This window comes from Gelidibacter pelagius (genome assembly GCF_017581925.1).
GTDB lineage: Bacteria > Bacteroidota > Bacteroidia > Flavobacteriales > Flavobacteriaceae > Gelidibacter > Gelidibacter pelagius.
Window position 1 is genome coordinate 1 of sequence record NZ_JAGEVG010000025.1, and the last position, 52,919, is coordinate 52,919.

General features: G+C 37.2%; 51 protein-coding genes. 14 read left to right on the forward strand and 37 right to left on the reverse strand.

Translation table 11 applies throughout. From position 1 onward, the window contains the following. Window positions 1-1,064 precede the first annotated feature (1,064 nt). Window positions 1,065-1,526: an IS200/IS605 family transposase gene (gene tnpA / locus J4051_RS16770; protein ID WP_208235033.1), complete on the forward strand. Its 462-nt coding sequence runs from the start codon at window positions 1,065-1,067 to the stop codon at window positions 1,524-1,526. 53 nt (window positions 1,527-1,579) lie between these two features. Here tnpA and J4051_RS16775 read toward each other — a convergent pair whose 3' ends face one another. Beyond that, window positions 1,580-2,176, reverse strand: a complete 597-nt coding sequence (locus J4051_RS16775) for a YdeI/OmpD-associated family protein (RefSeq protein WP_208235034.1) — start codon at window positions 2,174-2,176, stop codon at window positions 1,580-1,582. Between the two features lie 89 nt (window positions 2,177-2,265). Next, window positions 2,266-3,504 carry a peptidase T gene (pepT, locus tag J4051_RS16780; protein ID WP_208235035.1) on the reverse strand — a complete coding sequence of 413 codons (1,239 nt, stop codon included), beginning with the start codon at window positions 3,502-3,504 and terminating at the stop codon, window positions 2,266-2,268. A 200-nt stretch (window positions 3,505-3,704) separates the two neighbouring features. Between pepT and J4051_RS16785 the strand changes: the two genes are divergently transcribed. The 9 genes from J4051_RS16785 (at window position 3,705) to guaB (ending at window position 15,438) form a co-directional block, all read left to right on the forward strand. Then, window positions 3,705-4,739, forward strand: a complete 1,035-nt coding sequence (locus J4051_RS16785; RefSeq protein ID WP_208235036.1) for a quinone-dependent dihydroorotate dehydrogenase — start codon at window positions 3,705-3,707, stop codon at window positions 4,737-4,739. Window positions 4,740-4,864: 125 nt separating this feature from the next. Continuing rightward, window positions 4,865-5,479 carry a LysE family translocator gene (locus tag J4051_RS16790; protein ID WP_208235037.1) on the forward strand — a complete coding sequence of 205 codons (615 nt, stop codon included), beginning with the start codon at window positions 4,865-4,867 and terminating at the stop codon, window positions 5,477-5,479. Between the two features lie 135 nt (window positions 5,480-5,614). Then, window positions 5,615-6,328, forward strand: a complete 714-nt coding sequence (locus J4051_RS16795) for a hypothetical protein (RefSeq protein WP_208235038.1) — start codon at window positions 5,615-5,617, stop codon at window positions 6,326-6,328. A 140-nt stretch (window positions 6,329-6,468) separates the two neighbouring features. Next, entirely contained in the window at window positions 6,469-7,329 is an 861-nt protein-coding gene (locus J4051_RS16800; protein WP_208235039.1) for a hydroxymethylglutaryl-CoA lyase, read from the forward strand. Between the two features lie 178 nt (window positions 7,330-7,507). Continuing rightward, entirely contained in the window at window positions 7,508-8,710 is a 1,203-nt protein-coding gene (locus J4051_RS16805; RefSeq protein WP_208235040.1) for a DUF4856 domain-containing protein, read from the forward strand. An 83-nt stretch (window positions 8,711-8,793) separates the two neighbouring features. Further along, window positions 8,794-9,918 (forward strand): imelysin family protein, encoded by a 1,125-nt coding sequence (locus J4051_RS16810; protein ID WP_208235041.1) that lies wholly within the window; start codon window positions 8,794-8,796, stop codon window positions 9,916-9,918. A gap of 67 nt (window positions 9,919-9,985) precedes the next feature. Beyond that, window positions 9,986-11,350 carry an HTTM domain-containing protein gene (locus tag J4051_RS16815; RefSeq protein ID WP_208235042.1) on the forward strand — a complete coding sequence of 455 codons (1,365 nt, stop codon included), beginning with the start codon at window positions 9,986-9,988 and terminating at the stop codon, window positions 11,348-11,350. After that, on the forward strand, window positions 11,331-13,754 hold the full coding sequence (locus tag J4051_RS16820) for a TonB-dependent receptor domain-containing protein (protein ID WP_208235083.1): 2,424 nt from the start codon (window positions 11,331-11,333) through the stop codon (window positions 13,752-13,754). The genes J4051_RS16815 and J4051_RS16820 overlap by 20 nt, the downstream gene beginning before the upstream one ends. A gap of 211 nt (window positions 13,755-13,965) precedes the next feature. Continuing rightward, on the forward strand, window positions 13,966-15,438 hold the full coding sequence (gene guaB, locus J4051_RS16825; protein ID WP_208235043.1) for an IMP dehydrogenase: 1,473 nt from the start codon (window positions 13,966-13,968) through the stop codon (window positions 15,436-15,438). Window positions 15,439-15,939: 501 nt separating this feature from the next. Here the strand turns inward: guaB and J4051_RS16830 are convergent. After that, window positions 15,940-16,443, reverse strand: coding sequence for a GreA/GreB family elongation factor (locus J4051_RS16830; RefSeq protein WP_208235044.1), 504 nt, complete (start codon window positions 16,441-16,443; stop codon window positions 15,940-15,942). Window positions 16,444-16,717: 274 nt separating this feature from the next. Between J4051_RS16830 and J4051_RS16835 the strand changes: the two genes are divergently transcribed. Then, window positions 16,718-17,893, forward strand: a complete 1,176-nt coding sequence (locus tag J4051_RS16835; RefSeq protein WP_208235045.1) for a dicarboxylate/amino acid:cation symporter — start codon at window positions 16,718-16,720, stop codon at window positions 17,891-17,893. A gap of 141 nt (window positions 17,894-18,034) precedes the next feature. On the opposite strand, the gene J4051_RS16840 is transcribed toward J4051_RS16835, so the two are convergent. The 17 genes from J4051_RS16840 to J4051_RS16920 form a co-directional block, all read right to left on the reverse strand. Next, window positions 18,035-18,433: a GlcG/HbpS family heme-binding protein gene (locus tag J4051_RS16840; RefSeq protein WP_208235046.1), complete on the reverse strand. Its 399-nt coding sequence runs from the start codon at window positions 18,431-18,433 to the stop codon at window positions 18,035-18,037. A gap of 131 nt (window positions 18,434-18,564) precedes the next feature. Then, complete coding sequence (locus tag J4051_RS16845) at window positions 18,565-19,404, reverse strand: helix-turn-helix domain-containing protein (RefSeq protein WP_208235047.1); 840 nt, start codon at window positions 19,402-19,404, stop codon at window positions 18,565-18,567. Between the two features lie 101 nt (window positions 19,405-19,505). Further along, entirely contained in the window at window positions 19,506-20,012 is a 507-nt protein-coding gene (locus tag J4051_RS16850; protein ID WP_208235048.1) for a GNAT family N-acetyltransferase, read from the reverse strand. A gap of 129 nt (window positions 20,013-20,141) precedes the next feature. Then, window positions 20,142-20,576, reverse strand: coding sequence for a DoxX family protein (locus J4051_RS16855; protein WP_208235049.1), 435 nt, complete (start codon window positions 20,574-20,576; stop codon window positions 20,142-20,144). Window positions 20,577-20,996: 420 nt separating this feature from the next. Further along, window positions 20,997-21,176: a hypothetical protein gene (locus J4051_RS16860; RefSeq protein ID WP_208235050.1), complete on the reverse strand. Its 180-nt coding sequence runs from the start codon at window positions 21,174-21,176 to the stop codon at window positions 20,997-20,999. Between the two features lie 41 nt (window positions 21,177-21,217). Continuing rightward, on the reverse strand, window positions 21,218-21,478 hold the full coding sequence (locus J4051_RS16865; RefSeq protein WP_208235051.1) for a hypothetical protein: 261 nt from the start codon (window positions 21,476-21,478) through the stop codon (window positions 21,218-21,220). 69 nt (window positions 21,479-21,547) lie between these two features. Then, window positions 21,548-21,877, reverse strand: a complete 330-nt coding sequence (locus tag J4051_RS16870; protein WP_208235052.1) for a DMT family transporter — start codon at window positions 21,875-21,877, stop codon at window positions 21,548-21,550. A 252-nt stretch (window positions 21,878-22,129) separates the two neighbouring features. Further along, window positions 22,130-22,759, reverse strand: a complete 630-nt coding sequence (locus J4051_RS16875; protein ID WP_208235053.1) for a DsbA family oxidoreductase — start codon at window positions 22,757-22,759, stop codon at window positions 22,130-22,132. A 160-nt stretch (window positions 22,760-22,919) separates the two neighbouring features. Continuing rightward, window positions 22,920-24,764, reverse strand: a complete 1,845-nt coding sequence (locus J4051_RS16880; protein WP_208235054.1) for a PLP-dependent transferase — start codon at window positions 24,762-24,764, stop codon at window positions 22,920-22,922. A gap of 229 nt (window positions 24,765-24,993) precedes the next feature. Further along, the gene (locus J4051_RS16885) at window positions 24,994-25,773 is read right to left on the reverse strand and encodes an MliC family protein (RefSeq protein WP_236027570.1); all 780 of its coding nucleotides are present in this window, start codon (window positions 25,771-25,773) and stop codon (window positions 24,994-24,996) included. Window positions 25,774-26,001: 228 nt separating this feature from the next. Continuing rightward, entirely contained in the window at window positions 26,002-26,931 is a 930-nt protein-coding gene (locus J4051_RS16890; protein ID WP_208235056.1) for a TolB-like translocation protein, read from the reverse strand. Window positions 26,932-27,104: 173 nt separating this feature from the next. Beyond that, on the reverse strand, window positions 27,105-28,265 hold the full coding sequence (locus J4051_RS16895; RefSeq protein WP_208235057.1) for a pyridoxal-phosphate-dependent aminotransferase family protein: 1,161 nt from the start codon (window positions 28,263-28,265) through the stop codon (window positions 27,105-27,107). Between the two features lie 70 nt (window positions 28,266-28,335). Continuing rightward, entirely contained in the window at window positions 28,336-28,824 is a 489-nt protein-coding gene (locus J4051_RS16900) for a hypothetical protein (RefSeq protein WP_208235058.1), read from the reverse strand. Window positions 28,825-29,075: 251 nt separating this feature from the next. Then, the gene (locus J4051_RS16905) at window positions 29,076-29,597 is read right to left on the reverse strand and encodes a hypothetical protein (protein WP_208235059.1); all 522 of its coding nucleotides are present in this window, start codon (window positions 29,595-29,597) and stop codon (window positions 29,076-29,078) included. Between the two features lie 288 nt (window positions 29,598-29,885). Further along, on the reverse strand, window positions 29,886-30,323 hold the full coding sequence (locus J4051_RS16910) for a BLUF domain-containing protein (protein WP_208235060.1): 438 nt from the start codon (window positions 30,321-30,323) through the stop codon (window positions 29,886-29,888). Window positions 30,324-30,571: 248 nt separating this feature from the next. After that, window positions 30,572-31,444, reverse strand: coding sequence for an SMP-30/gluconolactonase/LRE family protein (locus J4051_RS16915; protein WP_208235061.1), 873 nt, complete (start codon window positions 31,442-31,444; stop codon window positions 30,572-30,574). 232 nt (window positions 31,445-31,676) lie between these two features. Next, window positions 31,677-32,429 (reverse strand): FkbM family methyltransferase, encoded by a 753-nt coding sequence (locus tag J4051_RS16920; RefSeq protein ID WP_208235062.1) that lies wholly within the window; start codon window positions 32,427-32,429, stop codon window positions 31,677-31,679. A 170-nt stretch (window positions 32,430-32,599) separates the two neighbouring features. Between J4051_RS16920 and J4051_RS16925 the strand changes: the two genes are divergently transcribed. Next, on the forward strand, window positions 32,600-32,854 hold the full coding sequence (locus J4051_RS16925; protein ID WP_317192739.1) for an FAD-binding protein: 255 nt from the start codon (window positions 32,600-32,602) through the stop codon (window positions 32,852-32,854). A gap of 38 nt (window positions 32,855-32,892) precedes the next feature. On the opposite strand, the gene J4051_RS16930 is transcribed toward J4051_RS16925, so the two are convergent. The 11 genes from J4051_RS16930 to J4051_RS16980 form a co-directional block, all read right to left on the reverse strand. After that, window positions 32,893-33,540, reverse strand: a complete 648-nt coding sequence (locus J4051_RS16930) for a TIGR02117 family protein (RefSeq protein WP_208235064.1) — start codon at window positions 33,538-33,540, stop codon at window positions 32,893-32,895. Window positions 33,541-33,996: 456 nt separating this feature from the next. Then, window positions 33,997-35,211, reverse strand: a complete 1,215-nt coding sequence (locus tag J4051_RS16935; RefSeq protein ID WP_208235065.1) for a dioxygenase family protein — start codon at window positions 35,209-35,211, stop codon at window positions 33,997-33,999. Window positions 35,212-35,344: 133 nt separating this feature from the next. Further along, window positions 35,345-35,815 (reverse strand): OsmC family protein, encoded by a 471-nt coding sequence (locus tag J4051_RS16940; RefSeq protein WP_208235066.1) that lies wholly within the window; start codon window positions 35,813-35,815, stop codon window positions 35,345-35,347. 301 nt (window positions 35,816-36,116) lie between these two features. Then, window positions 36,117-36,554, reverse strand: coding sequence for a hypothetical protein (locus J4051_RS16945; RefSeq protein WP_208235067.1), 438 nt, complete (start codon window positions 36,552-36,554; stop codon window positions 36,117-36,119). 387 nt (window positions 36,555-36,941) lie between these two features. Then, entirely contained in the window at window positions 36,942-37,424 is a 483-nt protein-coding gene (locus tag J4051_RS16950) for a hypothetical protein (protein ID WP_208235068.1), read from the reverse strand. Window positions 37,425-37,471: 47 nt separating this feature from the next. Beyond that, window positions 37,472-37,741 carry a hypothetical protein gene (locus tag J4051_RS16955; RefSeq protein ID WP_208235069.1) on the reverse strand — a complete coding sequence of 90 codons (270 nt, stop codon included), beginning with the start codon at window positions 37,739-37,741 and terminating at the stop codon, window positions 37,472-37,474. Between the two features lie 227 nt (window positions 37,742-37,968). Next, entirely contained in the window at window positions 37,969-38,943 is a 975-nt protein-coding gene (locus J4051_RS16960; protein ID WP_208235070.1) for a hypothetical protein, read from the reverse strand. A gap of 500 nt (window positions 38,944-39,443) precedes the next feature. Then, window positions 39,444-40,745 carry a metal-dependent hydrolase family protein gene (locus J4051_RS16965; protein WP_208235071.1) on the reverse strand — a complete coding sequence of 434 codons (1,302 nt, stop codon included), beginning with the start codon at window positions 40,743-40,745 and terminating at the stop codon, window positions 39,444-39,446. Between the two features lie 259 nt (window positions 40,746-41,004). Continuing rightward, entirely contained in the window at window positions 41,005-41,916 is a 912-nt protein-coding gene (locus J4051_RS16970; protein WP_208235072.1) for an urea transporter, read from the reverse strand. A 210-nt stretch (window positions 41,917-42,126) separates the two neighbouring features. Further along, on the reverse strand, window positions 42,127-42,582 hold the full coding sequence (locus J4051_RS16975; protein ID WP_208235073.1) for a GNAT family N-acetyltransferase: 456 nt from the start codon (window positions 42,580-42,582) through the stop codon (window positions 42,127-42,129). A 391-nt stretch (window positions 42,583-42,973) separates the two neighbouring features. Then, entirely contained in the window at window positions 42,974-43,474 is a 501-nt protein-coding gene (locus J4051_RS16980) for a hypothetical protein (RefSeq protein WP_208235074.1), read from the reverse strand. A 578-nt stretch (window positions 43,475-44,052) separates the two neighbouring features. Between J4051_RS16980 and recQ the strand changes: the two genes are divergently transcribed. Further along, complete coding sequence (gene recQ / locus J4051_RS16985) at window positions 44,053-45,837, forward strand: DNA helicase RecQ (protein WP_208235075.1); 1,785 nt, start codon at window positions 44,053-44,055, stop codon at window positions 45,835-45,837. Window positions 45,838-45,868: 31 nt separating this feature from the next. Here the strand turns inward: recQ and J4051_RS16990 are convergent, their stop codons facing one another. Together J4051_RS16990 and J4051_RS16995 are read right to left on the reverse strand one after the other, a co-directional pair. Then, window positions 45,869-46,786, reverse strand: coding sequence for a T9SS C-terminal target domain-containing protein (locus tag J4051_RS16990; RefSeq protein ID WP_208235076.1), 918 nt, complete (start codon window positions 46,784-46,786; stop codon window positions 45,869-45,871). A 411-nt stretch (window positions 46,787-47,197) separates the two neighbouring features. Further along, complete coding sequence (locus J4051_RS16995; protein ID WP_208235077.1) at window positions 47,198-47,653, reverse strand: FKBP-type peptidyl-prolyl cis-trans isomerase; 456 nt, start codon at window positions 47,651-47,653, stop codon at window positions 47,198-47,200. 446 nt (window positions 47,654-48,099) lie between these two features. On the opposite strand from J4051_RS16995, the gene ald reads away from it, so the two are divergent. Continuing rightward, complete coding sequence (gene ald / locus J4051_RS17000) at window positions 48,100-49,221, forward strand: alanine dehydrogenase (RefSeq protein ID WP_208235078.1); 1,122 nt, start codon at window positions 48,100-48,102, stop codon at window positions 49,219-49,221. A 70-nt stretch (window positions 49,222-49,291) separates the two neighbouring features. Here ald and J4051_RS17005 read toward each other — a convergent pair whose 3' ends face one another. The 4 genes from J4051_RS17005 to J4051_RS17020 form a co-directional block, all read right to left on the reverse strand. Then, window positions 49,292-49,714, reverse strand: coding sequence for a hypothetical protein (locus J4051_RS17005; RefSeq protein ID WP_208235079.1), 423 nt, complete (start codon window positions 49,712-49,714; stop codon window positions 49,292-49,294). A 294-nt stretch (window positions 49,715-50,008) separates the two neighbouring features. After that, window positions 50,009-50,803, reverse strand: a complete 795-nt coding sequence (locus J4051_RS17010) for a CPBP family intramembrane glutamic endopeptidase (protein ID WP_208235080.1) — start codon at window positions 50,801-50,803, stop codon at window positions 50,009-50,011. 264 nt (window positions 50,804-51,067) lie between these two features. Then, the gene (locus J4051_RS17015; RefSeq protein ID WP_208235081.1) at window positions 51,068-51,877 is read right to left on the reverse strand and encodes a hypothetical protein; all 810 of its coding nucleotides are present in this window, start codon (window positions 51,875-51,877) and stop codon (window positions 51,068-51,070) included. A gap of 167 nt (window positions 51,878-52,044) precedes the next feature. Further along, window positions 52,045-52,713, reverse strand: a complete 669-nt coding sequence (locus J4051_RS17020; protein WP_208235082.1) for a hypothetical protein — start codon at window positions 52,711-52,713, stop codon at window positions 52,045-52,047. Window positions 52,714-52,919 lie beyond the last annotated feature (206 nt).

The following is a 52,919-nucleotide window of genomic DNA, read 5'->3' on the forward strand; positions in this document are numbered from 1 at the left end:
TGTGACATGGTTTTATCTTCCCAAACATTAATTATTAGAAAAACTTCGTTGCTACAAAGCAAATAGCTCCGTAGGAGCATCATCTTTGTAGCAAAATCAGAAAACCGATAATCTAAGCTCCGTAGGAGCGTAATCTTTAAATAGATGCTAAGATGGCAAAAATATGTTCAAATTGTTTTTGGATTAGGAGAAGAATCGAATTCCCGAAATTCACTGCTTTATGATAAAAAAACAATCATCTCTCTGCGCTTCAGCTCTAATCTATATGTAATTATCTTATTGCAAAGATGATACAATCATATTGCGGGGGAGAACGATTGTAAAGATTGTATGCTTCGTTGTTATTATGATTGGTCATTATGGTAATCCAAGGTTTAGCATTTGCAGACAATAGGATTTTAGAATTAAAATTCCCTATGCTTTTATTGAAGTATTGAAATTTAATTATCAAATCGTATTTTTTGTTAAATTAGTAAATTGCAATTGAGTGCTTTATGAGATTGATAACCGCTATAAAAAAGATTGGCATTTCGTCACGCTATAATCTTTGAAATTGGTGAAACTCTCAAAATTGTCATAAAATGAGATTTCCAATAGCTCCGTAGGAGCATCATCTTTGTAATTAAAAACGAACTTGTTAATCCAAGCTCCGTAGGAGCGTCATCTCTATACTATGGCCAACACATTCCCACAAATATACGTTCAAATCAGATAAGGATGTTGCTGCGCTAGCAGCTTTAACGGATGTATAATTATAGTACAACAAGGATGTCGCAACTACATTGCTACAAAGATTGCATGACTATATTGTTATTGAGATTGTCAATTGCGGTGATATATGGTTTAATTATTTCATCATAAGGATTTAAGTTTTATAATATTATCGAGGTTTTTGGATTATTGCAGTTTAATAATCAGATTGTATTTTTTGTTAATTTAGTTGCTACTGTAAATATGTGCTGTATAGGCTTGATCACCGGGATTATGTAATTTATGATTTCATCCAATAAAGCGCAATGAACTTAGATTTATAATAGCTCCGTAGGAGCGTAATCTTAATAATTATGGCCAACACATTCACACAAATGTACGTTCAGATCGTTTTTGCAGTTAAGGGAAGAAAAAATCTAATTCCAGAAATTCATCGTGAAGAAATTGAAAAATATATTTGCGGAATTATCAATAACTGTAAATCCAAGCCGCTTGCCATATACTGTAATCCAGACCATGTCCATATTTTAATCGGGATGAATCCCTCCTTATCTCTTTCAGATTTAATTCGGGATATTAAAGCTAACTCTTCAAGATGGATCAATCAAAAACGATGGATTAATGCGCAGTTCAGGTGGCAAGAGGGTTATGGCGCGTTTACCTACTCAAAATCGCACATAGATAAGGTTGTAAAATATATTTTAAGACAGCCCCAACATCATAAAACACAATCATTTAAGCAAGAGTATTTGGAGCTGTTAAAGTTATATGAGATTGAATTTGAAGAAAAATATCTTTTTGAGTGGTATGAATGATATATGATACCGTATGATTCTGAGTGAATTCGTTTATTAAAACATTAATTTGACTACAGATTTCTATATTTATCATGAAGCCCAATACCTTTCAAAATCATGGGTTTGATTTTATCCAATCTGGATGCTTTTGTGGCGTCACGTTTTGCGCTTTCTATATACTCTACGTATTCTCTTTGTTTCCCTGAAGTGAGTTGTTGGAAACTTTCTTTAAACAAGGGGGCAGTTTTAAACGCTTCATTCAATATACTTGGCATAATAACCGCTTTTTCATTGCGGCTAATTTGTAATTCTTTTCCAAGATATTGATTTTCTATCGCTTCATTCACATAGGCCAAGACTACTGGTTTGTTGATATCTTGAAGCGATTCAAAACGCATTTGGCGCAAAGCCTTGGTTTTTTCGTCAGCGCTTACCAAAACCTTCCTTTCATCTTTTAAGAAGACACCATTAAAAAACCATATACTGAAATGATTTTTAAAGGCACCCAATCCCAAAACGTTCTTTCCGTTTAAGGTATAAACTGGGGCGTTCCATTTCAAGGTTTCAACCAGTTCTGTAGAATTGATAATTTGCCTTAAAACATCCAATGCTTCAGCAAAATGTGAATTGACTTCAAGGTACTCTTCAATAGAATCTACTTTTCGCATGAATTTATTTTTTATCAAATTTACTGTCCTGCATTAACTTTTTAAACCCCGTCTAAGTTAGTAAACGGGGTTAATAACATAATAGCAGTCTATTTCTTCAAAGCAACCAACTCTGCAATCTTACAAATGACTTGAGTTGCTTTGATCATACTTTCCACAGGAACATATTCATAGCGTCCATGAAAATTATGGCCTCCCGCAAAGATATTCGGACATGGTAAGCCCATATAACTTAATTGGGAACCATCTGTTCCACCTCTAATGGGTTTAATGATGGGTTTAATATTAAGCATTTTCATGGCTTTTTCTGCAATATCCACAATGTGCATTACCGGTTCTATTTTCTCTTTCATATTGAAATATTGATCCTTGATCTCAATGGTTACAACTTCACGTTCGTATTGCGTATTCAAGTCGAAGGTCATTTGAAGCATGGCTTCCTTCCGAGCTTCAAACTTTGCCATATTATGGTCTCTTATAATATATTTCAAAATCGTTTCTTCCACAACGCCTTCAATACTGGCAAGATGAAAAAATCCTTGATAATCTTCTGTATGTTCTGGGGTTTCAAGCATTGGTAAGGAATTGATAAACTCGGTAGCAATATACATGGAGTTGATCATTTTTCCTTTGGCATATCCTGGATGCACAATCTTTCCTTTCACTTTTACCGTGGCACCAGCAGCATTGAAATTCTCATATTCCAATTCACCAATTTGGCTGCCATCCATAGTGTATGCCCATTCGGCACCAAATTTCTCGACATCAAATTTATGGGCACCGCGACCAATTTCCTCATCCGGAGTAAAACCGATTCGTATTTTACCATGCTTGATTTCAGGATGCTGAATCAAATATTCCATAGCGGAAACAATTTCCGTGATGCCGGCCTTATCATCCGCTCCCAATAGTGTGGTGCCATCCGTTGTGATAAGCGTTTGTCCTTTGTATTGTAACAAATCATCAAACAGATCTGGTGACAGAATTATATCTTCTTCTGCATTTAAAACGATATCCTTGCCATCATAGTTTTCAATTATTTGAGGCTTGACATTCGCCCCCGTAAAATCTGGAGAAGTATCAAAATGGGCCACAAAGCCAATCACCGGAACGTCGTGGTCCACATTGCTCGGTAGCGTTGCCATGATATAAGCATTTTGGTCTATGGAAACATCTTTCATCCCAATGGCCGTGAGTTCTTTAACGAGCGCATGTGCTAAGTCCCACTGCTTTTCAGTACTTGGAGTGGTTTCTGAATCTGGGTCGGACTCCGTGTCAATAGTAACGTAGCTTATAAATCTATCAATGATGTGTTGTTTATCAATCATAACTTTTAATTTTATTATGCAAAATAAGGCATATTAACAATAACAACAATGGTGTTAAATGTAATTTAATAGATCCTTGATTTTAAAGTGCCGGTATTTTAACTGATCATTTTTTCAGTCGTATGCTTAAATCCTACATAATTCATTAATTGAATAAAAAAACTACCCTATCTTTGGGTAGTTTTTTTATTTTGCCATCTATGTATAAAATATTACTACGTCCTTTTCTTTTTTTATTCGACCCTGAAGCTGTCCATCATTTTACTTTCAAACTCATAAGATTTGCCCATAGCTTGGGTTTTGGAGGAGTTTTCAGAAGCAAATATCAAGTCCATAATAAATTGCTTGAACGTGAGCTTTTTGGATTAAAATTCCCCAACCCTGTCGGTTTGGCGGCTGGTTTTGATAAAAATGCCATGCTTTATAAGGAGCTTTCTAATTTAGGATTTGGCTTTATAGAAATCGGAACGGTTACGCCAAAAGCACAGGCAGGAAACGAACAACCGCGATTATTTCGTTTGAAAGAAGATGCTGCGATCATCAATAGGATGGGGTTTAACAACGGTGGTGTTGAAGAGGCAGTTGAACGATTAAAATCGAACCCGATAACAGGAAAAAAACATGTTTTGATTGGCGGGAACATCGGTAAGAACAAAATCACCCCTAATGAAGCTGCTGTAAACGATTATATCATCTGTTTTGAAGCCCTCTTTGATTATGTCGATTATTTCGTGGTCAATGTAAGTTCTCCAAACACACCAAATTTGCGTGCGTTACAGGAAAAGAAACCATTGACCGATTTATTGCAAACCCTTCAAGTCAAAAATAATTCTAAGGAAAAACGCAAACCAATTCTCCTCAAAATTGCTCCAGACTTGACCAATGAGCAACTTCTGGACATTATCGATATTGTTACAGAAACCAAGATTGATGGCGTTATTGCTACCAACACCACTATTTCCCGAGAAGGACTAAAAAGTAATAACAAAGATGAGATGGGTGGATTGAGCGGACAACCTTTAACAAAGCGGTCTACAGAAGTCATTCGGTTTTTAGCAGAAAAGAGCAATAAGGCATTTCCAATTATTGGTGTAGGAGGGATCCATTCTGCGGAAGATGCCTTGGAGAAATTAGAGGCAGGTGCAGATTTGATACAACTCTATACCGGCTTTATTTATGAAGGCCCTAAATTGATTAAAGATATTAATAAAGCCATTTTAACAAAACAGTTATAAACTAAAAGGTTCATGGGGAGAATACGAAATTTAGCAACTATAAATATTCAATAACTATCCCGTATTCATTCAATGTGAGTCTTGAATCTTACGTTTAATTGCGCTCCGGTCTTACATCTTCTTTTATGATAGAAACTCTCCTCTCTTTTTCAGTAGCAACGTTAGCCTTGGCCATTGCACCAGGGCCAGATAACATCTATGTCTTGACCCAATCTTTAGTCAATGGCACCAAAAGTGGCATCGCCACAACCGCTGGTCTCATCAGTGGCTGTATTGTGCATACGACACTTTTGGCATTTGGTATTTCAGCAATTATCACGACTTCCGAAGAACTTTTTTATGGGATTAAAGTTTTAGGAGCTTGCTATTTACTTTACTTGGCTTATACAGTTTATAAAAGTGATGACCAAATCTCATGGTCAGAAGATGCACCTCGCAAATCTTATTTACAACTCTTCAAAACAGGTGTGATCATGAATTTGGTGAATCCGAAAGTTATGATCTTCTTCTTGGCATTTTTCCCTGGCTTTCTATGGGATAAAGACGGAAATACTGTTGTACAATTTTATATTTTAGGAATTACTTTTATGGTGGTTTCCTTTCTTATTTTTAGTAGCGTTGCTTTATTGGCAGGGCGTATCTCCGAATTCATACTAAAAAGGAAAGGGGTCGGCGTTTTCTTAAAATGGCTTCAGATTGTTGTTTTTGTTGGCATTGCACTCTACATAATTGCAGCTTAAATAAAATATTTTTTGGATCATACCTTTTCAAATAAGAAGCATTAATTATCTGATTCATAGATGAATTGCTCACTTTGAACGATGTAAATTACAGGAATACAGTTAATTTAGCAGTTAACCAAAATGAGTTTTATTATGAGAAAAATGACATTTCTTGCAGTACTGTTTTTTGTGCTCTTCTCTTGCAACAATGAAAAAAAAGGATCTTCTGAAACTAAATCAGATAACAAGTCAGAGAAAGTCAGCAACAAAAGTGATGGCAAATCCTACGATTGTTTAAAAGACTATAAGGACGATTATGAAGCGCTGCTTACCAAAGATGAAATGACTTCTGTGCATCCCATAAATGATAAAGCGAAGGTAGAATTGCGATCGGGCAGCTACGGCGAACATATTTATAGATGGAATAGTAATCGCCCTTCCTTTACAATGGAAGTGAGCAATATGAAAATGGATGTTCCAGATCAAAATACCATAGGAATAAAAAATCTTTCCTTCTATTCAGATAAAACTGATTTGAAATCGGCAATTGGAACTTTTGATATGGGGTATAAGCAATTATCGGATAAAGAATTGGAGCAAATCCAGAAAAATCTCGAAAAAGCAGAAGATGAAGTGAAAAAAACGGGGGAAGATCTTATGAAAGTGAGGTCTAAAATGAATTGGGATGCTGTTGAGGGCTTAGGCTCGAGTGCTTGGTACAAATGGAGTGATCAATGGGGCGGCGAATTGGTCGTACTTGCCGGTAGAGCTAATTTTACCATCCTTATAAAAATCAGTGATGATCCAGATGAGAATAGGGAATTAGCAAAAAAGCTCGCCGAAAAAGTGATTGCTAAATGTAAGTAATTGAACTATGGGCTTTTAATTAAGTAACATTCTTAAAAGCCCATAGTTCTTGGTTTATTTATAATATTTGAAATTCTACACCTCTTCTTTTTTTGATTTGAAAGATTACTGCATACGTAGGAATTCATATCTTTGGTCCCATGCAACAGGTTAAAATAATCGAATGTCCACGAGATGCCATGCAAGGCATCAAGGACTTTATTCCAACTGAAAAGAAAGTCCAGTACATTCAGTCATTATTGCGTGTTGGCTTTGACACGATAGATTTTGGAAGCTTCGTTTCTCCCAAGGCTATTCCGCAAATGGTCGATACTGCTGAGGTGTTATCCAAACTCGATCTTTCTACGACCAAAAGCAAACTGTTGGCCATTATAGCCAATACCCGAGGTGCTGATGATGCATCCAAACATTCTGAAATAAATTATTTGGGCTATCCGTTTTCAATTTCAGAAAACTTCCAAATGCGAAACACTCATAAGACTATTGCGGAATCTGTGGTGATCTTGGATGAGATTTTGGAAATCGCAGATAAATCCAATAAGGAAGTGGTGGTCTATATCTCCATGGGTTTCGGAAATCCTTATGGCGATCCTTGGGATGTAGATATTGTTGGCGATTGGACCGATCGTTTGGCAAAAATGGGTGTAAAGATTTTGTCATTAAGCGATACGGTTGGCACGTCCAATCCAGAGAATATAAATTACCTTTTTGCCAATTTGATTCCAGAATACCCACATATCGAATTTGGTGCCCATCTCCATACAACACCAACATCTTGGCATGAAAAGGTAGATGCCGCTTACAAAGCGGGTTGTCTCCGGTTTGATGGAGCTATTCAGGGTTTTGGGGGTTGCCCAATGGCAAAAGACGAATTGACCGGAAATATGCCCACCGAAAAATTACTCTCTTATTTTACCTCAAAACAACGTAATACCTTAAATGCCTTGAGTTTTGAAAGTGCATACAATGAAGCAACCAAAATTTTCACATCTTACCACTGAAAATTCTTTTATGGAATATTGATTTTTTTATTGCTTGCAATATTCTCATTCTCAACATTTACTTTAGTTTCCCGTTTTCTTATTTGAAATTAATCTAAATAAGCTTTGGTGCTTTTAAAATCCTAACTTATTTTTGTACTCGAATCAAATCAACTATTTATATTAAGACTAAATAAGAATGAGAAAAATTTTATTAGGAATAGCGATAACTTCAGCGCTATTTACATCATGTTCAAGTGATGATGACAGTATCGATCAAAACCCTCAAGTGGAGGCGCCATTAACCTACAAATTTATACGAGATGGAAAATCAACCGTCGATTTTAATGGTCAGACTACGAGAATCAAAATGGCTATGGAATTTCGTTCAGCCCTAAAAGACAACACAAAATCTGCAACTGATTTACACGGCATGTTTGCTCACGTTGAAGGTGATAACGACTTTTCGGATGCCGACTTAAATGCTTCAGGAAAAAATATACGCAGTAAAGTAGCGGCTTCTAAAGATTATTTTTCTGCTAATACTACGGTTTCCAATCAAATTAAAAGCTTGATGGATTCATGGGTTGAAGAACAAGCTACAACAGTATTTACAAATTGGGAAACTATGGCAACTTCAGGAACGGCAGGCCAATTGCAACAGGTCGGTGGCGGAACTGTAAGATATGTGAATGGTAAAGGTCTTGAATTGGATCAAGCTATTGCAAAAACGCTTATTGGCGGTTTAATAGCCGACCAAATGCTGAACCACTATTTAAGTACTTCTGTATTGGATGAGGCTTCAAATATTCAGAACAATAATAACGGCATTGTCGAAGAAGGGAAATCTTATACCACCATGGAGCACAAATGGGATGAAGCTTATGGCTATTTGTACGGAAATGAAGTGGATCCTTCGGTTCCTGTCTTAGGTGCTGACAGTTTTTTGAACACCTATCTAAAACAAGTCGATTCAGATCCTGATTTTGCGGGGACAGCATCAGCGGTATATGATGCCTTAAAATTGGGTAGAGCTGCAATTGTGGCGAAAAACTACGAGGTGAGAGACGCCCAAGTGGCGATCATTAGAGAAAACATTTCAAAAGTTCCCGCAGTTCGTGCAGTTTATTATTTGCAGGCAGGAAAAGCAAAAATGGCCACAGGGGATATGGCGAGTGCACTTCATGCCTTATCTGAAGCGTACGGATTTATCAATAGTTTACAATTTACAAGAGAGCCAGATTCAAGTTCACCATATTTTACTCATGAAGAGGTTACAGTTTTTATGGATACCCTAATGGAAGGACAAGGCTTATGGGGAGTCACACCTGAAACGTTGGACGACATGTCTGAAACCATTGCGGCAAAATTCGGCTTTACGGTAGCGGAAGCGGCTAACTAAAAATATAGACTCAGTGATTGCTCTTATAGGAGGGCAATTACTGCTTCTTTAAATTTGCATAATTATTAAGAAAATTGATTCACATGATTAAAAATATAGCATTAGTTTTTAGTTTGGTATTTATGATGGGCTGTAGTTCCTCCGATGATTCGGGCGCGGGAGGTGGTGGTGCTACGGACGACTTTGACCGCTCGGCATTATTGACAAACTTAGCAGATAATATTATCATTCCGTCCTATCAGGATTTTGGTCCAAAATTGACCACGTTAAAAGGATCCATTGAGAGTTTTGTGGCAACACCAAATCAAAGTACTTTGCAAACCGCAAGACGTCATTGGCTCATTGCCTATAAAGCTTGGCAGCATGTTGAAATGTTCAATATTGGAAAGGCAGAAGCTTTGAATGAGTATCATTTTTTTATGAATATTTATCCAGTGACGATTTCTGATATTGAGACTGGCGTAAGCACTGGGAATTACGATCTAAATACGCCCAATTACCATGATGCACAAGGGTTTCCTGCTTTGGACTATCTCTTGTATGGTGTTGCTGATGATGATGCGGGAATTGTGGCAAAATTTTCATCTGATGCTAATGCGCAAGGGTATAAGGATTATTTGACCGATGTGATCAACCAAATGGATAATTTGACGCAGCAGGTCATCACCGATTGGACGACAGGCTATCGCGATCAATTTGTGAATTCCTCAAAAAATACAGCCACAAGTTCTTTGAACAAATTTGTAAACGACTTTATTTTCTATTACGAAAAAGGCTTGCGAGCCAATAAAATCGGAATCCCAGCAGGGGTTTTTTCTACAACGCCTTTAGCGGATAAAGTGGAGGGCTATTATAATGGTGAAGTATCAAAAGAATTGGCTCTTGAAGCCTTAAATGCCGTTCAAGATGTATTCAACGGAAAAGCTTTTAGTGGCTCTGCGACAGGTGCAAGTTTTAAAACGTATCTGGAATATTTGAAGGTGGATAGAAATGGGCAAAATTTGAGCGCTATTATTAATGCGCAATTCAATGAAGCGAGGACGAAAATTCAAGAATTAAATTCAAATTTCAGTCAGCAGATCATCACCGATAACACAAAAATGACCGTTGCATACGATGCGCTGCAAAGGGCAGTGGTTTATCTAAAGGTCGACATGGTTCAGGCTTTTAATATTAGCGTGGATTACGTAGATGCTGATGGCGATTAATTTTTAAGCGAAAATTTATGACAAAGAAGATTCTTTAAATGCCTTAGAGAATCTTCTTTTTGGTTTTATGGGCACTAGTTTTAAAACATATCTGAACAAACATACCCATCCGGCGCCTTTGGCGGTCTTCCGGATAGGCTTTGGCGTGATGATGCTTCTCAGTATCGTACGTTTCTGGAGGAATGGCTGGATAGAAACCCTTTATATTCTACCCAAATTCCATTTTTCCTATTATGGTTTTGCATGGATCAAACCCATTGGCGACTATACCTATCTTATTTTTGCACTGTGTGGCATTTCGGCATTTCTCATTGCCATCGGACTGAAATATCGGATGGCCATCATCATGTTCTTCTTGAGTTTTACCTATATTGAACTCATGGACAAAACGGCTTATCTCAACCATTACTATTTTATAAGTGTGTTGAGTTTTCTGATGATTTTTTTGCCCGCAAACGCTTATTTTTCTGTTGATAATCTTCTCAAGAAGAAAACTTATACAGCAATCCCCAAATGGACTATTGACAGTATTAAATTGTTAGTAGGTGTCGTTTATATTTATGCGGGTCTTGCTAAAATAAATTCCGATTGGCTATTTAAAGCCATGCCGTTAAAGATCTGGTTACCTTCTAAATATGACCTTCCCTTTATAGGAAATTCCTTTATGCAACAGGAATGGTTCCATTACGCCATGAGCTGGTCTGGAATGATCTATGATTTGATCATTCCGTTTTTATTGATCACCAAGCGCACGCGATGGTTCGCCTTTGGTCTGGTGGTGTTCTTTCATGTGTTTACGCGGGTTTTGTTTCCCATCGGCATGTTTCCGTACATTATGATTGTCACCGCACTTATCTTTTTCGATTCAGATTTCCATCTGCGTATTTTGAATGTTTTCAGAAAGCTATTGAAACCATTTAGAGTCCATTCAGAAAACTTTAAAAAAGAATTCTATAACTACAAAAAACAAAAATTAGTAGTCCCAATCATTATTATGTTTTTCGCTTTTCAGATCACTTTTCCCTTTCGTTATCTCTTATATCCCAACGAACTATTTTGGACTGAAGAAGGTTATCGGTTTTCATGGCGGGTGATGCTTATGGAGAAAATGGGCAATACCACCTTTAAAATCGTGGATGCAGAAACGGGACAAGGTTTTTTGGTTGATAATTCCGATTTCTTGACTTCATTTCAAGAGAAACAGATGAGTTTTCAGTCCGATTTTATTTTGGAATATGCCCATTACTTAGGCGATCATTTTAAAAACCAAGGTCATAAAAACATTCAAGTATTTGCAGAAAGCTATGTGGCACTCAATGGCCGATTGAGTCAGCCGTATATTGATACAAGTACTGATCTATATAAAGAGAAAGAATCATTCCGGCCTAAAAACTGGATTTTACCATTCCATGATGAAATTAAAGGATTTTAGTGTAGTTATAATGTGTTTGATAGGCGTTTCTGCACTGTCACAAAACACGGTTTCGGGAGTTATCACCAACGCTCGCACCCAAGAGCCAGTTGCAGATGTGGATGTGTATGACAAGGTTTCTGGCCTACTGACCAGTACAGATGCATCCGGATTATATGAGTTTACCACTTCAAAAAGTAATCTCACGCTGGTCTTTTTCTCTTATGAATTTGAAGCGAAGGAATTACAGTTAAAAGTCACCGGCAGTACAACATTAAATGTGTCCATAAACGAACTGGGCATTGCTTTAACTGAAGTGGAAGTCACCGCTCGAAAGACCAAAGTTTTTGAATTATCACGATTGAAGGATGTGGAGGGGACGTCAATTTTTGCGGGTAAGAAAACCGAAGTCGTTCTGGTGGAACAGTCCATGGCAAATTTAGCGTCCAACAATGCGCGCCAAATTTACAGTCAGGTGGCTGGATTGAACATTTATCAAAATGATGATGCTGGTTTGCAGCTCAATGTGGGCGGAAGAGGATTGGATCCTAATCGTACGGCAAATTTCAACACGAGGCAAAACGGGTATGACATCAGTGCCGATGTTTTAGGCTATCCTGAAAGTTATTACACGCCAGCTGCTGAAGGCTTAAGCGAAATTCAGATCATCCGTGGTGCGGCCTCCTTGCAATACGGGACTCAGTTTGGTGGTTTGATCAATTTTAAGATGAAATCTCCCAATCCCAATAAGCCTTTTGAACTGATTACAAGAAATACCTTGGGCAGTTTTGGTTTATATACCAATTTTACCAGCATCAGTGGCACAAAAAACAAGTGGAGTTATTATACTTTTTTCAATTACAAGAAAGGTGATGGCTTCCGGGCAAATTCTGAATTTGAATCCAAAAATGCCTATGCCCATATCGGATATCAATTCAATGAAAACACCTCACTAACTGGAGAGTTGAGCTATATGCGCTATTTGGCACAACAAGGTGGAGGGCTTACGGACCAAATGTTTGATAATGATCCTTACCAGAGCAACAGATCACGAAACTGGTTTCAGGTGGATTGGTTATTGTACAATTTGAAATTTGAACATAAATTTACGGAGAACACCAATTTTAGTTTCAATGCCTTCGGATTGAATGCATCACGTTATGCCTTAGGATTCAGGACCAATCGTGTGGATCAAATTGATCCAATGGGTGAACGTGATTTGATTAAAGGTGATTTTAAAAACTATGGTTTTGAAGCTCGAATCTTGAACAAATATGAAGTATTTGACAAAGCTTCTACGTTTCTGTTGGGCACTAAATTTTATCGTGCCAACAATGCAGAGCAGCAAGGTCCGGGTAGCGATGGCATCGGCCCAAATTTTGATATCCAATCGGAGCGATTTCCAAATTATCCAAATCAATCCAGCTTCGATTTTCCAAATTTAAACATGGCTGTTTTTGGAGAAAATATATTCTATGCCACGGATCGATTCTCGATTACACCTGGATTTCGCTTTGAATATATAAAAACCCAAAGTGAAGGATTTTATAAGCGTATCAATACTGATGCGGCAGGTAATGTCATCTTTGAGGAATCTGTGGAAGACAATCGGAATTTTGAGCGATCGTTCGTGCTGTTGGGATTGGGGTTAAGCTATAAGCCTAACACCGCATTCGAAGTCTACGGCAACCTTTCGCAAAATTACCGTTCGGTAACCTATTCTGATATCAATATCAATAATCCAGCTTTTGCCATCAATCCAAATATTACGGATGAAAAGGGATTTACCACAGATTTGGGCATTCGAGGCAATTACAAAAATTTGATGTCCTATGATTTGGGCGTTTTTGGATTGTTCTATAATGGGCGCATTGGTTTTGTCCAGAAAGGCCTATCTGATGGTAGGGTCATCAGTGAACGTGGGAATGTTGGGGACGCCGTTTTATATGGTGTGGAATCGTTATTCGATTTTAATCTGAAGAGAATATTAGAACTTAATAATGAATTTAGCTTAAATTATTTCATCAATTCGTCGTTCATCAAATCGGAATATACAGCTTCGGAACAAGCGAACGTCGAAGGGAATCAAGTGGAATTTGTACCAGATATAAATATCAAAACAGGGTTAAAATTTGGATATAGGAACCTTATGGCTAATATCCAATATACCTACCTCTCCCAACAGTTTACGGATGCGACCAATTCACAATCGGCAAATATCAGTGGAGTCATTGGTGAAATACCAAGTTATGATGTTATGGATGTGTCCTTGTCGTATGCCTACAAGCGCTTTAAATTGGAGACAGGCATCAATAACATCTTGGACAATGCTTACTTTACACGACGTGCCACGGGATATCCTGGGCCAGGAATCATTCCTTCGGCACCTCGAAATTGGTATATGACACTTCAAATTAAAATATAATAAGGCGGTCTTTTTTACGGAAGATCTATTGTGGGGAAGTAATACAGTTCCAAAACTCACGAAAAGCATTCAAAATGTCAATGTTTTTCGGATAATTGAATAATTTTTATTTGCTTATTTAAGCGAATAAAAAGATTATAGGATACCAAAGTTTTACACTAAATTTAAATAAATTTTCCGTAGATTTGCACGCAATTAAACCGTAATTGCAATGAAAGCACACGAAAGCAAAATAGTAGGTGAGGGATTGACCTATGACGACGTTCTACTAATTCCTGCTTATTCTGAAGTCCTTCCTCGAGAGGTCAATATTCAAACAAAGTTTACACGTAACATCACCATCAATATTCCTATCATATCAGCAGCCATGGATACGGTTACTGAAAGCGCTATGGCTATTGCCATGGCTCGAGAAGGTGGTATTGGCGTCTTACATAAAAACATGAGCATTGCCCAACAGGCCAATGAAGTCCGTAAGGTGAAGCGTGCGGAAAGCGGGATGATCATAGATCCTGTCACTTTGCCTTTGACGGCAACCGTACTGGATGCCCAACGTAATATGGCAGAACATAGTATTGGTGGAATTCCGATTATTGATGATAACGGCATTCTAAAAGGTATCGTAACCAACCGTGATTTGCGTTTTGAAAAAGATGGCACCCGGCCCATTGTTGAAGTGATGACCAAAGATCATTTGGTAACAGCGCCTGTTGGAACCTCGTTGCAGGATGCCGAAGGGATTCTCCAAAAGAACAAAATTGAAAAGCTTCTTATTGTTGATGAAAATTATAATCTTGCCGGTTTAATTACCTTTCGAGACATTACTAAATTGACCACGAAACCAATTTCTAACAAAGATACTTTTGGACGTTTGCGCGTAGCCGCTGCGATTGGTGTCACTGCAGATGCGGAGGAAAGGGCAGAAGCCTTGGTGAAATCAGGAGTGGATGCGGTGATTATTGATACGGCTCACGGACATACCAAAGGTGTGGTGACCATGCTTAAAACAATCAAAAAACGATTTCCTGATCTTGAGGTCATCGTAGGTAATATTGCTACTGCTGAAGCCGCCATATATTTGGTGAAAGCTGGTGCGGATGGTATTAAAGTAGGCATTGGACCAGGTTCTATTTGTACTACACGTGTAATTGCCGGAGTGGGATATCCGCAGTTTTCTGCAGTTTTGGAAGTTGCAGCAGCCATCAAAGGCTCTGGAGTTCCAGTAATTGCTGATGGTGGCATTCGTTACACTGGTGATATTCCTAAGGCACTTGCCGCAGGAGCAGATACGGTGATGTTGGGATCTTTATTGGCAGGAACGAAAGAAGCTCCGGGAGAAACCATCATTTATGAAGGTCGGAAATTCAAATCCTACCGCGGAATGGGGTCTGTGGATGCTATGAAACAGGGTAGTAAAGACCGCTATTTTCAGGATGTGGAGGATGATATCAAAAAGTTGGTACCAGAAGGCATTGTAGGTCGTGTACCTTATAAAGGTGAAGTCATTGAAAGTATCCACCAATTTGTGGGAGGCTTGCGTGCGGGGATGGGGTATTGCGGTGCCAAGGACGTGGCCACTTTGAAAGAGAGCGGACGCTTTGTGAAAATCACTGCTTCAGGAATCAATGAAAGTCATCCACATGATGTAACTATTACTGAAGAGTCTCCGAACTACTCAAGATAAATGATTTAAATTCTGTAATAACAGAACTATGATAACAAAAAGCACGACTTTAATGGGTCGTGTTTTTTTGTTCCAAATTATAATCTTTAATTGATCTCAAAACATTAAGAACCAACCTGAATGAGTGGATAACTATTTAATTTATCACACCTCATTTTGTCTTCTAAAAGTATTTTGAAACGACCCGATTTATTGGAATCACGGATTACAAGTATTCACAAATTGCATGAATTTGATTTGACCTACATAATAGTAAATGCCCTTTGTGTAACTTAGTTATTACCTTTGTGTAATTCTGTGAAATAGCTTCTTTTTAAAATGAGTTTTAGACACGCCTCGATATTGAAATCACAAATTCTCACGAGGAGCTTAAAGTCTGAAATGTTGTGCGTGAATTTTCCACTGTCTATTTCACGAATGCAACAGACTTTCAGTCTGTTTTAAAACTCCAGCCAGAAGAACTATCGTCTGACACGGCGCATTAGTCAATGTTTTTGATTATTACGGATACACAATGTCCATAACTTCAAAAGTCCGATCTTCTGTTGCCAATTTCAACACTGCTGTTTCGCCAACTTTTTTATCCGTCAAGAGGCGAGCTATTGGTGAAATAAAGGAGATTTTTCCTTTAGAAATATCGGCTTCATCAACACCGACTATCTGATAGTGCTGTAATTTCTTATCGTTCCCGATTTTTAGGCTTACCAAAGCTCCAAAGCGTACTTCATCTTGTGGCTGCTTGCTGAGATCCACAATTTTTGCAGATAGAATACGGTTATTCAACAACTGTAATCTTGCGTTGATATGATTGGTTGCAATACGTCTTTCCTTTTCGTCGGTGATGCCCAAGTTATCTCGTTCTGCAATCAGTTGGTCATTTTCTGAGAGCAGTGCGTCCATGCCAACTTGGGTCACATAATTGGTGACACCTTCTGGTAAATCTGCTCGTGGTGCTACAAAGGGCACTTCTTCCTGATCATCTTCTCTTACGAAACCTCTGCTCATGGTTTACTTGAATTTATAGTATTAATAGTCATTATTCTTAAAATTAAAGAATTTAAGAGGATTTCCAAAGCTAAAATCACTCTTAAAAGTATGGGTTATGATGTTTCAGATTTGAGATTGCTTTTGGATTCGCTGATATAATTATGAAATGTCATGAGTGTAAAAAAAGAACGGTCTTAAGATGTTCTTTTAGGACATTGACAGTATATTAGCGAACTCAATATCATCAACAATAAGACAGCATTTGGACGTCTTAAGGTATTATATATGTATTATGAAGCGTTTATTTTCAAATCTATTGTTTAAAGTTTTTATTGCCATCGTTTTAGGGACTGTTTTCGGACTGTACTTGCCTGAATCCATCAACAGAATATTCACCACTTTTAATGCCTTTTTTGGACAATTTTTAAGTTTTTCCATTCCTTTAATCATTATGGGATTGATCATGCCAGCCATTTCTGATTTGGGAAAAGGTGCTGGTAAATTGTTGTTGCTCACAGCCGCCATTGCTTATGGGTCTACCTTGTTTTCAGGTTTTATGACCTATTTTGCAACCTCAAGTATATTTCCAACGCTTTTGGAATCGAGCGTCAATAATACGGCTGAAATTGCCGATTCTGGTCGTGAATTAACACCCTACTTCAGTCTTAACATCCCGCCTGTATTGGATGTCATGACGTCATTGGTTTTGGCATTTGTTATTGGTTTAGGACTATCATATCAAGAAAAATCAAGTTTAAAACTGGTCGTCAAAGATTTTGAAAAAATCATCATGCAGTTGATCACTTACGTTATTGTGCCTTTACTTCCACTTTTTATTCTGGGCATATTTGTGAGTATGGCTTTTAATGGGCAAGTGTTTTCAATATTTACTGTATTCCTAAGCATTATAGGCGTCATTTTCGCCTTGCACATTTTACTGCTGTTATTACAATACACCATAGCTGGGTTGTTGACAAAAAGAAACCCTATAAAGTTATTGGCCACCATGATGCCAGCTTACTTCACGGCATTAGGAACTCAATCTTCGGCAGCTACCATCCCAGTGACCTTGGAACAAGCCTTAAAGAATGGTGTTTCAGAAAAGATTGCGGGTTTTGTCATTCCCTTATGTGCGACCATCCATTTGTCCGGGAGTATGATGAAAATTACCGCTTGTGCCATGGCATTGATGATTTTACAAGGGGTGCCCTTCAGTTTTACACTCTTTGCTGGATTTATATTTGTATTGGCAATTGCTATGATTGCGGCACCAGGAGTTCCCGGAGGTGCAATTATGGCCGCTGTAGGCATCTTACAATCCATGTTAGGCTTTAACGAGGAGATGTTGGGTCTGATGATTGCCCTTTATATCGCTATGGATAGTTTCGGAACCGCCTGTAACGTTACTGGCGATGGCGCTATTGCTCTCGTCGTCAATAGAATTACTAAAGAGAAATTGATAGCCTAAATTTCAGGAGTGTTGTGCCCACTTGTGGGTTTTGATACTCTGAGGCTCTTGATTCATCCAGCTTTGTATAAATTCTTTTGAAATATAAAAGAGGATAATTAAAGCATAATTACCCTCTTTATACCTTTAATGCTTCGGTTTTTAGATGCTTGATGCTCCAGCTTCTGCAACAGCATGATCATTTTCAACCGCACTTCCACTAACGCCAATGGCACCAATGATTTCGTCTTTTGAATTCTTGATTGGAATACCTCCTGGGAAGGTGATTAGTCCGTTATTGGAATGCTCAATATTGTATAAAGAACCCCCTGGTTGTGACAATTCGCCAACAACGCCTGTATTCATATCGAAAAAACGAGCAGTTTTTGCTTTTTTGATAGATATGTCAAGTGAACCTAACCACGCACCGTCCATTCTTGCAAATGCTACTAAATTTGCACCTGCATCTACAATGGCGATGTTCATTTTAGTGTCAATTGCAACAGCTTTCTTTTTTGCTGCTGTGATAGCCTTTTCTGCCTGTTCTAATGTAATATTCATAATGTCTTTGTTTTAATAATGTTATTGTTCAAATGCAAATTTACGATGAAGGTAGATGTATTCAGTTATTGTAAGAGTTCAATAGCTTATGAAAACAGGTCAGTTGTAAAATAGTAGATAATGAAATAAACTTATGAAGAGGTTTTACTAGGGCTAAAACCGAATTTGTTTTTAAAGGCAGTACTGAAGTTGGACAGATTGTTGTATCCAAAATCCGAGTAAATTTCAGAAGGCTTTAGAACACCTTCTTCCAAGGTTTCTTTAGCTTTTTGAAGCCGTTTGTCCTGTAGCCATTTACCAGGAGACACTTTATACTCAGATATAAAATGACGCTTAAATGTGGATAAGCTCATATTACATAAAAAAGCAATTTCTTCTAACCTCAAGTTGGAGTGTATCTTACTTTCAACAATTTTTTTAAAGGGTGAACTGCCATCCACAATGAGCGATTGCAAATAGCGTTCAAATTTTCTTCCATATTTCTGGATGAGATAGAGCATCAATTCTTCAAATTTCACAGAGAGTAAATTCTCCATAAAAATTGCAGGAGCATTGCCGATAGTGTTTAATGAATTCAAATAGGAGACGATGTAGGCATCATTTCCAATGATAAAATAAGGAATGTCGTCGCTCACCATCGTCTCATTGTCCGTATGTTTCTCCAAAAATCCTTTTAGGATTCTTTCAGAAAAAAATAAGAGTTTACAGTAATAAATGGCTTCTGTTTCGAGTAATTCTGTCCATAACCAATTCCCTTTTTTTAGCAATAGCGATTGGTCTTTGTTTACGGCAACGGAAGTGCCTGCAAAATGGACTTGTTTTTTGCCAACTTGAAGAAAACTGAACATATTCATGCTTAAGTTGACCTTGCTTTTGACCACATCACTGGTCATTTTAAAATCATAAACGAATAAATCAGGCCTTTCGGCTGACTTCGGAAGGTAGATTTCAGGGATGTTTTCTATTGGCATTTATAACTATTTTCAGTTTTGTAAAATACGATTTTATAAGTTATAACTGTGGGTTTTGGAGCCATCTTATGGTCTTCTTTACACTATTTTGCTCCAATACCTTAGATTTTCATCTCAAATAAACTAAACGGACCTGTCTTATAATGTTCAGGTAAATCACTGGTCCACTCAATGTCTCGGATGCCTTTATGAACAAATCCAGAGCGGATATAATAGCTGTTTAATCGGTCATTTCCACTATGGGTATCCATTCTGATAAAATCGATATCTCTTTCCTTTGCTAAGGATTTGGACCACTCTATAATCTTTTTGATATAAGAACGGCCTCTATAATTTGGATCTGTAGCGATCCGATGCAAGTAAATGGCCTTATCCTGATCTGAGTTGTCCCAAATGACGGGGTCTTCAAAAGTAACAACAAAAGTGGAAGCCATTTCATTGCCTTCCATAATCTTATAATGCCGATTCTCATTTATTTCCTTTTCGATGAGTGCTCTATCAAATCCGCTCCAACTTTTGTTATTTACCGTTTTTTGATAGGCAGTTGCAGCATCGTATAAAGTGAATATGTCGTTGATATCTGCAAGAGTACTTTGTGAAATATTCATTAATAAATAAGTTGTTTATAGGCCCTTTTAAACAGAGTTCCATAATTGATCCATAGAAGGCTTTGAATTTCTTATTCTGGCCGATTGTTTTGTTGCTACGAAGCTACTAATTTAACAAATTTCATCTTCTTATACCTTCGATTTATTAGCTTTTGCGATTAGTAGATCCACCTCTAAATATTTTTCTTTTAAAAAACTTAAAGCGAAGGCTGCTGCCGATGCAGTAAATACTGAATAATCAAAAACACTCTTTATGCCGATGGTAAAGGTCATGGAGAGTGCGAAGATCAAGAGTAGGATTCCACTCAATTTTGCAAACAGTTCCGTTTTAAATCCGATGATCAGGAAAATGGCAAAGATTATTTCTGCTGCTGTGGCTATAGTTCCTACCGTTGGTATTAAGGTGTCGGGAACCCATGGATTCAATACCTGTGTATATTCCAAAAAACTGTCCCAATTTCCCCAAGCAGAACTTTCTTTGGGCCACATGCCCAACCGGTCTGCAGAAGCCGATAGAAACCCGAAAGCAATGGCGAGCCTCAAAAAGAGCTTGATTATTTTCATGATATTTAATTTTATTCCGACCATTGGGTTTTAATACCTCGAGGCTTGCCTCGATCAAAAAGACTATTCCTTATTCATGCCTCGTGGGCTTGCCCACCAGTGCCGGTCGGACGAGCCGCGAGACTCTTGATTTAGGCTTTTTTGAATGCACCTCATCTATTTTAATGTACTTGCGCGCATGGTAGGTGGGTGAATTCTCGTGTTTGCCTATGACATGAAGATGTCTGGCATTAGCTATTAAAATTACGAATTTTGATATTGAAATCCTACTTAAAAGACTTACAGTTAAAAGAGGAAATCGCTAGTGGGATAGGGTGAGCTGTGAATTAAAATCGGTATAAGGAATTAGTTTGTTAGTTCTTAATAGTCAATTCCTGCAAATGTTGGTCAATTTTCTGCCATTTATCTTCGTTTTTACCTTCACTTAAAAAAGGTGATTGTTTTATTGTTGACTATGACGAGTTCTTTAGGGTTGGTATTTACAAACCCAGTTCTTGATGCTTCTGAAATGAAGCTAATGTCATAAGTCAAGTTGTTCTGCTTTCTAAGAATCCGATTGAGACTGACCCGTTCTGCAATTTTGAAATGTCTTGAGCACATGAAATTAAGGGTTAAAAGAATTGGTGGAATTTTATCTCTTACTATTTGAACATGAGTTTATAGACCCAAGTTCCTATATAGTAGAATACTACCAAATACCCAATTAAAAGAAGGCTTCCCAAAACCCACCCAAAAGTGCCCAAAGTAAAAACAAAAGTAAAAATATAAGTTTCAATACTTTCAATGGGTTTTAATGATACCGGAATGTTGTCAGGTTTTGATATGACATCAATTAGCAATATCATGACTAAATACCCGACCAATAACCCAACACAGCCTGAAATTATTTTGTTTTTATTCATTGTAGTCCGTTTCATATAAAGATACTCTGCAGGTTTACTTGGTTATGTTGTCTATCGCAGCATATTAAATTAATTAACCGCTGACTTTGAAAAGACATTCATCACAAACACCCCGGCTACAATCAGTGTGATTCCAATGATGGCAGGCAGGTCTAAGGATTGTTTAAAAATGACTATTGAAATTATTGCCGAGAGCACAATTCCCAATCCACCCCAAATGGCGTAAGCAATGCCCAGCGGAATTGATTTTAAAGCATGCGAGAAAAAGAAGAAACAAATCGTATATGCTACGATGGTCAAAATGGTGGGGATGGTTTTTGAAAACCCATTCGAGGCTTGCATAAAGCCAGTGCCTATAAGTTCAAATATTATTGCCAGTGATAAGAAAAGGTACTTCATGAAGTTTTGTTTTAGGACTGCAAAGAAACAATAAATCTGAAGGAAGTCAAACCGAAGATCTTGAGAAAATAATAATGTAATCAATATGTTTTTAAAAGAATTAGCGGCATCAAATACTGATGCCGCCATTCCTATGAACTGTTGTATCCTGTTATAAATGCTTTGAAATCAAAAAGATTACAAAGCAGATTTTATAAAAATGTGAGATACATATTTACCTTTTCCGATAAACGGAAACTGATGAGTTCAAAACTATTCGTTATATGCGTTCTCTAAGGCCTCCAAAAACACTTCTTCCGGCTGTGCTCCAGAAAGCGCATGTTTATTATTGAATACAAAGAAAGGAACTCCAGTAACGCCTATTTCTTTGGCTTGCATCTGGTCTTCGGCAACATTTTTATCCAAGGCCGAATCGTTGAGTTGTTTTTCTATGTCTTCTGCTTCAAAACCTAAACTTTCTCCAATTTCGACTAACACCTTCATGTCATCAATGTTTTTACCATCGGTGAAATGTGCTTTCAACAAGAGTTCTTTGGCCTCGTTTTGTTTATTGATGTTTTTTGCGGCATGCATTAATTTATGTGCATTAAAGGAATTCGCAACCACCGCATCCTTGAAATTAAAGTCTATACCTACTTCCTTCGCCATAGCGGTCGAGTTTGCCAACATCTGTGACATTTGATCCATGTTTGCACCCTTGTTCACGAAATAATCGATAGTGGAAATGTCCGGATTGGTGCGTAAGTTGGGATCCAACTCAAAACTTTTCCATTCAATAGAAACGTCGTCTTTATGTTTAAACTGTGAAATTGCATTTTCTAATTTCCTTTTTCCGATATAGCAAAAAGGACATCTGATGTCTGACCAAATTGTAATTGTCATATTATTTAAATTATTGATTATTGTTATTAATTATTGTTTATTGTTAAGACGTATGATGGATTTTTTAACCTTGACTTACCATAATGACTAGCTGCACGATCCATCATACCGTGCTAACCTACCGTAAAATTAGTCTTGAATCTGTTAATGCTTACCAAGATCAGAGGTTTTCAACAAAGTCTCTAAAGACTTTCTTATGAAGCTCAAGATCAACTTCTGGTGCTAATGAAACCCGTACAATATAGTCTTTGTCGCCTTCCTTAGTAGTTCCTTGCGTAGAAGTGGCGGGAATGGTCCAATAACACCCTTTAAGCTGCCCGTAACTGACACAGAACTTACTTTCATGGGGGATTTCAGTAATCATTAAATTGATTAATTTCAGGTTCAGGGCTCTTTTATAAGCTTCCCGTTCTGAATCAGAAGCGCCTTTGGTGGGGAGATCCAATGAAAACACTGATGGGGTAAAGCCTTGTTCGGCTAGCTCTTCGGATACAAAATTGATTTTCGCCGCAGGTAAGACTCCATGGATGAAGTTTACAAATTCACGCGTGTTTTTATAAGCATCCTTAATTCGCTGATTCATGGAAGGCAATTGCTTTGCCAATACGTCCATTTGAAGGTCTGTAGCCTCATTATCGCACAGGGACAGATGTAACTCTATCTTGTCCATCAATGCTTCCGTTTTTTTATTTCCTACACAGTAACCCGCTGTACATAGCCCACCACTTGGGAATTTTGATCCGCTGGCGTAAGATATAGTCCGCACCGAAGAGAGGATGTCCTCGTCGCCCAAAAAGTGGACATTGGGACAAAACGTCTGATCTAAAATAAACACTGGATCGATAGCCAAGTCGCCACTTTTCGTGTGACGTTTTTGACTTAAGACCTCTTTTAGTTTTTTGAGATCTGGAACTTCAACTCTTGGGTTTGTTGGGATTTCAGCAATGATGTAAGGGATGGCGTCTTCGCTGGCAATTTTATCTAAAACGTTGGCGATGCTTTCCACCATATCGTTGTCACCATCCACCAGCAAATCAACCACATCAACGTTGTCAAGGCAAGCAGCAACACGTCTTGCTTGATCGTTGGTGCCACCATAACAATTGGGAGGCACAATAAATTTGATGTCTTTTCCTTGATGTTGTTCTTGGGCATCGTGAATAAGTCCCATCATAATGGCATACTGCATGGATAGTCCGCTCGAAGCCACTAATGCCTTTGAGGTACTATTCGTAATTTGATTTATGGTTTTCTCAACGTGCGATTTGTTGGTTTCAACATCAGCGTTTTGAGGGATAATAAATGCGTTGTCAATCAGCAAATTTAAAGCTGAAAGACAATTGGCGGGTGTCATGGCAATAGTCTCTCTTCTTCTGACATGTTGAATCTCTGAAACATAATTGGCGTTTTGCTCCCCATTGACTAAGATCACACTGCCAAGCTGTGGATGCGAAGTCATGTAAAAATCGATGTTAGGGGAGAGGTCAACATCCAGGAATTTGTCGTGTTGTGAAATAAAAACAGTACTACCGTTAAACGGCGACATGTCTTCAGGTTTCTCAATCTGTTTCAACTCAAATTGATAGCCATAAATGCGTTTTAGGAGCTCAGCATCAAAATGGTCAGGTAATGCATCGGTATAAAGAATTTGAGTGCTTTTACCTGATAGCAGGTTTTTTCTTAGAATAGCTAAAATTGGTGCCGTTCTTGACGAAAAACTGATGACATTCTCTGGGTTTAGATTATTTAAGTGTGCAACTTTCCATTCCAGAATACAAGATAAAGGATGGCCAAGTCGAATATAATCATAAGCAGTGGGAAGGTTGTTTAATGCGGATGTTTCATAATTATTAGCTTGAAATAAGCTCTCAAATTCATCTAAGAATTGAGTTTTCGCCAATGCTTCATCATAGATATCAAGGCGATGGGTGGTGATCGTCAACCAGCCGGTGGGCCTGTTTTTTAGGACATTTTTTATATAGTCACTTCTTTTTTTATCTTCCATTAATCTGTCTTTTGAGAGGGCGAGAATATACAATAATTCGATGGGTTTTGAAAAGCCTTATAGCAGGATTTTCGATAGTATTTCTCACGGTATTGTATCGTAATACGTGGCGTTGGTTAAGTAAGTATTATTAAAATAAAATCCTTCCTGCCGTGTTTTTAGACAAAAAGGATTTTTGTTATTTATTCTGCTCGAACAATTGATTATGCACGGGAGCAAACAGAAAGTTTTAGCTTTTAAATACTATTTCTCCGTCTTTTTTCAATTCAAGATTATTCCCTTTGCCTCTGAGTTCGTAGTGGTCATTTTTGTACCAAATTCCTGAAGCAGCTCTTTCACCAACCAAGTCAATTTGTTCACCGCCATCTAAGTAAACTTTTACTTCATTGGTGGTGTTGTTAAAGGTCATGTCCAGTGTTTGTCCTTTTTCGTTTTTTAAAGAGGTTTTTACAATATCGTCGTCATGCTTAAATACTAGCTTGCCATCTTTTTTCAACTCTATATCATTTCCTTTTCCTCTAAGTTCGTAGTGGTCATTTTTATACCAAATTCCAGATGCTGGGTTTTGTCCCTCCAACTCAATTTGTTCACCGCCGTCTAGATAAACTTTAGCCGTGTTGGTGGTGTTATTGACCGTCATATCTAGCGTTTGTCCTTCTTTGTTTTTTAAAGAGGTGGTTATGATAGCGTCATTATATGTGAAGATGACTTTTCCGTCTTTTTTCAATTCTATATCGTTGCCTTTTCCTCTCAGTTCATAATCATCGTTGATGTACCAAATTCCTGAAGCCGATTTTTCTGCAACCAATTCGATGGTTTCTCCTTTGAAATTTACAGTGGCAGTGCCTTTTGTATTATTAAATGCCATTTCTAAGTTGTTTCCGTCTGCGTCGGTTGAGGTGCTTGTTACGATATCGTCAGCAACTTGTTCTGTGGATGTTGTTTCAGTGTTTTCTTGTTTTGGAGATTCTTTACAAGAGCTTAAAAACAATGCGGTTAACATTGTCATTGTTAAAATGGATTTTGTCATTTTGTTCTAATGGTTTTTTGGATTTTTATTTTCCCCTATGGGAAACTGTTAATTTATTTCTTTACCATCTGTACAAAATCTATGCCATTGAACCCATCTTTTCGTAGTGATTTGAATTGTTTTTGTTGATGCATTTCAACATCTGATCTCGTGGATTTTACGACTGATGGGAGTATAGGATTGCTCACATAAGAAATATAATCGACTCTAATTTAATTTAATGGAAGTCGAGTAAATTTTACTCAAACCGTTTGGATTGTTTTGAATGTAGCTTTTAAAATCGTTGATGTCCTTAAATTTCTTTGGGGTGATCGTTTCCCGTCTGCTTGTAAAATATAGAAGCTGATTATTTTCATCGTAAAAAGGACAGTATTCCATATATTTTGAATTTATGGGAAGGCCCATATTGGTCGCTTTCTGCCATTCGCCGTTCTGGTCTTTTGTTGAAATGTATAAATCGCCACTGCCATGGCCATCTTTCTCATTGTATTTTGTAAAAATTAGAAAATCCTCCTTTTTTGAGATGAAGGCATTAAATTCATAGCCGTTGCTGTTGATGTTTTCGTTTAAAAGTACGGGTTCCAAATAGCGTCCCGATTCCCACTTTGAAAAATAGATATCGTCTTTTCCAAGTCCGTCGGGAGCGTCCATCGTAAAATACAGATTGTTATTCTCACTTAGAGTTGGATAAAATTCGTCTAAATCTGAGTTGACCGGTTTGCCCATGTTCTTTGGCTCAGACCATTCAGCATTTTTATGGGGTCTGTCAACATACCAAATGTCAAAATCCTTTTTCTCCTGTGATGAGTCATCCAAGGGTCTATCCGAAGCAAAAAACAAGCGATTGCCATCGCTCGATAAAAACGGTTCCAAGTAGGTGAACTTATCACAAAAGGGCAGAAGTTGAGGGTCTAACCAATTGTTGTTTTCTTGTTTAATGACCGCAATTTGCGAAATTGCCGTACTAGGGCTTTGTAAAGTAAAAAAGGCTTCATCGCCATCTTTGGAAATACAAAAATCTCTCACGTTAAGGAAACCAGTCAATTTATCATTAAAATGAACCAGCTGAGGCTCAGTTTGTGCTGATAACAAATTTAGAAACAGAATGGATACGATAACGATTGTGTATCTGACCATGAGTGTAAGGATTTAAATTATACTTTTTTTTAAAGCTAAAGATAAAAGTAATCTCATTCTGTCAAATTATTTTATTGCATTTTTGGATTTCTTTTCTGAGAGCGATATATAACTAGCATTTCATTCTGCCAAGATTGGGATTGGTTGAGAGTAGTGTACTTTGGAAGCGTTTGTCAGAAGTGCTTCAATATCGCGGCTGTTCCGGAGCCCAATTCATGTTTATGTCCAGAATTCTTTAATACCGTTTCAATTGCGCCTATGGTTCCCAATAAATCGGATTTATTGACCGAACCCATATGTCCAATTCTGAAATACTTGGATTTCAATTCGGGTAAAAGGCCTCCTGCCAGTACAATCCCTTCTTTGTTTACTCCTTGTAGGAAGGACGACGGATCTATCTGACTTGGATAGTACGGGGCTGATAAGGTATTGGAAGCGATGTCTTCGTTTTTTGACAACACTTCCAAACCGATGGCTTTGAGTGCAGCGCGCATGGCCTTTCCAGCTCTTTGGTGTCGGTCAAAACGCTGGTCTAAACCTTCTTTTACAATGTTTTGTAAACTTTTCTCCAACGCCATGATTAAATTGACCGGAGGGGTGCCAAAATAAGAGGCTTGTTTGTTTTCGTAGGCTTTCATGATTGGCAACCAATTGGCCCAATCGCCATAATAATTGGCCACCGGGCTTTTTCGTTGTTCAAAGGCTTGTATCGCATTTTTTGACGCTACTAAAAGTGCCAATCCAGGAGGAACACCTACTGCTTTTTGTGAGGCAGTAAGGACGACATCAATGTTCCAATCATCTTGTCTGATGTCCTCACCAGCAACTGAACATACGCCATCAAGTACTGTCAACACCCCATGTTTTTTACCTAAGGCACCAATCCGTTTAGCATCGTTCAATACTGCGGTGGACGTATCCACATGGGTGAAGGCCAAAAGTTTATAAGTTTTGGATTGGAGCTGTTGCTCGATGCGGTCCATAGGGACAATGTCGCCTACTTCTGCTTCAAGGACGTCTACTTCCGCGCCATAACGCTTTAGGATTTCAGCAAAGCGCAAGCCAAAATATCCGGTAGAAACTACAAGAGCCTTATCGCCAGATTCTATAAGATTGGCTGCCGCCATATCCATGGCAAATGTTCCTGTTCCTGCCACGATGAACACTTGGCCTGATGGGCTTCGACATACCTCTTTCAGAAGTTTAAGTGTATTTGAAAAAGTTGCTATAAAGTCGGGATCCACATGGCTTGGCGTGGGAGTTGCCATGCATTGCAACACGTCGTTTTCAAATTCTATGGGGCCAGGGATCATTAATAATTTTCTCGATTTCATATATGGTGATTGAAAGATTAGCTAAGGTTTGATTGATGATGCGTGATGACTATCACAAACAGATCTATTTTTATTTTATAGGTTCAAAGCCCTGATTGCTTGAAGGTGGTGTATCGGGTGTCTTTATGAATATAAACTCCATTTCTACGGCCTTGTGACACGCGTTGCACGTGTTGGTGAGCGAGGTGTAACTACTATTGAATAATGCAGCATTTTTTTGGTCAATGGCCTTACTGATGCTATCTAATGGTGGCAATATCATGCCCATCAATTCGGTTTCCTTTCTTCCTTTATGGAACTCCTCAATGTCTTCAACAGCCTCCATGATTTCGTGCACTTCAAAGTCAGCAAGATCCCAGTTTTCGTTTTGCCCAGCAAACCATAGTTTAGCGTGATGTGCTTGTATGCTCCCCATAAAATCTCCGAAGCCAGGTTTGTAGGTGTTGGTAAGTTTGATTTCCAAACTGTTAATTTGGTCTTGTAAATCTTTGGTGTTGTCGGTCTGCTGGTTACAGGCAAATAACCCTAAAGTCAATAGGATCAATAGTGTTTTTTTCATCTTAGTGTTTTTTGATGTTTACCGGACGGTATAACGTCTGGGAGTTTGTGTTTGATTATTTAAGCGGTTAAACACTAATTTACCAATTATAAACCGAAAAGAGAAACACTGTCTACCAAAAAGACAGGTAGCAGAGTTTTTAAGGCTGATGAAAACAATTAATCACGTGCAATGATACATTTATAAGGAGCGAGGACTTTATGAGCAGGGCCGTGAGCATTTAGAATTGTTAGCTACGAGGCAATTGACCTTTAGTTGTTGACATACTTTGTTTTTCCGCATTGGGCAAAGCTTTCTTCGCTTTTGAATTCAATTCGGTTATGCTTTGCAAAATCCGATATCAGTAAGGCAAATTGTTCTTTTTTTTCTTTCGTGATATCGTCATTTAGAATATTGAAAAAATAACTCTCAATATTGCCGTTGGGTTTAAAATAGATTTTGTGAACAATAACTATTGAGGAATCCTTCACCTCCCAATGAAATGCGTTTTTTGATAGATGATTTCCAATTCTCTGGTGTAAATCGGTCCAAGATTTAATTACAATCTCATAGTCAGTTGTTGATATTTTTGGATTTAGCAAGTTGGGATGCGTGTGGTCTAAATTTAACTTATTGTACGCGGCTAATTCTTGTTTGTTGTCGAAATTGAAAACAGTAAAGTTTGTTTCCTTGACAATAGTTTTTATTTTGTTGTCGGTAGTTTCCTTACAACTAATTGCTCCCAGGAATAGGATCAGCATGAGTAGCACTCTTGAAATGGTATTGAATTTCATGTGATTTGAAATTTTGAATCTGTTCAAATATAACTAAAACTTTAGTTTAAACTGTGTTTGTAGTTAAAAAGATTGATGTCCAATTGGTTTTATACCATGAAAGTACGTCCGTATCTGCACGACTTTTGGGTTGGCGTGCTCCGTTTAGAGTGTATAAGGACACTGTACTAGCAGAAGATAAATGGCGATGTGATAGCTTTGTCTTTTAAAAGCACGTCTTGTCCATTGGCTATTCGAAGGTAGAGTAGTGATGAAGGTTAAAGAGGTACATCATGTTGCAATCATTCCTTAATAAACTTTCTCAAATTGCCTCACTTGGCCGTCACGCAATATTTTTTGAACGGATGCCCAAAAAGTCAATAACGAACTTGAGGGCTTATCAGTAAGTTCAGAAAGTAATAATAAGTCGTTAACAAACTCCTTGACATTTTTATCATCCGGCCGGTAGTAGGCCATGTGCCATTCCTCGAAAAATCGATGGTCTACATGATTTTTCCAAAGTAAGGTTACCGTATGGTGCCGATCATCAGCCTTAATTTTTTCATAAACTTGGAGCACGTCCTCTTTGTTTCCTTCAAGGATTTGGACAAAACTATCATTATGGTAGATGAGACATCCAGAAATATTCCTTGCCGAATTCGTAGCGATGGCCTCCTCAAGAATGGCTTCTAAATCTTCAAATCCTAATCCTGGTCTTGATGTGGAACGGTAATTTAATTGATACATATCATCCTTAATTTTAATTTTTGCGTTTAATCGAGCATTTATATACCATTGTGAGTTCTGATTTCATATAGGTAGTTAAATACCACCTGTTGTATAAAATCTCGATAAAAAGAACTGCGTTCTTGAAAATCTTTTTCAGTTACTGTCTACTGCTGATTTTCAATTTAAATGCAACTGGTATATTATTAAGCTTATGTGATCACTGAGGACATTCGAGTGAGATCCCTACACCAGCAGTGCTTAATTGTTCATTCTAGTCTATAAAACAGGAGCCGGCTTTGTTTGTTCATGGGCAATAAGAGTAGCTTTTTCTCAGGGATATAGGCAATATCACCTACACTTTGTCCAACTTGAAGGATTTGTTGGGTATTCCCTTTATCATCTACTAAGTGAATATTGCCGCTTCTCCAGTCTGAGATAATCAAACGGTCTTTATCATAAGGTCTGATCCCATCCAAATTGCCAATGATGGTCGTTACCGTGTCAATAGATTTTGTGGTCATGTCTATTTTAGAAACTCTCCCGCCATTGGGTTGGCTTCCCCAAGATGCTACGTACATGGTTTTGTTTTGTACCAATAATCCATTAGGGTTATCTAAATCCTCATCCGCTAACCATAAACTAAAATTACCTTTGGTATCAAGTTGATATATTTTTGAGGTTCGTGTATCGGAGACAAAAACATTCCCCGCAGAATCAATAGCGACATCGTTTAAAAACTGGATACCTTCAATACTATGTTTTTTTATTATTTGTCCGGTCATTAAATCAGCTTCAACAAGCTCTGTGATATCAGATACGTAAAGCCTATCTTCGGTAATGGCAATCCCTTTTGGGTCGTTAAGATCACTGATAAACTTGGCGTTAATGAGCTTGCCCTCGAGATTTATTGTGGCAATAGAGCCATCGCCATCCTCACTCTTGCCGATCAAAGAGGCGTAAATAATAGTGTTTTTAGCATTATAAACTGCCGATTCGCAATGCGTCAACCCCAAAGTCTCAGTAATAAAAGTTGCAATAGGTGGTTTAAGGGCTTCAGATGTGGATTGTGCTACTGCGTTATTGTATTTGCAACTGCTGGCAATAAGTAATACGACTACTGCATTAATAATGTGTTTCATGTCTGTGTGTGTTGACCTATTAATTTACGAATTGCAGTGCGGCCCATACTTAACTTTAGTGTTCTTATCCAAGGAAGAAGACGTGAACCTGAGCAGAGGAGATTGCAATAACTGGTATTAAAGATAAATAATTTTTATTTGTAATGATTCCTCATCGTAACTAAGGGCCACAAACCTGAGAATAAGCTTTTTTGCGAGATGGAAGAACTATGTAGCGAATTTGATTTAGAAATTATACTTTAACATACCAGTCATCCCATTTAGAAAGCGCTTTGTATTTTCTACTATAGCCTTTTTCTTTTAAAAGCTGGAATATTTTTTCTCTACTTTCAGTGAAATTATGTTCAACGGTAATGACTTTGAAAGTGTATTTGTTGAAGTCGAAATGAGAAAGGATTTCATATTCGCTTCCTTCAGTATCAATAGAGAGGTAATCGATATTTTTTGGTGCATCATATTTATCCAATAAATCGATCAGCGAAATAGAGTTGACCTGATAGCTCTTTCCGTCCGCTCTTCTTTTTTTGTGGCGATCGCTATCGTTGAACTGCTTAATGGTCGAAAGTTCCTTGTGTTTGGTTTCGTTAAAGTTGAGCACTGTTTCTGAATCCTTCCAAACGCAATCTGTTTCTATATTGCAATTTCTATTGGTTTTTAGATCGTCATGCCAATCCTTTGCGGGTTCGGCCAAGATGCCTTTCCAATTAAATTGATTTTCCAAAAGATGAGTATTGCTCAAATCGACACCATTTGTAGCGCCAAATTCAACAAAAAAGCCGTTTTTCTTAAAGTCCAACTGATGAAGCACAAAAATATCCTGCTTTAATTGTGATTTAGAATGCTCGTAAGATGAGATATGTTTAAGGACATCTTCTTTTTTAAGATCTAAGAAGTCACCTCTTTTGAGTCCCTTTAAAAGCTTGTGGTTTTCGTAAGCTGATGTAATTGTATTTGAGTTTAATTTTTCAAGGATTTTATCAATCATTTAGGTTGTTTTTGAGACTAGGGAATCACAATAGCAAATAGATGCCACTGCATAACTTAACTTTTAGAAGCACAAATTACGACCATTCACCAAGTTTTTCTATAAATAAAACTATAAATTATTAAAAATATTATGTTCAACATTCTGACCGATGACCAAATCCCAATTTTATAGCGCTTAAAGGAAAACTGTATGCCCTAAAAGTGGAGCTTTCCGATATTGGAGCTTGTGGTGGTCTCATGGTAGATGAACACGGCAGAGTTTTATGGGAAGATAAAACCAGAATTGAAGGCTTATATGCCGTTGGAAACACGGCTGTAATATATTTAGAAGAGTCTTTGGGGTGCTTGTGGTACCATCTGTCAAGGGATGGACATACCCATTTCAATGATTTCAGGAGCAGTCAGAATGATGTCAAAAGTTGATAAAAGACCAATTAATGAATAGATCTCAGCAGACATCTTTATTCATACTTGTTGATGAGACCGAAATCAAAGGGTGTCCAGAGGCAGGCCTTTAAGCCACTTTCCTTAAAGCCAGTGTTGACCCATGTGTTACAAGTATTAAGTATAGTGTAGTTGCCATGAGCTTTATAGAAATCATCTGATGGTGTATAACCTTGATCAAGAAGCATTGTTTTATGGCCGTTTTCATCTATTTTAAAACTATGGAGCAGATAGCTGTTAAGCTGTTTTAATTGTGTTTTGGATAATTTGACTTCAGTCCAATCGGATTGTTTAGCTCTATGTCTGGAAACATGGATTAAGGTAGAGCTTTGTACGAACAAAGCCTTTATGGCATTTCTCAACGTCAGATCGCTCCAATTAGGTGTGTTGATATAAAAATTTTCTTCACCCCAACCGAAAGATAAATAAGAATCATCGTCAAAGTATTTGATGTCCCTAAGCACGGCAGCCTCGATTTGTGTGATGGGAAGAATGATATTTAAATGGACGCCATTGGTACTTAGATAAATTGTTTCAGTATTAATTTCAGGATGGTTTTTAGCATTTACAGTAATAAAAGTCAGGAGTAATGAAATGATTATATATGAAAAGGGCAGGAGAAGGAGCAATAGAACCCATTTTACAATCTTTTTTAAATAGTTCATTTGGTTGACATTTCAATGTGAATACTAAGATAAGAGATGGCCAAAGATTTGTCAGAGTGCGAATCTTAACTGAGTATTTTGTTAGCTAGTTTTAACCCCTAAATTAACGAATCGTGTCTTTATCCAACTCTTTTTATCATATGAATTTGGTTCATTTCAATATTTACATTTTTATATTTTTAAGGCTGTTTCTCTAACTATTTTGCTTTCAGGTTCCAGTATAGAGAACTGTATCACAAAGCCTTTTATCTCACTGTTTTAGTCGATATTCCAGTTGTCCATATGTGTATAGGATTCTGACAGATCTAGGTAAGCATTTTTAAATATGGGCGTGTACCGTTTATGCTTGGGTAATTACAGCGTAGATGGTCTTCAGTGGGATACACTAAAATCGTAGCTTTTCAATAGGCGCAGACCGTGCCATAGCTTGTCTACAACTTATGTGTGGTGCTCATCTCAGTCGTGTTTAGGTTCCGGCAGATTGAAATATTCATTTTTCGTTTTGTCCAAGGTTTGTGAAATCAGTTTGTAATTAGCTTGTGTTGGGCTTAGATTCATGTACTTGTCAATTATCGCCCTGTTTCTATAAATCACAAATGTATTCTCCACTTCGGGGTTTATTTTGTTGAGGTTTACTTCACTTTCCTGGTCAGCAAATGACGGAACAAATGTTAAAGCAATATGTTCTGTATTCAGTTCATTTCCTAAATTCTCTAATTCCTTTTCTCTCATTTCCTTGCTGTAATCTTTCTCGTTCCCATACACAAAATAGACTTTTAAATAGTTACTGCGCTTAACACTTTCAAGTTCCAAAAATGATAACCAATCTTTTATATTGTCCCAATTTGGATGGTTTCCGACAAAATAAACGATGCCATGAAATCTTCCATATTTACAAACTGGACAAGTTTTGGTTCCTTTATCTGGGCCATAAGCGTGAAAAGGTGTAAAAGAAGGATTGTCTTCGCCAATTTCAAGTCCTGAATTTAGTTTTGCTTCATTCTTTTCTGGATAGTTTGGAATATTTAGTCCTAAGATAATATCGTGTTCCGCTACTTGCATATCCTTGTCAATCAAAACTCTTAAAATGCCACTTCCACCTCGATTTTCAAGTGCTTTTCTTTTTTTGCCTGTCAACAAGATATCGTCATCAAAAACAAATTCGTCAATATAATATTCGTCCTTGATGTTTGGTTCCTTAATTGATGTGTGGATGTGTGCCGGCATATCATTGCTTGGATAGGGTGCGGGTCTGATGGTATAAACAGAATAGTTTCCATTTTCGTCTGATTTTACCCAACCTCTTATATGCCCGTGTCTTTTGGCCTGTTCGTCCATTCCTGCTTTTGGAGAATAAAAGCCGTTAGGGTCGGTTTGCCAATAATAAATGATAACATTTGGAGCTGGGATTTTGCCACCAAGTTTGTAAACGGTACCTGTGATCATCAATTTCTGACCTTTTTCAGTCCATCCCGAACTGGTGTCGATTGACTTAATGTTTTTTGGCATTCCAACATACATCAGTTCACAACCGTCACAACCTCCTCCGACAAGTTGTTTCCTCTCCGTTTTGGTTTCTGATTGTTTAGTTCCAGATTTGGTTTGGCCATTGCAATGGGTTAACGTACTTACCAAAAAAGTTACAACGATTATTTTAAATGTATTTTTCATGGAGTTACGATTTTTATTCTACCAGTGGATTTTAATATCCCCGAAGCTTCTTGATTGGATTGCACATGACGTTTTCTATACCTATCACAGCGGATATAATGACGCTAACTTTCTGAATATACGCAACGCAAAATTATACTGCAGTCGTAGTCGGATGATGTCCAATTTTAAAGTTACAAGAGTTCGCAATAAAACACATTTTGTTGGCCTCCTTGTGTAAATCGTTCGCTTCTTCTATCCTATTGAAATCTGTTATTTTTACCTTGGGATTTAGTATGACCTCCGTAAATCGACCGTTTCCGTTTTCAGTTTCTTCCATAGTCCCCATTGCATCATCCAAATATTCAGTGACTATAATTTTATGCACAGCACATAAGTGCAGATACCAAAGCATATGGCAAGCTGATAAGGAAGATAAAAAAAGGTCTTCTGGATTATATCTTGCTTTGTCTCCCAAAAAAGAAGGGTCAGATGAACCGCTTATTTCACCATACTTTCCGGGCGCTATTATTTTGTGGTTTCTATTGTAAGATTTGTAATCCAGGGTTCCAGTTCCCTCGTTTCCTGTCCATTCAACTTTGATTTCATAAGTGTGTTTTTTCATTCGTATCCAAATAGGGTTCTCGGTTTTGGCCGTTTCTTGTATGGCTTATAACTTTACATATACTTAATTTATCTGATCCTAAATTAATGTTTTTCTCGAAGTTTTCCTATAATTAGAGGAACGTATTTCCAAAGCTTTGATACTGAAATACAACATGATATGCCAATTGTAAGCTTGTTAAATATTGATCCTGACCGATGGAGGTAAGTGTTTTTAAAAGCGGAAGGCTGCAATGTTAATCTTCCATGGCTCCTTGTTAAGTTAAAGGGGATAATCACGAATTCAGTGTTGGCGAAGTTGTTTATTCCGATTTATAGATTTCGGGTGTTACAGAAATATCAATGACAAAATCACCGTTTTTATCATAATATTTATAGTCCATTGTAATATTATTGTCACGATAGATCTTTAATTCCGGACTGGTTTTTATATTCTCAATGATGCTTGGTCTGACATATTTGTTCGCCGTGTCTAAATTCACTTCTGATTTTTCTATATCAATAAGCGTATAGTGATAAATAAAATTGGTTTTTCCTATACTCGACACGCTATCCAATCTTGTGTATTGGTCAATTTGCTGAGGCCCCTTTTTGTTGAATTCCGTTGCGACTTTTTTTAAATTCAATTCCAAGTCCGATTTAAAAAACTGTTGTACGCCATAATAGGAGATGGCAAAAGCAATGGCTCCTACGATGATGCCGATCGTTTTTACTTTTTTGGTTGGTTTGTTTTGTTCCATTGCTAATTAAGATTTGAATACACTTCTTTTTTTTATGTCTGGCCGATAAAGGTGTAGATTTGTCATTGTCTAAACCTACTTTATAGGTGGTTAAATCTACCACCTTTACTGAAACCGTTGTAGATGTAGTACTGCAAGTTTTCAACAATTTCAGGAACAGGGATTTGGTGTTGAACTAGTTGTTTAATTAGGATGCTGAGGTTGCTGATAAAATGAGGAGACGGTTTTTTATTAAATTCTTAGTGTGTTGTTGCATCCGATCAGGACGCTAGCGAAAGCGAGATTCGCTTATTCCCATCATTAGGATTTAACTCCTTTCCTTTGAGTTTTTGAACGTCTGGGCAATTGTATGGGACATTCTCTGAATACTCTTGCTATCAGTGTTCTTTACAAGGTTATTATGGCCAAAACTTGAAGTGGGGCTATTTCTTTTATAACGAGAGATTGGTTGTTAAATATGGCTTCAATAGGGAGGAAATAGCTTAAATGACAAGCAATCCTTTTTAACTCTGCGGTGAAATCTACCTTAATGGGGTCCATTTCGTTGAGATGGATGGTGTACTGAAAGGTTGATGAATGTGGAATTGTTAGGTTCAGTGAATTATCCAGCTCTCTAATCTCGGCATCAGGGTTGGCAAATTCATTTGGAGGCACAAATCGAAAACCGGCATTTAAAAAATCACCCTCCACACTGATGTAGTCTGGATCAATCGTACCATTTTCGATGAGATTTGTTCCAGTTTCATCAACGATACGGACATATAAAGCAGGGAATGCGGGGTCGTAAAGACTGCAGTCTATGCCATCATCAGAATTTGAACACGAGAAAAGCATGAGAATTATAAAGATCAAAAGGAGTGTTTTTTTCATCTGTTTTAAATTAGAGGTGATCCAATTAATTGCGCAGGAATGGGTAGTTAAAGCTTACTGGCAACGTGTGACACTTTTTTGTTGTACGGGCTTATAAAAAGCCCAGCATTTGACCATTTTAAAAATAGTATAACGACAACCGTCAGTTTACCACTGACCAACAATGCAGTGTGCCAATAATAAGTTCTCGAACCCCATTGGTAAAATGTCTTTTTACCATAAACTCTTTCAACAAAATTATGAGTGAGCTTCCAATAAGGAAAAGTGATGATTAAAAAAATCATTATAACTATCAATACGGACCGAAACTCTATCATGTTCTGAAGTTTTAGCTGATACGTTTCAAATGTGCCAACACAGACATCGTTACTTCAATACCTTATTTAAGACCACAATACACCTTCTCTTCGCTTTTATAGAAGTAGAGCCACATATTTTAGAAAAAAATTGACCAGCATACTTTGTCCAATATTACAGTTTCAGACGTGATAAATTAAAGATACTGAAAGAAGAAGGGATACGCTATCGGAGGAAACAACTAATTTTAAATACTACAATTCCCAGCTTTGATATCGTTCTTTGTTGGATTGTAATAATTAAACTCAATATTAAAATAGTTTGCGGAGCTAACTGTTGCTATTAGGCTTAGGCCACAGAAATCTCTTAAGGATGTGTTATTTGTTATTCCCATCATACCATTATCAACTTTACTAAGTTTGATTAACCCATCGAGGTTTTTCAAACTGTTATTATGATGAATTCTCAGGGTTGAACAGGTTTTTAATTCAGACAAACCATTGATGTTTTCCAACGACGCATTTCTACTTATCCCAAGAACTATTACCTCTGTTAAACTGGACATGTTACTTATTGAAATCAGGGCACTGTTATTAATAAAATGCAGATGCTCTATCTTAGGGATGTTTCTTAAGCCTTCTGTGTCAACAAGCGCTGAATTATCTCTTATCTGAACAAAAAACACCTCACTGCTTATACCTGAAAGCCCATTCAAACTAGTGAGTTCTTTAGTATCAGAAAGAAAAATTTCCGTTGTAACATGAGTAATATTTTTTAATCCTTCTAAATCTTTAATTAATGGGTTTCCTTTAATGACTAATCTCTTTAGTCGTTTGGAAATGCTGCTGAGCCCATTTAAGGATGTTAATTTTTGATTGCTATTAATCTCGAGAATTGAATCATCAGAAACATTTGTATTAGCAAGACCATCAAGGTTTTCTAAGTTTGTTCCCATAACAAGGATGTCACCAGATATAAATTTAATACTTTTTAAATCTGTAGCGGAAGTTATAGATAGACCCGTTAGCACAATATTACCAATAATTTCATCATAATTGTTGGCTGCGAAAGCGTCTAATTTACTTTGTGAATCAAGAAACACATGGTTTCCATAGGTTTTTGTCACATTTTCTTCAACTATGGAAACATCATCATCTTTAGTTCCACAAGAAATAATAAGGCAAGCCATAGTGCTTAATAGGAAAATAATTTTCAATTTCATAGGTTTCCAATTTTTGTTTAATTCTGAATCATGGGTAATTTATTATAGTTTGAATTAAATGTTTATAGAGTTTTTTAATTTGAGGGAATATTTCACAACATAAATATAGCACATGAAGTGTTGATCTATGGATTAGAAGGGTCTAAAATACCATTTTCCCCCAACTTTCCTATAAGTAGAGCTACTTATTTTCAGAGGCATTCTATGGGTTATAGTGACCGATAGTGCTATTTAAGCTTCTATGCAGGAGACGATCTTTTTAATAAGTGAGTGCGTAAAGTGCCGTTTAGACTTGGTTAGTTGCTGTGTTGTAGACACGAGCGGAATGCTTGCGCCAGCAGCGGACATTACTTTAAGTCAACCAAAATATAATTGACATAATTGATTGGCTACAAAATAAAAGGCCTTAATAAGGCTTGAAAAAGTTCAGATCTTGAAATTTTATGGGGTTGTGCATCGGTTGCCAAGGTTGGCATACGCTTTTTGTTTTCAGGTAAATTTTAGTCGGTTTTATTGTCATAAACCTTTCCGTCTTTCATTATGAATACAACGTTTTCAATTGTAGCGATAAAATCATTAAGGATATCTCCTTTTACAGCTATGATATCCGCAGTTGCTTGAGGTGATATATAGCCAATTTCATTTTCTTTTTTTAATTGAACTGCTGAAATATATGTGCTTGACTGTAGTATATCCAATGGCTTCATTCCTGCTTCAAAATAATAGGTAAACATGTCTTTTGAGGATTGTCCTCGAGATACCTTTATATCTGTGTAATTATCAGAACCCGCCACAATAGGGACGCCTTTATCAATGGCTTTGTTTAGCCTATCTTTATTTCTTTCAAGATAGTTCTCAATCCATCCTATTTCATCTTGTTCATAGCCAGCAAGTTTGGCATAAGTAGCCATATACGATCTACTATTTTCTGTTGGCACTAAAAAAATTTTCTTTTCGGCCATTTTGGTTAAAGTAGAATCGGCTAAATTAATACCGTGTTCAATACCATCAACACCGGCTTCGATTGCATTCCAAGCAGACTGGTTGGTAATACAATGCGCTGTAACTGTTAAATTGTGTGAGTGCGCCGTTTTCACAATTGATTTTATTTCATCTATTGTTAAATGGGTTTTATTTGGAACATTGTCAGCGCAAATTTTAATCAAATCTACATTTTGGTTAACATCTTCACGGACAGCATTTCTTGCATCCTCAGGACTGGTTATTATTCGATATTCTAAATCAATTATATTTTGATGTTCAGGTAGTACACCATAAATTTGTCCGCCATATGCGGCTAAAATAGGCCCAGAAGCAAAAATGCGTGGACCTTCAATCGTTCCTTCGTTAATAGCGTCTCTAAGCGCCACATCAAGGTATAGGCCAGAATTTCCAAGATCCTTAATACTTGTGATGCCCTGATCTAAATAGCTTTGAGCTCTTTTAAAACCACGAAGTACTCTTAATGCATTGCTTTCCATGGTAAGGGATTGAATACTGTGTGCTGCAAAATCTTCGTTGGCATCTTGAGAAAAAAGTACGTGTGTATGAGCGTCTATCAGGCCGGGAAGAACAGTGTAATCTGTTAAATCAATGGCACGATGATTTTTAGGTAAGGATGAAAACTCGCCAATGGATATAATTTTTGTTCCTTGAATTTGGATCAACTTGTTTTTTAGCAGCGTATTGTTTTTGCTGTCGTATAAATGGCCCGCTTTTAAATATGTGCTCGTTTGTTGTCCTATTAATTTCGCTTGTGGGGAAATAATAATTACAAATAATAATATAAGGGTTTTGAACATGCCTCTCTTTTTTAGTTTATAGGTTAGCCAACTTGTAATTAAAAGCATCAAAACTACCCACAGCTACCATTTTTGGATGAATAGAAGTAGTTTCTGCAATCTGATTTAGTCGTAATGACAAATTACCAACCTCAATTTACCACTTTCCTACATATTTTTCTGTATGTAGAGCTATGTGTTTTTTAGGCCATTCCATGGGTTATAGTCGCCGATAGTGTTGTTGAGCACCAGCGTGACACTGGCGTCAGCTGGAGAAGTTTTAAAAATAATTCGTTTTTAATGTGAATAACGAAACTTTTGATTTGAGCCATAAGGTAATCCATGTTCCAGCCACAAACGGAAAAGTGAACGTTCCTCCCACATGTTTTAAGAGATTGAAATCCACCAAAAAGATATTAATACAAATCGTGATTGTAGCACCAATTAAAACCCAGAGGCCATTTTCTTTTTCTGTTCCCGAGAAAACGATGGCTGTCAGAACAGCATTGAATCCGAATAAGCCAACATAAACCAATTCTGCAGATTGGCCGAACACTTGAGACAATAAAGTGGCCAAGAGCGAAGCGATCAACCCATAAAGTGCCGCAATCGGTTTGCTGATATAAACACCTAAGAAGATAATAAAACTGGCCACAATGTTTTCCTGAAAGATAACTTCACCAAAACCTCCAATAGCCGCAAAGTAGTCTCCATATTTGATTGTCGAAGCATCTATTGACATTCGCTGAATGGTTGAAGGTTCTAAAAGCTTGAATTGGTCTATAAGAAGATAAGACACCCATGCCACTAAGATATACGGGAAAGTGAAGACAGTAATTTTCTTAAGAATAAAATAATGATGGATCAAAACTGTCAAAATACCGCCCACGCCAACTACCAAACCCCAAACAATGAAGGTTTTATCAAATAAAAAGGTTAAGGTGATGCCCACAAGTGCGGGGTTATAACCGTACACTCCTTTTTTAATGAGCAGCGGATCCAGTTTAATAATTCTGGCAAAAAGGGTTCCTACTATGGTTGCTAAGAGTGCCGAGGCAGCATAACTCCAATGCCCGATAAGCATTCCCAATAAAAATAAAAAACCTGTCCAAGGGTTTTCTTGAAGTAGAATTTGACTAATTCCTTTTAGAACCTCGTCGATAAAAGGCGCTTTTTTCAAAATTTTTTGCATACCGAAATTTTGGAGAGATTCTCAACAATTAATAAGTACTAAACCTAAGAATATTAAGTTAATATGTAAAATAAATTAATTGAATAATATTTGTTTCGGTGTAGGCTTCTTCTCAAGCGTCCTTAGTGGGTAAAGTCCGATGGTATTAAACCGCAACAAATAAGTTTTTTTCAAAATCAGAATCAGAAAGGACATAGTGATTTCGTATACTTAGTTGTTTATTTGTCGCTCAAACTGTATTTTTCTAATTCCGTGGTCAGTGTTATATTGTTTAACTTCTTTAAAATCAAATGTCTTATACAATTCAATAGCAGGCATGTTCTCCAGTCCGGTTTCGACAACAAAAAGATTCGAATCAAATGTATTAAAAACGAATTCCATTAACTTCCTCGCAATTCCTTGTCTAAAAAAAGTCGGATGAACTACTAAGCTATTAATCTTTGTAAAATTAGTGTTATGTTCTATTTCAATTACTCCAGCAAGTTCTCTGCCTTTTAAGTATCCGAAAAATGCTGTGTTGCTATTGACATAACTTATCAAAGGTCTTTTTAAGGGAGGAAAATCAGTAGCCTTCAATAATTTCGCTTCTATTTGATACGATAATTGAAAAACGGTGCGTATTCTTTTAGATACCTCTAAGTCATTATGTTCAAGTCTTTCAATCATCTTTTGGAATGGTGTGTTGTAATTAAGAACGGCGTTTATGATACAGTGTTGGATACGGTATTTGTTCCGAGTTTTCTATTCTGAAAAAACAGTGATTTTAACAGATAAAAGTTTTGAATTTATCTTTTCAGCAATTGAAAAAATGCTGAAACATTTATTCCAAACCCTATTTCTAAATAAATTTCATTTTTCTTGACTCAGCTTGTAGCTAAGGATTACGTGTAAGAATAGTTGCGGTAGCAAACACTTAAAACACTAAATATTTACAGAGCCATTGGACCTGTCCTGCAACGCATTCAAACATTGAGTGTTTTCCAAGACGTTGAGAACAAGCCACCCGCCAGAGCGATTCGTTTGGGCTGGTTGCCTACATCATCTTAAGTTTGATTTTTTATAAATCGGTTAAATGGTTAATTTCAGATGTCGCATAAAAATAAGACAATCCAGTTCCATTTCCACCCATTGATTCACTATTTACTTTCGTTATTTTTAAATTCGGCACGAGATAATTTCCTTTTTCTGTTTCTAAGTATTCAACTCCGCTTTCTTGAAATTGTTTTAAGATATCCGAAATTTCGTTTCCAAAACCAAGTCTAATATTGTCAATCATAATATCAAATCCAGAGTGTACTTCTAATTCTCTTAATTTATTGTATTTGTCATAATGTAGAAATAGCAAATCATTTATAGCATTCAGATTTTTGTAAACATCTCTTTTTTGGTGAATTTTCACACTTTCGTCTCCGTCAAAATATTCCGCGACGTCAATCGTTTTATCATCTTCCTTATGCTTATTTCCGATTTTTTCTCTAACCGAATCTCGATCGTCATTCCATTTTATTCTAACAGAATTTAGTATGAAGCCTTTATTTGGTAAATGTTTTATATCCATTTTTAGCTTGTTGCCTATTTATACTTGTAAGCACTAGTAGGGCCTATATCTGTCATTTCTATGCCAATAGAGTCAACTTTCCAACCCTCAATCTACCACCTTTTTATAAACTTTCCTACAAGTAGAACTACGTTTTTTTTAAACCATGCCGTGGGTTCTGTGGGTAGAAAGAGTTGGGGTCTCGAGTGGGCTACTCGCGACAGCAGGGGAATATGGTCGTTTAATATTCATTCCACGAGGGTTCATTTAAACCTATGCCTCACAAAGCTTCCTGATGCTGTCAACGAGTTGTGCCTGAGTTTTCTAAACAGAAAATATAAATTACATCACAAGCAGGTTGAAAACAAAACAAAGTTCAGGACACCAGAATTCCATAATTCAATCTTGAAATCAGTACCTTTGATGCCGCTTATAAAAGTGAATTTATACCTAAGAAGTTTTGTGAACAAGGCCTTTATTTCTACACTTTTAATGTTATAAATCGACATCAATCACAAATGTGTTTTTGATTGCTAAATGTTTGTTCGGATGTCAAAATAGGAAAGACACTATGGCCAGTGTCTCTTTAAAAATATAAAATGATTACTACAGATACCACTTTAGAACTTTTAAAAACCCATTTCGGATATCGTACATTTCGGCCTAATCAAGAGCAGATTGTCAACGATATCATCAATGGAAATGACGTTTTGACCATTATGCCAACGGGTGGCGGAAAGTCGGTGTGTTTTCAGTTGCCGGCTCTGGCACTTCCAGGAACGGCCATCGTCATTTCGCCTTTGATTGCCTTAATGAAAGATCAAGTGGATGCACTTCTGACCAATGGCATATCTGCGGCATATTACAATAGCAGTCAAGAGGTTTCTGTACAGAATGACATCCTCAAACAATTGCAGGACGGCGACTTAAAGTTGATTTATGTGGCGCCAGAAAGTTTGCAAAACCTTTCACAGTATTTCTCTGAGATAGAAATCAGTTTGATCGCTGTTGACGAAGCGCATTGTATTTCGTCTTGGGGCCATGATTTTAGACCTGCTTATACGCAATTGGGCTACCTCAAAAAGCAATTCCCAAATAAACCGATTGCTGCCTTTACAGCCACCGCCGATGGTGCTACACAACAGGATATCATTACCCAATTGAATATTTTGGATGCTAAAGTCCATTTATCTTCTTTTGATCGGGAAAATCTTTATTTGGAAGTGCGCCCCGGAAATGATCGTATCAATCAGATCATAAGGTTTTTGAAAACTAGACCTGATGAAAGTGGTATTATTTATTGTTTGAGCCGAAAAAGTACCCAAGAGGTCACCGCGAAACTTAAGAAAAGCGGATTTAAAGCCAAAGCGTATCATGCTGGACTTTCGGCCGACCAACGGAACAGCATTCAGGAAAGCTTTATCAATGATGTCACCCCTATAATTGTGGCCACCATTGCCTTTGGGATGGGGATTGATAAAAGCAACGTGCGTTGGGTCATCCATTATAATATGCCCAAAAACATCGAAGGCTATTATCAGGAAATCGGACGAGGCGGTCGCGATGGACTTCCTGCGTATAATATTCTGTTTTATTCGTATGCGGATGTGGTTCAGCTGAGAAGGTTTACCGAAAACGCCTCCAACGCCGACTATCAAATAGCGAAATTGAATCGCATGCAGCAGTTTGCTGAGGCTTTAAGTTGCCGTCGTATTGCACTTCTCAATTATTTTGGAGAACACCATACCGAAAACTGCAACAATTGCGATGTGTGCAAATCGCCGCCACGCTATTTTGACGGCACCATTCTCACTAAAAAAGTATGTTCAGCCGTTTATAGGCTTAAAGAGCAAGAATCAACAGGGATGGTTATTGATGTGTTAAGAGGTGCTCAAAACGCTCAGGTTATGGGCAAAGGGTACCAGAACATCAAGACTTACGGCATTCTTCATGATATGTCCTGGTTAGATTTGCAGCAATATATCATTCAGATGTTGAATCAAGGGATTCTGGAAATCCGCTTTCATGAAAATGGGCGTTTAGTATTGACGCCGCTTGCCAATGCCATTTTATTTGATGACCGACCGGTACGTTTGGCCACGCCTCGAAAGCAAGTGCAGGCAACCAAGTCTGATCGTATTAAACATACAACGGGTTCGAAACTATTTCAAAGATTACGTGAACTGCGCTCAGCGATTGCCAAAGAAGCAAAAGTCCCGGCTTATGTCGTCTTTAGTGATGCGACATTAAAAGATATGGAAGCAAGACGACCAAAGACAAAATCAGAGTTTAAAGAGGTGTTGGGGGTTGGGAAAGTAAAGGCGGAGCGGTACAGCCGCTATTTTTTAAGCGCCATTGCTGCCTTTGAATCAGAGGAGACTTAAAATTGTCTATTGCAAACCCACGAGCATAACATTAGTTGGAGATTAAGGTTTGCGCATCAATTTCAATACCCATCAATTTAGCAGGAATCTTTATTTTAATGGGACCAAGGGAAGTATTGAGTTTTTCGTTGGAAAGATATATACGATGCGTCGTTGGAGTGATCTCATAAAGTGCAATCCCTTCAGTTTGATGTCCCAGGGTAACAATATCCGCTATTTTTTCTGAGACTTCTCCCGAAAATAGGTCCAGGCTATATTCAGGTATATTATGGATCGTGAACATGAATGGCGCTTCGGAATTGCTATATCCAATAAGATAAATCACACGTTCGTCAGGAGAACTATCGGCGCCGGTAATGAGTCCGTTAGTATTGTGGCTACTTACTAAAACAGCACTATGGGTGCCACTAATTTTTGGCACCGCATAAACATTCGTCTTATTGTCTGCCCAGTTTTTGGTGAATATTAGAAGCTTGTCCCCATAAGAAATCAGGCCTTCAGCATCCCAATTGGTTTGGTTTGGATGCCGCGTAAAATCAAGCTGATCGGCATAAGAGTAGCTTATAATTTCGGCAGTAACCTTACCATCGGAAGCGTTGTAATCTGCTTTGGATATTTTATAGATCTTCAGATCTGTCCTGTCGCCTGAATTATTGCCAATATCGCCAATATAGATATAAGCCGCATCTTGGGCCATATCTTCCCAATCGACATTAGTGGCATTGGTTATTTCAACCGTTCTTGTAACGGCCCCAGTGCTGGCGTTTATTTCATATAATTCTGCTTTGCCACCACTGTCGGTATGTGTAATGAGAGTGTCTTTATAAAAAAGAAGACCGGAAGTTTCGTCCAAAACAGGTGTTTCTAAGCTTGTGATATCTTCGGCAATTTGTGCGCCGGCGGTCAATATGCCAAACCAAAGGAGTAGGAGTGTTGCTATAGGCTTCATTTAATTCATGATCTGTTTTGATTACTTAAGACAGTGTTCTTAAGTATATAACTCTGTTTATTGCGCTCGTATTGCAGGAGCTCCGGAATTTAAATGTTTTTGTGAAGGTACGATTGAAGTTTTTAATATTTTAATCAGGATAGGGAACTCGTATAGGATTTTGAATGACCAGAACATACAAAAGTTGCTTTTTTACTGCGGTTCAACTATTAATTGCTAATGAAAACATGTAAAATACGAAAAACAACAAAGACGAGGGCCAATGAGGATTTAAATGACGCACCTAATTTTGTGGGGTGAAAGGATTTGGATCAGGCTTTTTTAGGGCATGATATTGCTGGAAATAGGGAAGGATCATGGCACTATGGCGCGCGTTTAAAACGAGCGCCGACAATGCGATAAGCGATCTCACTAATTCACAGAGATTAAATGAATATCAAAAATAAGTACAGATCCAGCTGGAATCCCCTGACGCGCCTTACTTCCATAGCCTAAATGTGAAGGAATTAATAATTTACCTTTACCACCTTCCTTAAAATAGGTAATTCCTTCTGTCCATCCTTTAATGACTTGTTGCAAACCGAACGAAATTCCATTAGCACCACTTTGGTCAAAAGTCTTACCGTCTAAGAAATAACCTTTATAAGCTACGGTTACATTAGAGGATGTGACTGGCTGAGCACCAGAGCCAGGCTCATCAATAATATAATACAAGCCAGAGCCACTTTTTTGGGCATCTAAATTATTCTTGTCAATATAGGCTATAATGTCATTATTATTTTTCTCTGTATAATCTACTGTGTCATCATTTTTATTACATGCCGTTAAGAATGCAAATACCAAAACAATTAAAGTATATTTTCTCATAAAAAGCTATTTTTTAAGGGCGCAAATATAGGGGAAAGGAAATAATAAACAATGACAAATCAGTTCGTGATTTTCGCGGAGAGTTTCCGAGTAGGCGAGAACCCAGCAATTATTTTTTATGTAGTGTCACCAACTGGTTTTTATTTTGAGTAATTATCTGAAGGATATGTCAGTTCATAACTATGAGTATAGATTTCAAATAAAATGTTTACACAACCTGTGCGGGATTTAGTAAGTAACTATTTGCACTTCAAACTTACGCAACGAGATTGTAAGGCATTTAAAATCTGGCAGAATCAAGACTGGTGTCTAATACAACCTCCTTTTAAAGTGATTACAGTGTAGTTATTGACCTTTGCGTGCACATCGTTACGAATTCTCCTGCTTTTTTATTAAATTGTTCATCTTCAAAATTTGAAGTTCTTAACTAAGATTAAAAATAAATTATGATTATTGGAATCCCCAAAGAAATTAAACCAGACGAAAACCGTGTGGCGATTCAACCAAGTGGTGTGTTGGAAATGAAACGAAATGGTCACGATGTCCTTATTGAGAAGGGCGCGGGAACAGGAAGTGGATTTATAGATCAACTGTATGAAAATGCTGGCGCTACTATTTTGGATGATGTGGACGAGCTCTGGAAGCGAGCTGAAATGATATTGAAAGTAAAAGAACCAATTGCCCAGGAATACCCACGAATGCGCGAAGGTCAAATTATTTTTACGTTTTTTCATTTTGCAGCCAATGAAGCACTCACTAAAGCAGTGATAGACTCTAAATGCATTGCTATAGCCTACGAAACCGTAGAAGATGAGAATGGTAGGTTACCCTTGCTTGTGCCAATGAGTGAGGTTGCCGGTAGAATGGCGGCACAAAAAGGTGCGGTATATTTAGAAAAGACCAACGGTGGCCGCGGAGTCTTAATGGGCGGCATCACAGGAGTAAAACCAGCGAGAGTACTTGTTTTAGGCGGTGGAAACGTAGGCGTTAATGCGGCAAAAGTTGCAGCGGGAATGGGCGCTAATGTGACGATTATGCATAGTACCATCTCTCGGTTAAGTTATTTAAATGACATCTTGCCAAAAAATATATTTACACTCTTTTCAAACCCAGCTAATATTAGAGCTATGCTTCCCGAGGTTGACCTTATCATTGGAGCAGCGTTGATACCAGGTGCAGAAGCGCCAAAATTGATTACGAAAGACATGCTTAAAGACATGCGTCCGGGCACTGTGATGGTGGATGTTTCCATTGATCAGGGCGGTTGTTTTGAAACCTCACGACCAACCACGCACGAAGATCCAGTTTTTGTTGTAGATGGTATCACGCATTATTGTGTCACTAATATGCCGGGCGCCGTCCCTCAAACCGCTACCTTGGGGTTGACAAATACCACATTGAATTACGCCACGGAAATTGCCAATAAAGGCTGGAAACAAGCGCTTAAGGAGGATGAACAGTTGCGGAAAGGACTGAATATAGCCAACGGCACTGTTGTTTATCAACAAGTTGCCGAAGCATTTGATATGAACTGGGAGCCTACTGAAAAATTGTTGGACTTAGTTTAAATGTAGCTTTCTTCTCTATTGGCGCTCGTTTGTAATGAGTGCCATAGTTTGGCATCAATAAACAATTATTTTACACGTTGGCAATAGTATTTTTGTTTATAATCTCATGCAATTTCAAAGTGTCAGATTCTACAATATGACTTAGGTCAATTACAATTTTATTTCCAAACGTTTCGGTTATCACCAGCTTTTTATCTGTCAATTCAGATGATTTTATTTCTTTGAATTTTATGTTTTTTCCAAGGAGTGATTTTACTTTTATAAGTATTCCTCTGTTGTTCCATTGCACATAATTCTGATACCAAAACATTTGGGTGCTGATAATTGCAATAATCAGAAACCCGGTTGCATTTAAATAGTTGTTAGTTTTTGGGTTTTCAAATTCTACAAATTCAAAAGCCCCATTAATTATGAGTGATAATCCAATTATACCCAGTGTTGCTATTAGCCAACGTTCTTTTCTTTTTAAATTTCCAAAATGGATTTTTTTCATTTTTGAGGTTTTGATTAGAAGAGGTCAAGTATATATTAAATTGTAATTATTTCAAATGTATTTCACAGAAGATTTATCAGAACTTCACTTTTATTTAATAGGTTCATTTTATTTCGTTCTGTCATATGGTTGCCAACTTATGTTTATAAGCACAAAGTGCACCTATACTTGCCATCTCTAAGCAATAGAAGTAACTTTATCGTAGTCAAATTTAGTCCTCCAAATTTTCAACTTTCAATATATATTTTCCCTAAAAATATCCTACAAGTAGAATTACATGTTTTTAATGCCAAGCTATGATTTACGCACGGTTGTAGTTATTTTTTTCATTCCGATTAGCATCAAAAACATTCCTATTCCAGATAAAAGCCAATACATGATATTAAAATTATAACCTATAAGCCAATTGTCATATGATGCTTCAATGTTATTCGTTGAAAATATAATTAAGTTTACAAAAAAATGTAGCATTATACTATAACCGATTTTTTTAGTTTTTATATAAATTATACCAAAGATAATTCCGCTAATAAACGTTGGTATTAAGTTATTTGGTGTTTCAATATGCATTATTGAAAAACAGAGACTTGAAATAATTATCGATAAATTTGGATTGTACCTATTTGATAGTTTTTCTAATAAAAATCTTCTATAAAACAACTCTTCAAAAACAGGTGCGATTAATATTGTGGAAATTAAATTGTAGAATAGTGCGATATTATTGGTGGCAATAATTGAATTTACATATATGGAATTGTCTTGATAATAGTTCAATATTTTAGTAAAATCCCAAAAAGGCCTATTTAATAATAGTAAACCAATTCCAACTAACGGTAAATACAAATAAACTCTTGGATTATAATTCTTAATTTTTAATGCTTTTTTTAAATCAAATCTTGGTTTCCAGAAGTAAAAGAAAATCAGTAAAAATGCGCCAACAACAGATATTATTCTTGTTATTCCAAAAATGTGCGTAATATCTCCAGGTTCTCCGATGAAATACTTAATTGGAAGAAGTATTGAAAGCTGAAGTATTGTCCAAAACACAAATGCTAAAAGTGTATATAAGAATGCTTTAATGATACTCATTGTTGTTTTTGGGTGGGTTTGGTTTAATTACTGCTAACTTATCTTTAAAAGCACTAATAGTGCAAAATAGTGCAAATGGGAGCAACTTTAGTTGTTCAAACTTAAACCTCCAATCTTCCATCTTTCTCAAAACTTTCCTATAAGTAGAATTACGTGTTTTTAATGCCATGCGATGGATTATTGTGTCTGATAGTGTTGGTGCGCAGGATTGCGACGCTCGCACCAGCCGGGGAGCGATGACCAAGCAATACCTTGTCCTCGATTTTATCCTAAATTATCTTTGTTTATCGCACAAGCTATAGACTTCATCATTGTATTATATAATTCGTTTGATAATTTATTATATGTTTCTTCTGTATCTTTTTTCTCAAACGACATATCATTCCAAGAACCCATTCCACCAAACACAAACGCTTTGCTCGCTGACATCAACAATTGTTTGTTCTTTAAATCATAATTATTCCAAAGGATTAGATCATAATGGTAGAAGTCAGATTCTGGATTTTCATTTTTAAGAGTTTCTTTGGCGTTTTTAAATATTCTCACCCAATTTTCTGTTGTTTGTTGATGAGCAAACTCAATTATATTTTCGAGGCAGGTTTTTAAATCTTCACTTGTTTGGCTTAGGTCAAATTGTTGATTTAAGATTGGTCGTTTTTCAATGGCTTTTATATAGGTGACTTGCCAAGGTTTTTCACCTAAATTCTTATCGTGATGCCATCTGCTTATCCAAAAATCGGAATGTGTCGGATAAATCGTTTCTATGTACCAGTTTCCGCCACCTCCAACCATTCCAGCCATTTTATGTTCATCTTCTTTAACTTTTTGATAGTAAAGACGGAGTTTTTTACAATTATTGGATTTTAAATGTTCGAACCATTCCATTGGATTTTTGGAAACAATAATTTCTTTTTTAGAACTGAAAAAATTCTTTTTTTTTAGTTCCCTGAAGTCAACAAAATTGCAATGTTGGAACGTAGAGTTTTTGGGATAAAAGCTTATCGATTTACCGGTTTTTAAATAATCATTCCCGAAAGAGGTCATTGCAATAGTTTGGGCTAATATTCCTGTCATTTGCGATTATATTTAGCTTGTGGCAAACAAAGAAAATGATTTCTCATTGTTTTTTATAATAATATTATCCGTGTTTAGGTCGTTTTCGTACTTACGCCTAATGGTGATGAGGTGGTTTGATGCAGACAATTGTCATTAATGCCAAGAACAATCTATAGCTTATCCCATCATTGTAAGTCGACATTGTTTTTTTCCAACACGATGGTTTTTACATCTTCTAGGGTCAGATTTTTTATGTCTTCTTCAGAAAGTGAAAGCCCTAATATCTCGTTGATGTTTTTTCGGGACAACAATTTCCAACCGGAATTCGAATGTCCGAATCCGTGTTTAAGTTCTAAGTTACTTGTATCAGTGATAAGGAGTTTTACTTTTTTGCCGTCCTCTGAGATCCAGTTCTTACCCCACTTTTCCGATTCCTTTATTAGTACACCCGTTAAACCGCCACCATAATTCGCGCCGCCACTTGAAATTATTGGACTCGTATCCTCATCAATGATAAAGGCACAAAATTTACCAATAATATCTGCTTCTATGTACACTTCTAAGTTTTGTAAATCTCGGCTATATCGTAAATTGAAATAATAGGTCGTATCGAGTTTAACCGCCCAAGGAAAATTGGCGGGTTTATTTCGTTTCCCAGTCTTTTCGTCCACCAATTTGGATATTTTGATATAGTCTTTCTCATGCTTTTTAATAACAGGCACAATTTTTTCTTGTCCACTAACCCTATTTTGAAAATCAGATGTGGATAAATAATATTGAAATTCAGTTTTATCCGCCTGTGCTATTGCTTGGCTGAAGGTTAACAGTATTAAAAATGATAGAAGTGTTTTCATAGGTTTCATAGTCTCGACAAAAGTCAAATTTAGTTAATTATGGCATGTCAAATCTATCAATTTAATCAATAACTAAATTTATTTTTTATCGTAAGATTGAGGAATTGGGGAGCAATAAAAACAGAACCATTATGAGATTTAATACACATGCAAAAATGGCACAGTTTGAACCGAAATGCCTGGCACTCTGATACCGAAATCAGTGG

Excerpts from the sequence above, each read along its gene's own strand:
- tnpA (WP_208235033.1), top strand. The coding sequence starts at position 1,065 with ATGGCCAACACATTCACACAAATGTACGTTCAGATCGTTTTTGCAGTT.
- J4051_RS16785 (WP_208235036.1), top strand. The coding sequence starts at position 3,705 with ATGTATAAAATATTACTACGTCCTTTTCTTTTTTTATTCGACCCTGAA.
- J4051_RS16905 (WP_208235059.1), bottom strand. The coding sequence starts at position 29,597 with ATGAAATTCAATACCATTTCAAGAGTGCTACTCATGCTGATCCTATTC.
- J4051_RS16810 (WP_208235041.1), top strand. The coding sequence starts at position 8,794 with ATGATTAAAAATATAGCATTAGTTTTTAGTTTGGTATTTATGATGGGC.
- J4051_RS16915 (WP_208235061.1), bottom strand. The coding sequence starts at position 31,444 with ATGAAACACATTATTAATGCAGTAGTCGTATTACTTATTGCCAGCAGT.
- J4051_RS16890 (WP_208235056.1), bottom strand. The coding sequence starts at position 26,931 with ATGGTCAGATACACAATCGTTATCGTATCCATTCTGTTTCTAAATTTG.
- J4051_RS16840 (WP_208235046.1), bottom strand. The coding sequence starts at position 18,433 with ATGAATATTACATTAGAACAGGCAGAAAAGGCTATCACAGCAGCAAAA.
- J4051_RS16955 (WP_208235069.1), bottom strand. The coding sequence starts at position 37,741 with ATGATAGAGTTTCGGTCCGTATTGATAGTTATAATGATTTTTTTAATC.
- J4051_RS17020 (WP_208235082.1), bottom strand. The coding sequence starts at position 52,713 with ATGAAAACACTTCTATCATTTTTAATACTGTTAACCTTCAGCCAAGCA.
- J4051_RS16895 (WP_208235057.1), bottom strand. The coding sequence starts at position 28,265 with ATGAAATCGAGAAAATTATTAATGATCCCTGGCCCCATAGAATTTGAA.
- J4051_RS16775 (WP_208235034.1), bottom strand. The coding sequence starts at position 2,176 with ATGCGAAAAGTAGATTCTATTGAAGAGTACCTTGAAGTCAATTCACAT.
- J4051_RS16995 (WP_208235077.1), bottom strand. The coding sequence starts at position 47,653 with ATGAGAAAATATACTTTAATTGTTTTGGTATTTGCATTCTTAACGGCA.
- J4051_RS16870 (WP_208235052.1), bottom strand. The coding sequence starts at position 21,877 with ATGAAGTACCTTTTCTTATCACTGGCAATAATATTTGAACTTATAGGC.
- recQ (WP_208235075.1), top strand. The coding sequence starts at position 44,053 with ATGATTACTACAGATACCACTTTAGAACTTTTAAAAACCCATTTCGGA.
- J4051_RS17015 (WP_208235081.1), bottom strand. The coding sequence starts at position 51,877 with ATGACAGGAATATTAGCCCAAACTATTGCAATGACCTCTTTCGGGAAT.
- J4051_RS16960 (WP_208235070.1), bottom strand. The coding sequence starts at position 38,943 with ATGAAATTGAAAATTATTTTCCTATTAAGCACTATGGCTTGCCTTATT.
- J4051_RS17005 (WP_208235079.1), bottom strand. The coding sequence starts at position 49,714 with ATGAAAAAAATCCATTTTGGAAATTTAAAAAGAAAAGAACGTTGGCTA.
- J4051_RS16975 (WP_208235073.1), bottom strand. The coding sequence starts at position 42,582 with ATGATTGAAAGACTTGAACATAATGACTTAGAGGTATCTAAAAGAATA.
- J4051_RS16935 (WP_208235065.1), bottom strand. The coding sequence starts at position 35,211 with ATGAAAAATACATTTAAAATAATCGTTGTAACTTTTTTGGTAAGTACG.
- pepT (WP_208235035.1), bottom strand. The coding sequence starts at position 3,504 with ATGATTGATAAACAACACATCATTGATAGATTTATAAGCTACGTTACT.
- J4051_RS16910 (WP_208235060.1), bottom strand. The coding sequence starts at position 30,323 with ATGTATCAATTAAATTACCGTTCCACATCAAGACCAGGATTAGGATTT.
- J4051_RS16805 (WP_208235040.1), top strand. The coding sequence starts at position 7,508 with ATGAGAAAAATTTTATTAGGAATAGCGATAACTTCAGCGCTATTTACA.
- J4051_RS16800 (WP_208235039.1), top strand. The coding sequence starts at position 6,469 with ATGCAACAGGTTAAAATAATCGAATGTCCACGAGATGCCATGCAAGGC.
- J4051_RS16965 (WP_208235071.1), bottom strand. The coding sequence starts at position 40,745 with ATGTTCAAAACCCTTATATTATTATTTGTAATTATTATTTCCCCACAA.
- J4051_RS16875 (WP_208235053.1), bottom strand. The coding sequence starts at position 22,759 with ATGACAATTACAATTTGGTCAGACATCAGATGTCCTTTTTGCTATATC.
- J4051_RS16940 (WP_208235066.1), bottom strand. The coding sequence starts at position 35,815 with ATGAAAAAACACACTTATGAAATCAAAGTTGAATGGACAGGAAACGAG.
- J4051_RS16865 (WP_208235051.1), bottom strand. The coding sequence starts at position 21,478 with ATGAATAAAAACAAAATAATTTCAGGCTGTGTTGGGTTATTGGTCGGG.
- J4051_RS16790 (WP_208235037.1), top strand. The coding sequence starts at position 4,865 with ATGATAGAAACTCTCCTCTCTTTTTCAGTAGCAACGTTAGCCTTGGCC.
- J4051_RS16920 (WP_208235062.1), bottom strand. The coding sequence starts at position 32,429 with ATGATTGATAAAATCCTTGAAAAATTAAACTCAAATACAATTACATCA.
- J4051_RS16830 (WP_208235044.1), bottom strand. The coding sequence starts at position 16,443 with ATGAGCAGAGGTTTCGTAAGAGAAGATGATCAGGAAGAAGTGCCCTTT.
- J4051_RS16860 (WP_208235050.1), bottom strand. The coding sequence starts at position 21,176 with ATGTGCTCAAGACATTTCAAAATTGCAGAACGGGTCAGTCTCAATCGG.
- J4051_RS16945 (WP_208235067.1), bottom strand. The coding sequence starts at position 36,554 with ATGGAACAAAACAAACCAACCAAAAAAGTAAAAACGATCGGCATCATC.
- J4051_RS16885 (WP_236027570.1), bottom strand. The coding sequence starts at position 25,773 with ATGACAATGTTAACCGCATTGTTTTTAAGCTCTTGTAAAGAATCTCCA.
- J4051_RS16900 (WP_208235058.1), bottom strand. The coding sequence starts at position 28,824 with ATGAAAAAAACACTATTGATCCTATTGACTTTAGGGTTATTTGCCTGT.
- J4051_RS16815 (WP_208235042.1), top strand. The coding sequence starts at position 9,986 with ATGGGCACTAGTTTTAAAACATATCTGAACAAACATACCCATCCGGCG.
- J4051_RS16980 (WP_208235074.1), bottom strand. The coding sequence starts at position 43,474 with ATGGATATAAAACATTTACCAAATAAAGGCTTCATACTAAATTCTGTT.
- J4051_RS16990 (WP_208235076.1), bottom strand. The coding sequence starts at position 46,786 with ATGAAGCCTATAGCAACACTCCTACTCCTTTGGTTTGGCATATTGACC.
- J4051_RS16970 (WP_208235072.1), bottom strand. The coding sequence starts at position 41,916 with ATGCAAAAAATTTTGAAAAAAGCGCCTTTTATCGACGAGGTTCTAAAA.
- J4051_RS16930 (WP_208235064.1), bottom strand. The coding sequence starts at position 33,540 with ATGAACTATTTAAAAAAGATTGTAAAATGGGTTCTATTGCTCCTTCTC.
- J4051_RS16820 (WP_208235083.1), top strand. The coding sequence starts at position 11,331 with ATGAAATTAAAGGATTTTAGTGTAGTTATAATGTGTTTGATAGGCGTT.
- J4051_RS16850 (WP_208235048.1), bottom strand. The coding sequence starts at position 20,012 with ATGAATATTTCACAAAGTACTCTTGCAGATATCAACGACATATTCACT.
- J4051_RS16855 (WP_208235049.1), bottom strand. The coding sequence starts at position 20,576 with ATGAAAATAATCAAGCTCTTTTTGAGGCTCGCCATTGCTTTCGGGTTT.
- J4051_RS16795 (WP_208235038.1), top strand. The coding sequence starts at position 5,615 with ATGAGAAAAATGACATTTCTTGCAGTACTGTTTTTTGTGCTCTTCTCT.
- J4051_RS16835 (WP_208235045.1), top strand. The coding sequence starts at position 16,718 with ATGAAGCGTTTATTTTCAAATCTATTGTTTAAAGTTTTTATTGCCATC.
- J4051_RS16880 (WP_208235054.1), bottom strand. The coding sequence starts at position 24,764 with ATGGAAGATAAAAAAAGAAGTGACTATATAAAAAATGTCCTAAAAAAC.
- J4051_RS16845 (WP_208235047.1), bottom strand. The coding sequence starts at position 19,404 with ATGCCAATAGAAAACATCCCTGAAATCTACCTTCCGAAGTCAGCCGAA.
- J4051_RS17010 (WP_208235080.1), bottom strand. The coding sequence starts at position 50,803 with ATGAGTATCATTAAAGCATTCTTATATACACTTTTAGCATTTGTGTTT.
- J4051_RS16950 (WP_208235068.1), bottom strand. The coding sequence starts at position 37,424 with ATGAAAAAAACACTCCTTTTGATCTTTATAATTCTCATGCTTTTCTCG.
- guaB (WP_208235043.1), top strand. The coding sequence starts at position 13,966 with ATGAAAGCACACGAAAGCAAAATAGTAGGTGAGGGATTGACCTATGAC.
- ald (WP_208235078.1), top strand. The coding sequence starts at position 48,100 with ATGATTATTGGAATCCCCAAAGAAATTAAACCAGACGAAAACCGTGTG.